Origin of the sequence: Promicromonospora sp. NPDC052451, assembly GCF_044547525.1 — a bacterium.
Lineage (GTDB): Bacteria > Actinomycetota > Actinomycetes > Actinomycetales > Cellulomonadaceae > Promicromonospora.
This window is the reverse complement of record NZ_JBIUAP010000024.1, coordinates 1-52675: the sequence shown is the minus strand read 5'-3', so window position 1 is coordinate 52675 and position 52675 is coordinate 1. Positions and strand designations below refer to the sequence as shown.

The following is a 52675-nucleotide window of genomic DNA, read 5'->3' as shown; positions in this document are numbered from 1 at the left end:
GGTCCCATTCCGAACCCGGAAGCTTAGCCTCATAGCGCCGATGGTACTGCCCTGGAGACGGGGTGGGAGAGTAGGACGCCGCCGGACAACCATTCCCGTGTGGGGGTGGGAACATGAACCCGTCAACGGGGACATGTTCCCACCCCCACACGCATTTCTGCTCCTGCACCGCCTGCCGATCGCCGGCACCGCGGGAACCTCACCGCTTCCTGACAGCCCCTGGGGAGACGCTCGTCGTCCCGGGGGGCTGCGTGCTTCCCGCCCACGGCCGGACGGCCCCGGGCCCTCTGCCGTCCCGGAGGCCGGACGTCGCCCCTGGAGCGGGCCGGCGCGTTGCACAGATTTCACAGTGCACAGGCCGCGATCCGGGAGATCGGATGGCCTCCGGAGACTAGACTTGCGGCCATGTCCACCATCTCCCGTGACGAGGTTGCGCGCGTGGCTGCGCTGGCACGGATCGACCTGCGGCCCGACGAGGTCGATCGCCTCGCCGGTGAGCTCGACGTGATCGTCGAGTCCATCGCTCGCGTGAGCGAGGTCGCCACCGCAGACGTGCCGGCAACGAGCCACCCCCTCCCGCTGACCAACGTGTTCCGAGACGACGTGCCGGAGCCGGCCCTGCCGGTCCAGGACGTCCTGGCGGGCGCCCCGCAGCAGGAGGACGGCCGCTTCGCGGTCCCGCAGATCCTCGGCGAAGAGTGATGGGAAGCAACGACATGACGAACGACATCACGCGCCTCAGCGCGTCCGCCCTGGCGTCCGCCCTGGCGGGCAAGGAGGTCTCCAGCGTCGAGGCCACGCAGGCCCACCTGGACCGTATCGCCGCCGTCGACGGTGACCTGCACGCGTTCCTGCACGTCTCCGCCGAGGAGGCCCTGGCCACGGCCACCGACGTCGACACCCGCCGCGCCGCTGGCGAGGAGCTGCACCCCCTTGCCGGCGTGCCCATCGCGGTCAAGGACGTGGTCGTGACCAAGGGCCTGCCCACCACCGCGGGGTCGAAGATCCTCGAGAACTGGATCCCGCCGTACGACGCGACCCTCGTGGAGCGCATCAAGGCGGCCGGCCTGCCGATCCTCGGCAAGACCAACATGGACGAGTTCGCGATGGGCTCCTCGACGGAGCACTCCGCGTTCGGCAACACCAAGAACCCCTGGGACCTCGACCGGATCCCCGGTGGGTCCGGCGGTGGCTCCGCGGCCGCCGTGGCCGGTTTCGAGGCACCGCTCGCGATCGGGACCGACACCGGTGGGTCGATCCGTCAGCCGGGTGCCGTGACCGGGACGGTCGGCGTGAAGCCGACCTACGGCGGCGTCTCCCGCTACGGCCTGATCGCCATGGCCTCCTCGCTCGACCAGGCGGGTCCGGTCACGCGCACGGTGCTCGACGCCGCACTGCTGCACGAGCTCATCGGCGGGCACGACCCGCATGACTCGACGTCGATCGACGAGCCGGTGCCGGGCGTCGTCGCGGCCGCTCGGCTGGGCGCGCAGGGCGACCTCAAGGGCGTCCGCGTGGGCGTGGTCAAGGAGCTGTCCGGCGAGGGTTACCAGGCCGGTGTGTCCGCGCGGTTCGACGAGTCGCTGGAGCAGCTTCGCGGGCTGGGCGCGGAGATCGTCGAGGTCTCCTGCCCCAGCTTCGCCTACGCGCTCGACGCCTACTACCTGATCATGCCGGCCGAGGCGTCCAGCAACCTGGCCAAGTTCGACGGCATGCGCTTCGGCCTGCGCGTCGAGCCGGCCGAGGGCCCTGTCACGGCGGAGCGAGTCATGGGCGCCACCCGCGGCGCGGGCTTCGGCGACGAGGTCAAGCGCCGCGTCATCCTCGGCACCTACGCCCTCTCGGCCGGGTACTACGACGCCTACTACGGCAGCGCGCAGAAGGTCCGCACGCTGATCCAGCGCGACTTCTCGGCCGCGTTCGCGAAGGCCGACGTCCTGGTCTCGCCCACGGCGCCCACCACGGCGTTCAAGTTCGGCGAGAAGCTCGACGACCCGCTCGCGATGTACCTCAACGACGTCGCGACCATCCCCGCGAACCTGGCGGGCGTCCCGGGCATGTCCCTGCCGAACGGCCTCTCCGACGACGGCCTGCCGGTCGGCTTCCAGATCCTGGCCCCCGCCAAGGCGGACGACCGGATGTACCGCGTGGGCGCGGCCCTCGAGGCGGCTCTCGAGTCGCGCTGGGGCGGACCCCTGCTGAACAAGGCACCCGAACTCAAGACCACGGAGCTCGCCCGATGACTGTGCAGACCCCCGCGACGGCGACGCCTCTGGTCGCCTACGAGGACGCCGTCCGCCGCTACGACCCGGTGCTCGGCATCGAGGTCCACGTGGAGCTCGGCACGCTGACCAAGATGTTCTGCGCCGCCGAGGTCTCGTTCGGCGGCGAGCCGAACACGCAGGTGACCCCCGTCAGCCTCGGGCTGCCGGGCGCGCTGCCCGTCGTGAACGGCAAGGCCGTCGAGTACGCGATCCGGATCGGTCTCGCGCTGAACTGCACCATCGCGGAGAGCTGCCGGTTCGCCCGGAAGAACTACTTCTACCCGGACGTGCCCAAGAACTTCCAGACCTCGCAGTACGACGAGCCCATCGCCTACGACGGCTGGATCGACGTCGAGCTCGAGGACGGCGCGGTGTTCCGCGTCGAGATCGAGCGCGCGCACATGGAGGAGGACGCCGGCAAGAACACCCACGTGGGTGGCACGTCCGGCCGCATCCACGGCGCCGAGTACTCGCTGGTCGACTACAACCGCGCGGGCATCCCGCTCGTGGAGATCGTCACGCGTCCGATCGAGGGCGCCGGCGAGCGGGCCCCCGAGGTCGCGCGCGCCTACGTGCAGACGCTCCGCGACATCTTCCGCACGCTGGACGTGTCCGAGGCCCGCATGGAGCGCGGCAACGTGCGCGCCGACGTGAACCTGTCGCTGCGCCCGAGCCCCGACGCGCCGCTGGGCACGCGCACCGAGACCAAGAACGTGAACTCGTTCCGCTCGATCGAGCGTGCCGTGCGCTACGAGGTGTCCCGTCAGGCCGGCGTGCTCGACGCGGGCCTCCCGGTCATCCAGGAGACGCGCCACTTCCACGAGACGGACGGCAGCACGTCGTCGGGCCGCGTGAAGTCGGACGCCGAGGACTACCGCTACTTCCCCGAGCCCGACCTGGTCCCCGTGGCACCGAGCCGCGAGTGGGTCGAGGAGATCCGCGCCTCCCTGCCGGAGATGCCCGTCGCCCGGCGGCGTCGGCTGCAGGGCGAGTGGGGATACGCCGACGCCGAGATGCGCGACGTCGTCAACGCGGGCGCGATGGACCTGATCGAGGCGACGATCGCCGCGGGCACGAACGCCGCCGGCGCGCGCAAGTGGTGGATGGGCGAGCTGGCCCGCCGGGCCAAGCAGGACGAGATCGCGCTGGAGGACCTCACGGTCACGCCGGCGCAGGTCGCGCAGCTGCAGGACCTCGTCGAGTCCGGCCGCATCAACGACAAGATCGCCCGCCAGGTGCTCGACGGCGTGCTCGCCGGCGAGGGTGACCCGGAGGCGGTCGTCGTGGCGCGGGGCCTCGAGGTCGTGTCCGACGACGGTGCCCTGCTCACCGCGATCGACGAGGCGCTGGCGGCTCAGCCCGACATCGTCGAGAAGGTCCGCGGCGGCAACCAGGGTCCGGTCGGCGCGATCATCGGCGCGGTCATGAAGGCGACCAAGGGACAGGCTGACGCCAAGCGGGTCCGGGAGCTCGTGCTGGATCGGATCGGTCAGTGACCTGCCGGGCCGTGCTGCGGGGGGCTGTGAGGCCGGCCGCATGACCCGGGGGCCGCGCCTGCACGGCGAGATGATGCGGCTGCGTCCCGTCGAGGCGCGCGACGCGGAACGCCTGTGGGAGGCGGTCCAGGATCCGGAGGGAACCCGCCTGACGGGGACCACCGCCACCTTCACGCGCGACCAGATCGACGAGTGGGCGAGCACGGTCAGCGACCGGCCCGGCCGCTACGACTGGGCGATCTGCCCCGCGGCGGTCCGGGACGGCAAGCCCGTCAGCGACGAGATGATCGGCGAGATCGTGCTCAACGACCTCGACGAGCACGCCCGCTCGGCCAACCTGCGGCTCCAGCTCCTCCCGAACTACCGGGGCCGCGGGTACGGCCGGGAGGCCATCCTGGAGGTGCTGCGCTTCGCGTTCGACGGCGCCGACGGCGAGCCCGGTCCGGGCCTGCACCGGGTGAGCCTGGACGTGCTCAGCATCAACCCGAGGGCACAGGCGCTGTACGAGTCGCTCGGGTTCCGTGAGGAGGGCCGCCTGCGCGACGTCTACCGGGACGGTGAGACGTGGGCGGACGCGATCGTGATGAGCATTCTCGAGGAGGAGTACCGGGCCACTCTGGGCTGAGCCCGAGGGCCGGGCGAGGGCCTAGGCGCCCGGCCCGCCGGTGATGTAGGCCGTGAGCTGGTCGCGCTCGGCCTGCACCTCGGCGATCCGGTGCTTGACCACGTCCCCGATGCTCACGATCCCGGTCAGCCGGGCGTCGACGAGCACGGGGACGTGGCGCACGCGGTGCTCCGTCATCACCGGCATCAGCTCGTCGAGCGTGGCCTCGGGTCCGCAGGTGTGCACGGCGGCGGTCATGATGGCCTCGACGGTGCCGTCCAGGATGACGTCGCCGTCGGAGTGCAGCCGACGCACGACGTCCCGCTCGCTGACGATGCCGTCGACACGGACGCCGTCGTCGGACACGACGGCCGCGCCGATGCCGTGCTCGGCCAGGAGCGCCAGCAGGTCGCGCACGCTGCGGTCCCGGGAGATCGTGACCACCGAACCGCCCTTGCGCCGCAATGCTTCTGTCACTCGCATGTCGAGCACCTCCGTCGCGTGCACGCCAGGATCCGCGTCGTTGCGGGCTCCCTGGTACGACCGTACGGCACCCGCCAGGGTTGAGGTAGGGGGGCAGGGTCACCCTGTGGACGCCGGGTGTCCATCCCCGCGCACCGGAGGTAGCGTGCAGAGGCCGCCCGCCCCGCACAGTGCCCGGCCTCCCGCGCGGCCCGTCCAGCCATCGAAGGAGCTGAACCGTCATGAGCCGTCCCCTGCGCTCCCGGACCTCCACCCACGGCCGCAACATGGCCGGTGCCCGCGCGCTCTGGCGCGCCACGGGCATGGGCTCGGAGGACTTCGGGAAGCCGATCATCGCGATCGCGAACTCGTACACGCAGTTCGTGCCGGGGCACGTACACCTCAAGGACATGGGTGACCTCGTGGCCTCCGCGATCCGCGAGGCCGGCGGCGTCGCCAAGGAGTTCAACACGATCGCCGTCGACGACGGCATCGCGATGGGCCACGCCGGCATGCTCTACTCGCTGCCCAGCCGCGACCTGATCGCTGACTCCGTGGAGTACATGGTGCAGGCGCACACGGCCGACGCGCTGGTGTGCATCTCCAACTGCGACAAGATCACGCCCGGCATGCTGAACGCCGCGCTGCGGCTGAACATCCCGGTGATCTTCGTGTCCGGCGGCCCGATGGAGGCCGGCAAGGCGGTCGTGGCGAACGGCGTCGCGAAGACCCCGCTGAACCTGATCAACGCGATCAACTACTCGGCGGACGAGAACGTGGACGACGCCGCGCTCGGCCTGGTCGAGGAGAACGCGTGCCCCACGTGCGGCTCGTGCTCCGGCATGTTCACCGCCAACTCCATGAACTGCCTCACCGAGGCCCTCGGCCTGTCGCTGCCGGGCAACGGCTCGACGCTGGCCACGCACGCCGCCCGCAAGGAGCTGTTCCTGGAGGCCGGCCGCACCATCGTGGACCTGGCGCGCCGGTACTACGAGGACGAGGACGACACCGCCGCGCCGCGCGGCATCGCCACCAAGGCGGCGTTCGCCAACGCGATGGCGCTCGACGTGGCCATGGGCGGCTCCACCAACACCGTGCTGCACATCCTGGCCGCCGCGCAGGAGGCCGAGGTCGACTTCACGCTGGCCGACATCGAGGACATCAGCCGCCGGGTGCCGTGCCTGTCCAAGGTGGCGCCCAACCACCCGGACTACCACATGGAGGACGTGCACCGGGCGGGTGGCATCCCCGCCCTGCTGGGCGAGCTCGACCGGGGCGGCCTGCTCGACCACGACGTCACCTCGGTGCACACCCCCACGCTGCGCGCGTGGCTCGACGACTGGGACATCCGCGGCGGCAAGGCCACCGAGCGCGCGCTCGGCCTGTTCCACGCGGCCCCGGGCGGCGTGCGCACCACGCAGGCGTTCTCCACGAACAACCAGTGGGAGTCGCTCGACACGGACGGCGCGGGCGGCTGCATCCGCGACGTCGAGCACGCCTACACCGTCGAGGGCGGGCTCGCCGTGCTGCGCGGCAACCTCGCGGAGGACGGCGCCGTGTTCAAGACGGCGGGCGTCGACCCCGACGTCTTCCACTTCGTGGGCAAGGCGCTGGTCTGCGAGTCGCAGGACGACGCCGTCGAGAAGATCCTGACCAAGCAGGTCAAGCCCGGTCACGTCGTGGTCGTGCGCTACGAGGGTCCCGCCGGGGGCCCGGGCATGCAGGAGATGCTGTACCCGACGTCGTTCATCAAGGGGCGCGGTCTGGGCAAGCAGGTCGCGCTGATCACGGACGGCCGGTTCTCCGGCGGGTCCAGCGGCATCTCCGTGGGGCACGTCTCCCCGGAGGCGGCCGCGGGCGGCACGATCGGCCTGATCGAGGACGGCGACGAGATCGAGATCGACGTCGACACCCGCATGATCCGCGTCAACGTGCCCGACGAGGTGCTCGCCGAGCGGCGCGCCAAGATGGAGTCGTCGGAGCGGCCGTGGCAGCCCGTCGCCCGTGACCGGTACGTGTCCCCGGCGCTCCAGGCCTACGCGGCGCTGGCGACGTCGGCCGACCGGGGCGCCGTGCGCGACGTCGCCCGGTTGCGGCGCGGCTGACACAGGCTGGGCCCGGCATGCGGGCCGGGCCCGGCCGACCGCCTACCGGGGTGTCGGACTCCCGTGCCATGGTGGTGTCCCGGCCGTTCGAGACGGTCCACCGACACAGGGAGCGATAGATGAGTGACGCGATCACCGCCGGAGAGTTCACGGCGGGTGAGGGCGTGAGCGACTGGCGCGTGCTGGCAGGTGCCGCCGTGGTGCGCTACGCCACCGGGTCGTTCGCGACGGGACTGCGGCTGGTCACGCGCATCGGCGTGCTCGCCGAGTCCGCGAACCACCACCCGGACGTCGACCTGCGGTACGGCAGCGTCACGGTGCGTACCACGTCGCACGACATCGGCGGCCTGTCGCGGCGCGACCTCGCCCTGGCCCGCGAGATCTCGGCGGCTGCGCGCGAGCTCAGCATCGCCGCCGACCGCGGGGCCTGGACGGTGTCGGGAAATCAGGATGACGCCGGGCCGATCGCCGGGTAGCGTCTCGCGTTTGTGCGCTCGCTCCCCCTCCCGGCCAGGAACCCTTACTGGCGGTTCCTCGTGGCCGGGTTCCGGGGGCAGTCCGCGTACCCGCTGGCGACGCTCGCGGGGCTGACGGCCAACGCGACGTTCGGCCTGCTCAAGGGCGGGATCATGGGTGCGGCTGTCGACAGCTCCGGCGGTGAGCTGGCCAGCTACTCCGCGGCCACCATGGCCGCGTTCGTCTGGCTGGGGCAGGGCATGCTCGGCTCGGTCAACTTCTGGGGCGGCAGCGACCTGCAGGCCAGGATCCGGTCCGGCGACGTCGCCGTCGACTTCCTCCGGCCCGTCAGCGTGCAGGCCGCGAACGTCCTGACCGACATCGGCAAGGGGCTGTTCGCGCTGCTGCCGCGCGGCCTGCCCAGCGTCGCCATCGGCGTTCTCGTGTCGGGGATGGCGCTGCCCCCGGACGCCGCCGCCTCCGCGCTCGGGCTGCTCAGCCTGCTGATCGGCATCGCCATCTCGCACGCGACCGTCTACGTCGTGGCGACGACGGGCTTCTGGCTGGTCGAGACCCGCGGCGTCAGCGTGCTCTACATGTCGCTCTCCGGGTTCCTCGCCGGGCTGTACACGCCGATCTACCTCTACCCCGACTGGCTGCTGACCCTCGCGCTGGCCACGCCGTTCCCGTCGATGATGCAGCTCCCGATCGACGTGCTGTCCGGCCGGGTCACCGGGTGGGACGCCGGGCAGCACATCGGCGTGCAGCTCGGCTGGCTCGCGGCGGTCCTCGTCGCGGGGCACCTGGCCACGCGCGCGGGACGCCGCAGGCTGGAGGTGCAGGGTGGCTGAGCCGAGGGTTCACCTGCGCGCCTACCGGGCGGTCCTCGCCAGCCGTGCCCGCTCGCAGGCGAGCCACCGCGCGAGCTTCCGCATGGACCTGGTCGGGGCGCTGCTGGTCGGTGTCATCGAGTTCACCGAGGTCTGGGTCCTGTACACGGCCGCCGACCAGATCGGCGGGTTCTCGCTCGCCCAGGTGCTGCTCGTGTTCGGCCTGGCCGACCTCGCCTTCTGCCTGGCCGACCTGGTGGCCGGACACTGCGACAGACTGCCGACCTACGTGCGTGCGGGCACGCTCGACGTCTTCTTCCTGCGGCCGCAGCCCGTGCTGGCCCAGCTCGTGACGAGCGACCTCAGCCTGCGCCGGCTGGCCCGCAGCCTGGTGGGGGCGTCCGCGCTCGTGGTGGGCCTCGTGCTCAACGACATCGACTGGGGCCCGGCCGCCGTCGGCCTGCTGGTGCTGGCCCTGGTCTGCGGGTTCGTCATCTTCACGGCCCAGTTCGTCACGGCGGCGGGCCTGCAGTTCTTCCTGATCAACGGCGCCGAGATGACCAACGCGTTCGTCTACGGCGGCCGGTACGCGGCCACCCAGCCCGCGACCGTCTGGCCCCGCGCCCTGCTGGTGCTCTTCGGCACCGTCTTTCCTGTGGCCTTCGCGGCGTACCTGCCGGTCACCACCCTGCTGGGGGTGCCCGGCGTCGCCGGACTGCCCGCCTGGCTGGGCTGGTGCGCGCCGGTCGCCGCGCTCTGGTCCGTGGTCGTGGCCGGGCTCTGCTGGCGCTGGGGACTACGTCACTACCGAGGAGCGGGTGGATGAACGTCATCGAGACCGAGGCGCTGACCCGGGTGTTCACGGGGCGGCCCCAGCGGGGCAACCGGCTGCGCCGGACCCGGCACGTCGCCGTCGACCGGCTCGACCTGACCGTCGGGGCCGGGGAGTCCGTGGGCTACATCGGCGCGAACGGCGCCGGGAAGTCGACCACCATCAAGATGCTCGTCGGCATCCTCGTACCGACCAGCGGCCGGGTGACGACGGTGGGCCTGCACCCGCTCAAGCAGCGCCGTGCGCTCGCCCGCCGGGTCGGCGTGGTGTTCGGGCAGCGTTCGCAGCTCTGGTGGGACCTGCCCGTGCACGAGTCGTTCTCGATCCTCGCGGCGATCCACTCGCTCTCCGCCGGCGAGGAGCGCACCCGCACCGCCGAGCTGGTCGAGATGCTGGAGATGGGCGCGTTCCTCGGCACCCCGGTGCGCCAGCTCTCGCTGGGACAGCGGATGCGGGCCGAGGTGGCGGCCGCCCTGCTGCACCGGCCGGAGCTGCTGATCCTCGACGAGCCCACCATCGGCCTGGACGTGCTCTCCAAGCAGCGGCTGCGCGAGTTCCTCGTGACGCAGCGGCGCGAGCACGGCACCACGTTGCTGCTGACCACGCACGACATGGGCGACGTCGAGCGGCTGTGCGACCGGATCCTCGTCGTGGACCGCGGGCGGCTCGCGTTCGACGGCACGCTCGGGGGCCTGGCCCGCACGGTCGGTGCACGCCGTGAGCTCGTGGTGGACCTCGCGGCGGCGAGCCCCGACCTGGTGGACGTGGCAGGTACGGAGCACGTCCGCAGCGAGTCGGGCGGCCTGCGCCAGCGTCTCGCGTTCGACCCGCAGCGCACGACGGCGGCACGCGTGCTCGCCGCGGTCTCCGAGCGGGTGGAGGTGCTGGACCTGTCCGTCGAGGAGCCCGACATCGAGGACGTGGTCCGCGAGATCTACCGGGCCACGCGGGCCTGAGCTGCCCTCAGCCGTACAGGGCCTGGACGTCCAGCTCGATCGGGAACGGCAGGTCCACCTTGAGCGTGTCGCGGAAGATGCCGACCGGGACGTAGGTCTTGGTCAGGGTGTCGAGCTCGTAGACATGGACCGTCGTGACGGAGTCGACGTCCTCGACGCGCCAGAAGTGGGCGATACCGGCCTCGGCATACTTGTGCGGCTTCACGGCGTTGTCGCGGTGCTGGGACTCGGGTGAGACCACCTCGATCGCGAGCACGACGTCCTCGGCCTCGTACCAGGTCGCGTTGCGGTCGATCGTGGCCGTCGACGCGATGACGTCGGGCTCCGGCCGGTTGTACCTGTCCAGACGAACGGTCATCCCGCTGTTGATCTCGATCCCCTCGGGCGCTTGCGCGGCGAGGGTGCCGTGGAGGGCGTGGATAACACGCCGGTGCCAGTTGCGTTGGGGGGACATCATGAAGACGAGGGCTCCGTCGATCAGCTCGGTGTGGCGGGGAGCGTCCGGCAGATTGTCCAGGTCCTCGGCGAGCCAGCCCTCCGGGCGCGGGGGGCGCATCCAGTCGGGGAGCTCAGCCATGTCACCACGGTAGCAACGCGCACCTGTCGTGTCATGACTGGCTGCTGCCGCTGTCGATCGCATGTCTAGACGTTAATACATCTAGCCCGCCTGTGCGCGCGGGGGACCGCTAGCCTGTGCCGCGTGCTTCCCGAACCGGCCGTCGCGCCGCCCACGGTCACCGCCCGAGCCGTCCGCTCCTCCTCGACGGCCCGCGCCGACGCGCCCGCGGTGCCGCCGCACCCCGCTCCACGTCCCGTCGCCCGCATCGCGGGTGTCGCCGTGCACCTGCCCGGGCGCACCCGCGACGTGGCCACCGCCGAGCGAGAGCTGCACCGCAGGAACCCGGCCGTCGCGCCGCGCGTACCGATGGTGTCGCGCCTGACGGGTGTGCGCACCGTCCACGTGGCCGACGACGACCAGCAGGCCTCGGACCTCGCCGTCGCCGCCGCCCGAACGGTGCTGGACCGGGCGGGGCTGGGGCCGGCCGACGTCGACCTGCTGATCTTCGCGTCCGCGACGCAGGACATGATCGAACCCGCCACGTGCCACATCGTCGCCGCGAAGCTCGGGGTGCGCGCCCCGGTGATGGACGTCAAGAACGCCTGCAACTCCGTGCTCAACGGCATCGAGGTGGCCGAGGCGCTGATCGGCACCGGCCGCTACCGGCGCGTGCTCGTGGCGAGCGGTGAGATGCCCTCGCGCGGCGTCCGGTGGGACGTGCCGGACCGGCGCACCTACGCGATGTCCGCCCCTGGCTACACGATGTCCGACGCCGGGGCCGCCGTCCTCGTCGAGGCGACCGGGACCGGCAGTCTGGAGGACGAGCTCGCTGCCGAGCTGGCCGGTCTCGCGGAGCACGCCGGGCCGCCGTCGGGCATCCTGGGGTCCGTGTTCGCCGCGGAGTCGCAGCACTGGGACGTCGGCATGCTGCCCGCGGGCGGCACGGTGAACCCGCGCGACCCCGAGCGGAGCTACTTCGAGATCGACGGCTCCCGCCTGCGGGAGGCGTTCCTGGCGATCGGGCCCGGCCCGGTCAGCGAGGCCCTGGACCGGGCGGGCGTGACCATGGACGACGTGGCGCTCGTCGCGGTGCACCAGGTCGCGGTCGGCTATCTCGCGGACGTCCACCGTGCGCTCGGCGTGCCCGCCGACCGCACGGTCGTCACGGTGGCCGACCACGGCAACATCGCCTCGGCCACCCTGCCGCTGCAGCTCGTCACCGCCCTGGAGTCCGGCCGGCTGCACCGCGGCGACGTCGTGCTGCTGCTCGGTCTGGCCGGCGGCATCAGCATGGGCGCGATGGTGGTGCGCTGGTGACCCCGGCACCCGGCGCGGACCGGCCGCGGCTCGCCGTCGTCGTCCCCGCGCTGAACGAGGCGCACGAGCACGGCATCCTGCGCACGCTGGAGGCGCTGCACGCGCAGGAGGACGACGACTTCGACCTCGTGGTGGTGGACAACGGGTCCACCGACGGCACCGCCGACGTCGCGCGCAAGGCCGCCGCCGAGTGGGGGCGGCTGCGCTGGCGCGTGGTCGACGAGCCCGAGAAGGGGACCGGTGCCGCGGCCGACACCGGCATGCGGGCCGCCATCGCGCTGGGGGCCGAGCTGCTGGCCCGCACCGATGCGGACTGCCTGCCGCCGCCGGGCTGGACCCGCGCGGTCCGCGAAGCCTTCGCGGGTGGTGACGAGCTCGTCGCCGGGCGGCTCGTGCCGCGCACCGACGACCTGCCGGTCTCGCGGTTCCAGCAGGGCGTGCTGTCGTTCGCGCTGTGGGCGTCGAGCACGTTCGGCAAGGTCCGCCCGGGCAACCAGGACGACGGCTACCTCGGCCCGTACGTGATGACGCCAGGCTGCAACATGGCGATCACCGCCTCGCTGTACGAGCGCGCCGGGGGGTTCCCGCGCACCCGGATCGAGGACGTGCACGAGGACCGTGCCCTGGTCAACGCCGTCCGCCGGCTGACCACGCGGTACGCCGAGCACCGCGAGGTCTGGGTGCGGGCGTCGACCCGGCGCGTGCACGCGTGGGGGCTGGTCCGCACCCTCGGCTGGTACGCCGACCACCGCTACCGGCCCGACGTGGTGGACATCCGATGACGGCCCACCTCACCCACGCCGCCGGGACGAGCGTGCCGGGTGCGACCGCGCGCCGGCGTGCTGAACCGCCCGAGGCGCACTGGGAAGAACGCGTCCAGCGGGCCGCGCACCCGCTCGCCTACCCCGCGATCCGGTCGGCACGGCACCGTCCGGTCGTGCGGGTGCCGCGCATCGGGGTGATCGTGAGCGACGCCGCCCTGGCGCGGGAGGTGCTGCTCGACCTGGACCACTTCTCGAAGGTGGGCCCCGGGGCGCCGTCGGACCTGTGGACGCCCGTGCTCGGGCCGTCCGTGCTGCTCAACATGGAGGGGGCCGAGCACGCCGCGCTGCGGCGCACGCTCGGGCCCCTGTTCTCGCCGCGCGCGGTGCGGCAGCTCGTGTCCGGCACCGGGGACGACGGCGAGAACCGATCCGGCGTGCTGCCGGACCTGACGCGCCGGCTCGCCGCGGGGGAGGGCGTGGACCTGGCTGCCGTCGTGACGGCCCAGGCGGGAGCCGTGATCTGCGGGATGGTGGGCCTGCCGCCGACGGACGACGCGGTGCGCTCCGCGATGGTCGCGGCCCGGACGATCACCGGCATGGTGCGCCTGCACCGGCACGGGCTCACGCGGGCCCAGGTGGCCCGGGCGCGCGCGGTGCTCGACCGGCTGACCGCACCCGCACGCGCCGCCTACCGTGCGGGCGACCCGGCGACCGTGCCCGGGCGCATGCGCGACCTGGGCCTCTCCGAGCGCGAGGCCATGGGCGCCGTCGGGGCCTTCGTGCTGACCGGGACCGAGACCGTCCAGTCGTTCGTGCCCCGCCTCCTGGCGATCGCGCACGACACCGGCTGGACCGGCCGCCTGCTGGGCGGCGACGCGGAGCTGCGCCGTCGGGCCGTCGAGGAGGGGCTGCGGGTCACGGTGCCGACCCCGGCGATGCTGCGGTCGGTGCGGGCCGCGACGTCCGTGGCGGACGTGCCGGTCGCCGCGGGGGACCGCGTGGTGATCGCCACCGTCAACTGCTGCCGGGCGGCCGGCGGTTTCGACCCCGGCCGCCCGGTCGACCCCGCGGTGCGGCACCTCTGGTTCGGGGCCGGCCCGCACTTCTGCCTCGGCATGCCGCTGGCGACGGCGCAGGTGGACGCGGTCCTGGACGCGCTCGCGGCCGCCGCGACGGACGGCCGCGTCCCCGTCGTGGGACGGCGCCGGGCCGAGCGCGGCGTGCTGGTCCCGGCCTACCGGTCGCTGGAGCTGCGGCTGGCGAAGGACGCCGCATGACCCACTTCCTCGACGCCCTGGACACCCTGGCGCGCCGGACGCCCGACGCCGTCGCGCTGCGCTGGTTCGGCGGTCGCGACGGCGCCCGCGTGCGCGAGGAGGTCACCTTCGGCGACCTCGCGGAACGCGTCGAGCGCACCGCGTCCGGGCTGCGGACGCTGGGCATGACTCCTGGCGACCGGGTGCTGTTCAGCATCCGGCCCCGGCCCGAGGGTGTGGTCCTGTGCCTCGCCGTCCTGCGTGCGGGCGGCGCCGTCGTCTTCGTGGACCCCGGCTCGACGCCGGAGCTGTTCGCCGCAAGGATCGCGGCGGCGCGGCCGCGGTGGGCGGCGACGGAGTCGCTGCTGTACGCGGTGTCGTCGGGGGCGCTGCGCCGGGTCGCGCGCTCGCGCGGCCTGCTGCTCCCGGACTACGGCCGCCTGCCGGTGCGGCACCTCTACGCGGGGCCGTGGCTCCCCGGCGTCCCGCGCGGTGCCCGGCGGGTGGCACGGCTCGGGCGCACGACACCGGCCCCCGAGGCACGGCCCGACGGCGGGAGCGACCTCGACGCCGTAGCGCTCGTGGTGTTCACGTCCGGCACGACGTCGGACCCGAAGGCCGTGGTGCACACCGCGCGCACGCTCGGCGGGATGCTCGGGCTGTTCGCGCAGGTGGGTGACCTGCGACCGGGGCAGCGGGCGCACACCGACCAGATGTTCCTCGGCCTGCCGGCGCTGCTGGCGGGCGGCACGTGGGAGATCCCGGCGCGGGCGCCCAAGGACGCGCCCGAGGCGTTCGCGCGCGGGGTCGCGGGTGCGGACTCGTCGTTCCTGGTGCCCGCGGACGTGACCGCGTTGCTCGATGTCCTGGAGGGACGGTCGACGGGTACGGCCGCCGTGGGCCCGGCCGTGCTGGCCGTGGGCGCCGCGCCCGTCACGGTGGCGCTGCTCGAACGGGCTCGCCGGGTGCTGCCGGGCACGCGCTGGCTCGCGGTCTACGGGGCCACCGAGATCCTGCCCGCCGCGGTGACCGACGCCGACGAGAAGATCGCGGCGGCGGGGTCCGGGGACCTGGTCGGCCGGCCGCTCGACGGCATCGGGGTGCGGATCGACACGACCGTCGTCGACGCGGCGGGCGAGGGCGATGCGGTGGGGGACAGTGGTGCGGTGGGGGACGGTGATGCGGTGGGGGAGCTCGTCCTGACGGGCCCGTCCCTCATGGCCGGCTACTTGTCGGACGTCGACTCCGGACGCCCGCCCGCGACCGAGCACCGCACCGGCGACCTGGCCTACCGGGACGCGAGGGGCCGGATCGTGCTCGTGGGGCGCAACCGCGACATGATCATCCGGGGCACCGTGAACATCTACCCCGGCCTGTTCGAGCCCCGCCTGCGGGAGCTGCCGGGCGTGGCGGACGCCGTGCTGGTCGGTGTTCCCGTGCCGGACGGCGACGAGCGGGTGGTGCTCGTGGTGGTCGCCGAGGACGCCCCGGCGGGTGCGGAGGGGCCCGGCGTGCGCACGGACACCGCGCTGACCAGGGCGGTCACGGCACGCCTGGGGGACGTGCTGGACCACGGCGCGCTGCCCGACCTGGTGGTGGAGGTGGCCCGGGTGCCGCTCGCCGGGCGGTCCCGGAAGCCTGACCGTCGGTTGCTGGTCAACTGGGTGTCATCCCTGGCGGGTACAGTGCGCGCATGAAGGTGGCTGTGACCGGTTCGTCAGGATTTGTCGGGGGCGCTGTCGTCCGGGACCTCGCGGCGCACGGGCACGAGGTCGTCGCGTTCTCGCGGCGCGTGCCGCGTCTGCCCGAGGAGCTCCTCCATCAGGTCTCCCACCAGTTCTGGGACCTGCGTGACGGCCCCTTGGCCAAGGAGGACCGGCCCGAGCACGTCGACGCCGTGGTGCACTGCGGGGCCGCCGTCGGCGACGGCGGGAGCCACGCGCGCGCCTGGGTGGTGAACGTCGAGGGCACGCGCGCCGTCCGCGAGACGTTCCCCGAGGCGCGCTTCGTGCACGTCTCCTCCGGCAGCGTGTACGACCCCCGCACGCCGAGCGTGGCCGCGACCGAGGCGGAGGCGCCCGTGCGCGGCTACATGAACGCGTACGGCTCCACCAAGGCCGCCGCCGAGCGGTACCTCGCGGCCGACGCCGCGCGCGAGGACCGCGGGCCCGTCGTCGTGCTGCGGCCGCACGCGGTCTACGGGCCGGGTGACACGACGCTGCTGCCGCGCCTCGAGTCCGCGGCGGTCGGCGCCTGGCTGCCGTTGCCCGGCGGCGGCAAGGTGCGTCAGCACCTCACGCACGTCGACACGCTGGCCCGTGCGGTGCGGGCGGCCCTGGACGCCGACGTCGAGCCGGAGGTCGCGGCCGGCCGGCCGCTGGTGGCGAACGTGGCCGACGCGCGGCCGGTGGACCTGGACGAGACCATCGAGCTGCTCATGTTCGCCCGGTTCCGGCCGGTGCAGGTGGTGGGCATCCCGATCCGGCTGGCGCGGGTGCTGGCCTGGGCGGGGGAGCGGGTCGCCCGGTGGACCGGGCGGGAACCGCGGCTGTCCCGGTACGCGATCAGCCACCTCGCGATGGAGCGCACCTACGACCTCACGGTGCTGCGGGAGCGTCTGGGCGTGGACCCGGCGCCGACGTCGCTGCACGGTGCGATGCGATGGTGAGCCGTACCGGTGGGCCGTGCGCGCGGGGACGGGTGGAACCTCCGCCCGTCTCGGATCGTGGGACCTTTGGCCCGCTGGATGACACCGGCCCGGATTCGGCGTAACGTGCTGCGCGTGCAGACGATCATTCTCGTAGTACTTCCTGAGCGCGCGGCCTAGGCCCAGCACAGGCATCGTCCGCGCGCTCACCCTGGCAGTCCTTCTCATCAGAGGACCCGGGGTTTTTTTGTTGTCACGAACGCTCGCTTTCGCCCCAGGACGGGGCGCGACGGCAGGAGAACCGCATGACCGGCACACCGACACCCGCACAGATCGCCGCGCGCGCCGAGGCGCGTGACCAGGTGCGTACCGAGCTTCGGTCCCGCGTAGGCGGCAAGGCCGAGGTCGAGGCCCCCGCACCGCGCGTCGGGCCGGAGGAGGTGACGGGGGCGCAGTCGATCGTCCGCTCCCTCGAGGAGGTCGGTGCGGACGTCGTGTTCGGCATTCCCGGCGGCGCGATCCTGCCCACCTACGACCCGCTGATGGACTCCGCCAAGCTGCGGCACATCCTGGTGCGCCACGAGCAGGGCGGCGGCCACGCGGCCTCCGGCTACGCCCACGCGACGGGCCGGGTCGGCGTCACCATGGCGACGTCAGGCCCCGGCGCCACCAACCTGGTGACGCCCATCGCGGACGCGAACATGGACTCGATCCCGATGGTGGCGATCACCGGTCAGGTCGCGAGCGCCGCGATCGGCACGGACGCGTTCCAGGAGGCGGACATCGTCGGCATCACGATGCCGATCACCAAGCACTCCTACCTGGTCACGGACCCGGCGGAGATCCCGCGCACCATCGCGGAGGCGTTCCACATCGCCTCCACCGGGCGGCCGGGGCCGGTGCTGGTGGACATCGCGAAGTCGGCGATGCAGTCGCGCACCACGTTCTCGTGGCCGCAGGAGCTGAACCTGCCGGGCTACCACCCCGTGACCAAGCCGCACTCGAAGCAGATCCGCGAGGCCGCGAAGCTGCTGGCCACGGCCCGCCGACCCGTCCTGTACGTGGGCGGCGGCGTCATCCGGGCGGGCGCGTCCGAGCTGCTGCGCCAGCTCGTGGACCTGTCCGGGGCGCCCGTCGTGACCACGCTGATGGCCCGCGGCGCCGTGCCGGACAGCCACCCGCAGCACCTGGGCATGCCCGGCATGCACGGCACGGTGCCCGCGGTGGCGGCGCTGCAGAAGGCGGACCTCGTGTTCGCGCTCGGCGCCCGGTTCGACGACCGCGTCACGGGCAAGCTGTCGAGCTTCGCGCCGCTGGCCACCGTGGTGCACGCGGACATCGACCCCGCCGAGATCGGCAAGAACCGCGAGGCGGACGTGCCGATCGTGGGGGACCTGCGCGAGGTCATCGGTGACCTGCTGCCCGAGCTGGCGCGGGAGCACGAGGAGCACGGCCGCCCCGACGTCGAGGGCTGGTGGCGCCAGCTCGACGAGTGGCGCCGCACCTACCCGCGCGGCTACAGCGAGACGGCGGACGGCCTGCTGTCGCCGCAGCACGTGATCCAGCGCCTCGGTGAGCTGACCGGGCCGGACGCCATCTACGTGGCCGGCGTGGGACAGCACCAGATGTGGGCGGCGCAGTTCATCAGCTACGAGCACCCCAACACCTGGATCAACTCCGGCGGCCTCGGCACGATGGGCTACTCCATCCCCGCCGCGATGGGCGCCAAGGTGGGCCAGCCGGACCGCACCGTGTGGGCCGTGGACGGCGACGGCTGCTTCCAGATGACCAACCAGGAGCTCGCCACCTGCACGATCAACGACATCCCCATCAAGGTGGCGCTGATCAACAACAGCTCGCTGGGCATGGTGCGGCAGTGGCAGACGCTGTTCTACGAGTCGCGCTACTCCAACACCGACCTGCACACGGGGCACGGCACCATGCGCGTGCCGGACTTCGTGAAGCTCGCCGACGCGTACGGCTGCGAGGGCATCCGCGTGGAGCACGCCTCCGACGTCGACGCCGCGATCAAGCGGGCCAACGAGATCGACGACCGGCCCGTGGTCGTGGACTTCACCGTCTCGCGCGACGCGATGGTGTGGCCCATGGTCGCCGCCGGCGTCAGCAACGACGACATCCAGTACGCACGCGGCATCTCGCCGGCGTGGGAGCGAGAGGACTGACCCCCATGTCGAGGCACACCCTGTCCGTGCTCGTGGAGAACAAGCCCGGCGTGCTCACGCGCGTCGCCGGACTGTTCGCCCGTCGCGCGTTCAACATCCACTCCCTGGCCGTCGGCCCCACGGAGCACGAGGAGATCTCGCGCATCACCGTGGTGGTCGACGTCGAGGAACACCCCCTGGAACAGGTCACGAAGCAGCTCAACAAGCTCGTCCACGTGATCAAGATCGTCGAGCTCGAACCCGAGTCGTCCGTGCACCGCGAGCTCCTGCTCGTCAAGGTGCGGGCAGATGCCGCCACCCGAACCGGGGTGCTGGAAGTCGTCGAGATGTTCCGGGCGCGCGTCGTCGACGTCGTGCCGGAGGCCGTGGTCATCGAGGCCACGGGTCCGGCGGCGAAGCTCGACGCCCTGCTCGCGGCGCTGGAACCGTACGGTGTCCGTGAGATCGTCAAGTCAGGGACCCTGGCCATCGGCCGGGGCGCCCGGTCCATCACCGACCGTGCGCTCGAGCGCGCGGTGCGATCCGCCTGAGACCAGAGTGACGTGGAGGGTGGGCACGAGGTGCCTGCCCGAAACGGAACGTCGGTCCCGGGCGGCGACAAACCCCCCTGACCTTTACCGAGATACACACCGAGGAGCAAGAACCGTGGCTGAGCTGTTCTACGACGATGACGCCGACCTGTCGATCATCCAGCAGAAGAAGGTTGCCGTGATCGGCTACGGCAGCCAGGGTCACGCGCATGCCCTGAACCTGCGCGACTCCGGCGTGCAGGTCACCGTGGGCCTGCGCGAGGGCTCGTCGTCCCGTGAGAAGGCCGAGAACGAGGGTCTCACCGTCGCCACCGTGCCGGACGCCGTCCGCGACGCCGACGTGGTGGTCATCCTCGCGCCCGACCAGGTGCAGCGGCACCTGTACGCCGACGACATCGCGCCGAACCTCAAGGAGGGCGCCGCGCTCGTCTTCGGGCACGGCTTCAACATCCGTTACGGCTACATCAAGCCCGAGGCCGGCCACGACGTGCTCATGGTCGCCCCCAAGGGCCCGGGCCACATCGTGCGCCGCGAGTTCGCCGACGGCCGCGGCGTGCCCGTGATCGTCGCGGTGGAGCAGGACGCGTCCGGCGAGGCCTGGGGCCTGGCGCTCTCGTACGCCAAGGGCATCGGCGGCCTGCGTGCCGGCGGTATCAAGACGACGTTCACCGAGGAGACCGAGACCGACCTCTTCGGCGAGCAGGCCGTGCTGTGCGGCGGTGCCTCGCAGCTGGTCCAGTACGGGTTCGAGACGCTGACCGAGGCCGGTTACCAGCCGGAGGTCGCGTACTTCGAGGTGCTGCACGAGCTCAAGCTGATCGTCGACCTCATGATCGAGGGCGGCATCGCCAAGCAGCGCTGGTCCGTCTCGGACACCGCCGAGTACGGCGACTACGTCTCCGGCCCGCGCGTCATCGACCCGCGCGTCAAGGAGAACATGAAGGCCGTGCTCTCCGACATCCAGGACGGCACGTTCGCCGCGCGCTTCATCGCGGACCAGGACGCGGGCGCCCCGGAGTTCAAGGAGCTGCGCGCCAAGGGCGAGCAGCACCCGATCGAGGCCACGGGCCGCGAGCTGCGCAAGATGTTCTCGTGGATCAAGCCGGCCGACTCCGACTACGTCGAGGGCAGCGCGGCGCGCTGACCCCGCGCCCGCCGGCAGAACACGGCGCCCCCACGCACCAGCTGGTGCGTGGGGGCGCCGTGCTTCGCGGGCCGGCCTCCTGAACCGGCCGGCACCCCGCGCGAGGAGTGCGCTTCCACCCAGCGATCGTGCCCGCCGGCAATGCGATTCGTGGGCACGATCGCTGGGTAGAAGCGCACCTTGCGGGGACCGCCGACCACCCGGAGGCGGCACCGAGGTGGGTCAGCCCTGGAGGGAGTCGACCCAGTCCTGGTTGTCGGCGAGCCAGGCCTCGACGCCGGCGGCCGGGTCGCCCTCGTGCTCGTTGACGACCAGGTCCTCCAGGCTGCCGTACTGCTCGTCGGTCAGCTTCGCGTTCGCCATCATCTCGGCGACCTCGGGGAACTCCTCGCTGAAGCCGGCGGTGGCGAGCTCGTGCAGGCCCTCCGCCTCGCCGAGCGCGCCCTTCGGGTCCTCGAGGTCGCGGACCGGGAAGGTGTTGTTCGCCCAGAAGGGGCGCCACAGTGTGACGACGATGTCCTCCTGCGCCTGCACGGCCTCGTCGAGGGCGTTCAGCATGGCGGGGGTCGAGGAGGTCTGCAGCTCCCAGCCGTCCTCGTCCAGGCCGTACTGCGGGATGACCTGCTCCTGGGTGGCCTTGGTCAGGCCGGCGCCCGCCTCGATGCCGACGATCTTGCCGTCGTAGTCGGCGCTCCTGCCCACGAGGTCCTCGATGGACCGCAGCTCGGAGTACTCGGGCACGGCGATGGTCAGCTTGGCGTTGTCGTAGTAGGCGCCGAGGTCCTCGATGTCGTCGCCGTACTCGTCCATGTAGGCGGCGTGCGTGACCTCGGGCCACGCGGACGGATAGACGTCGATGTCGCCCTCGGCGAGACCGGTGTACAACGGCGCGGCGTCGTTGATCTCCTGGATCTCCACCGTGTAGCCGTCCTCCTCGAGGACGTTCTTCCACAGGTAGGCCGTGCTGAGGCCGTCGGTCCACGAGGGGATGATGCCCAGCGTGATCGTCTGGTCGCCCCCGCTCTCGCCGCTGCCCTCGCCCGAGCTGCAGGCCGCGAGGCTCAGGCCGAGGCCGAGCGCCGTCGTGGCTGCTCCGATCCGCTTGCCGGTGGTGCCGATCATCGGTTTCCTTCCGTTTCGTATATCTGGGGTTCGTTACGAACTGTCACGTGAGGTGTGTTGACGTGATGGGTTGACGTGGTGTGGTGCACCGAGCGGCTCAGGCCGTCCCCGCCGCCGTCCCGGCGGGGGTGCGGGTGAACCGGTCGCGCAGCTCGCGGAGCCGGCCGCGTCCGGGCCGGCCGGAGCCGATCGAACCGGTCAGCCGGTCGAGGAAGATCGCCAGGATGACCACGGAGATCCCGGCGTCGAAGCCACGGGCGAGGTTGAGGGTCGAGATCGCACCGACCACCTCGTTGCCCAGGCCGCCGCCGCCCACGAGGCCGGCGATCACGGCCATCGAGAGCGCCAGCATGATCACCTGGTTGACACCGGCCATCACGGTCGGCAGGGCCAGGGGGAGCTGGATGTCCTTGAGGATCTGGCGCGGGCCCGCGCCGAACGCCTGCCCGGCCTCGACGACCTCGCCGTCGACCTGGCGGATGCCGAGCTCCGTGAGCCGCACGGCCGGGGGCAGGGCGAAGATCACCGTGGCGACCAGCGCGCCGGCCACGCCGATGCTGAACAGCTTGAGCACCGGCAGCAGCCAGACCATGCCGGGCATGGTCTGCATGAAGTCCATGACGGGCTTGGTGATGCGGCTGACGACGGGCGAGCGCGCCGCCAGGATGCCCAGCGGGATGCCCAGGATCAGCGCCACGACGGTCGCCACCACCACCAGGGCGAGGGTCTCGATGGCCGGTTCCCACATGTCCATCCCGATGATCAGGACCAGGCCGACCAGGGCGCCCACCCCGAGCTTCCAGTTGCGCACGAGCCAGCCGAGCAGCGCGAGCACGATCACGAGGACCAGGGGGTCCACGGCGAGGAGCGGGTCCGCGATCCCGTTGATGGCGCCCGTGATGAGGTCGCCGATCACGTCGAAGAGCGCGTCGAACGTCTGCTTGAACCAGGTGAAGCCGGTCTCGAGCCAGCTGCCGATCGGGATCGGCGGCACGATCGTCTGGGGAGCCGCGATCTCAGTCAAGGACGGCCTCCTTCGTGTGGTGGTGGTCGGGGGCCGGCGCGCCGGCGGCACCGGTCACGCCGTCGCCCGGCGCGTCGGTCTCGGTGTGCGCGGCGAGCGCCGAGAGCAGCGTGATGCGCGGGACGACGCCGCTGAGCCGGCCGGCGTCGTCCACCACCGCGATGGCGGGGGTCTCGGCGGCCGGGCCGAACAGGTCGGCGAGCGAGGTGTCGGGGGACACGCGGGCCACCTCGGGGACGGGCCTGAGCAGGCCGTCGAGGTTCTTCTGCTCCAGGTGCCGGCCGACCTCGTCCTCGGTGACGTAGCCCTTGAGGGTGCGGTCACGTCCGGTGACGAACATCGCCGGGATCTGGTGCTCGCGCATCAGCTTGTGCGCGGCGCGCGGACCCTGCTCGGCGCCGAGCACGGCGGCGGGCGGCTCCATGACGGACGACGCGGTCAGGACCCGGGTGCGGTCGACGTCGGCGACGAACTGGGCGACGTAGTCGTTGGCCGGGTCGGTGAGGATCTCCTCGGCGGTGCCGACCTGGACGATCCGCCCGTTGCGCATCATGGCGATCCGGTCACCGATCCGCATGGCCTCGTTGAGGTCGTGCGTGATGAACAGGATGGTCTTGCCGAGCTTCTGCTGCAGCTCGATGAGCTGGTCCTGCATGTCCCGCCGGATCAGCGGGTCCAGGGCGCTGAACGCCTCGTCCATCAGCAGGATGTCCGTGTCGGCCGCCAGCGCGCGGGCCAGGCCCACACGCTGCTGCATGCCGCCGGACAGCTCGCTGGGCAGGTGCTCGTCCCAGCCGCTCAGCCCGCACAGCTCCAGGGCCTCGTGGGCCCGCGCACGGCGCTCCTCCTTGCCGACGCCCTGGGTCTCCAGGCCGTAGGCGGCGTTGTCGACCACACTGCGGTGGGGGAACAGCGCGAAGTGCTGGAAGACCATGCTGATGCGCTGACGGCGCAGGCGGCGCAGGTCCTTGCCGGTGGCGGCGGTGATGTTCTCGCCGTAGAGCTCCACGTGCCCGGCGGTCGGTGGGTGGAGCCCGTTGATCATGCGGATCAGCGTCGACTTGCCGGACCCGGACAGGCCCATGACGACGAAGATCTCGCCTTCTTCCACGGTGAACGACGCGTCGATGACCGCTGGTGTCAGGCCGGCGGCCTTCAGGTCGGTGGCGTCGGCTCCGGCCTGGAGGCGCTTGACGCCCTCGCGGCCCTTGCGGCCGAACACCTTGTACAGGTGATGTGCCTCGATTGCTGGCACAGAGCCCCCTCGTCTTGGCAGTTGTCTCGGTCTCATCTGGGCAGGAACTGGTTACGAAAAGTCTCGAAAAGGAACGTCGGTGCGACGTGAACCGCCGTTCACCAGACCATGACCGGTCCTGTACATGCAAACTCGCTTAGTGTTCGTTACCGGATCGTTCAGCGTTCGTAACGTGGGCCGAACCTCGTGGCGGACGGGCGCTTAGGGCAGGATGTCCCCGTGACCCACGACGTGAACCCGCAGGCCGCGGATGACAACGAGCCGACCGGTGACGCCTCGGCCGAGCCCTTCGACCCCGCGACCTTCGACCCCGAGGCGGTGTCGGGGCAGGAGTCGGAGCTCGCCACCGAGGTCCTCGACTTCTGGGCGGCCACGCGGCAGTACGCGGGCATGGCCAAGGCGAGCATCGTGGTGGGGCAGACGGTGAGCGAGACCGTGCCGCCGCAGGCGTGGTCGTTCGGTGACGAGCCCGAGCTCGCCGAGAAGCTGCTCGCTGCCGTGCTGGCGGGCGACAAGACGGCGACGTCGTCGGCGCTGTGGGACTACGAGGACGAGGGCGCGCCCCTGCCGCTGGCCGGTGAGTTGTCGATCCTGCTCGACGGCGAGGGGCACCCGCGGGCGCTGATCCGCACCACGAGGGTCGAGACCACGACGTTCGAGCAGGTCGACGAGGAGTTCGCGGCCGCGGAGGGCGAGGACGACCGCACGCTGGAGTCGTGGCGCGCGGGCCACGAGGCGTACTTCCGCAGGACGCTCGGCGGGGGCCGCGAGTTCGCGCCGGACATGCCGCTGGTGTGCGAGCGGTTCGAGCTGCTCTACCCCAAGCCCTGAGCCGCCACGACGGGGGCCGGCGACCGCGCGCCCCCGTCGTTGTCAGTGGCTCGCCCTACGGTGGTGGTCTCGGCCTGGTCAGGGGGTGCTCGACCTCCGGCAGGCGACGATCCTGATGAAGGGTGAGGGCGATGGCGCTGCGCTGGTACTCGACGGTGGTGGAGTCCACGGACCACAAGAAGCTGGCCCGCTGGTGGGCCGAGGCGCTCGGCTGGGAGGTCATCTTCGACACGGACGGCGAGTCGGTGGTCGTTCCGCCGTGGGCGCTCGAGCTGTCGGAGTCGCTGGAGTTCCATCGGATGCCACCGGGCATGGTGTTCGTGCCCGTGGAGCACGAGAAGGCCGGGAAGAACCGGCTGCACTGGGACTTCGCGCCGCACACGGGCGACGATCGCGACGCCGAGATCGCCCGGCTGGTCGGGCTGGGGGCCACGGTGATCGACGTGGGGCAGCCGCCCACGGCGACCTGGACCGTGCTGGCGGACCCGGACGGGAACGAGTTCTGCGTGCTGTCGGCCCGGGACCAGTAGGTGCCGGCGGGGCGATGAGTTCTGACCGCCCGGGCGGTCGGCCCTGGTATGAGCACACACGTGACGTCCAAGAACCTTGCAGGCCTCTACGATCTGCCGCCGCTGGAGTGGGCGGCGGTGGACGCGGCGCTCGTCGACATCGGGGACCAGGCCCCCGGCGGGCGTGGCCCCGACCGGCACTCGCACTGGCTCACCACGGTCAACGCCGACGGCAGCCCGCACACCACGGGCGTCGGTGCGTTCTGGGACGACGGCGCCTTCTACGTCGTCTCCGGCCGCGGCGTCCGCAAGGGCCGGAACATGGAGCGTGAGCCGCGGTGCACCATCGCCGTGGCCGCCGACGACTACGACGTCGTGGTCGACGGCGTCGCCGAGCTGGTCACCGACGCCGGCGTGGTCGCGCACATCGCGGAGATCGCGGCGGACGGCGGCTGGCCGGCGACGGTGGACGAGTCGGGCACGGCACTCACCGCCCCGTACAGCGCGCCGTCGGCGGGGCCGGCCCCGTGGCACGTCTACCGGGTCACGCCCACCCGGGCGAACGCGCTGTGGGTGCGGGATCCGGGTGGTGCGACTGCCTGGTCGTTCGACTGACGCGGGATGCCCGCGCTGCGTCCATTCCGTGAGACCGGCGTCTCATCCGGCTGCCCGCACGCGTAGGCTCCGGACATGGCACAGGCGGCTACGACAGACGGCATCGACCTCGCGGTCGTCGCAGGAGACGGCATCGGCACGGAGGTCGTGGAGCAGGGGCTCGCGGTGCTCGAGGCGGCGCTCGCGCCGTCGGGCACCAAGCTCTCGACCACCGAGTTCGACCTGGGCGCGCGCCGCTGGCACGCGACCGGCGAGACCCTCACCGACGAGGACCTCGAGAAGATCAAGGCGCACGACGCGATCCTGCTGGGCGCGATCGGTGACCCGTCGGTCCCGAGCGGCGTGCTGGAGCGCGGTCTGCTGCTCAAGCTCCGCTTCGCGCTGGATCACTACGTCAACCTGCGCCCCACCAAGCTGTACCAGGGCGTCACCAGCCCGCTCGCGAACCCGGGCGAGATCGACTTCGTCGTCGTGCGCGAGGGCACCGAGGGCCCGTACGTCGGCAACGGCGGCGCGCTGCGCGTCGGCACGCCCGCGGAGATCGCCACCGAGGTCAGCGTGAACACCGCGTTCGGCGTCGAGCGCGTGGTCCGTGACGCGTTCGCCCGGGCGAACGCCCGGCCGCGCAAGCACCTGACGCTCGTGCACAAGCACAACGTGCTCGTGCACGCGGGTCACCTGTGGCGGCGCACCGTCGAGGCCGTGAACGCGGAGTTCCCCGACGTGACCACCGACTACGCGCACGTGGACGCGGCGACCATCTACCTGACCACGAACCCGAGCCGGTTCGACGTGATCGTGACGGACAACCTCTTCGGCGACATCCTCACCGACCAGGCTGCCGCGATCTCGGGCGGCATCGGGCTCGCGGCGTCGGCCAACATCAACCCCGACCGCACCGCACCGTCCATGTTCGAGCCCGTGCACGGCTCGGCGCCCGACATCGCGGGCCAGGGCAAGGCCGACCCCACGGCGACCGTCCTCTCTGTCGCCCTCCTGCTGGACCACCTGGGCTTCGCGGCCGAGTCCGCGCGCGTCCAGGACGCCGTGGCCGCGGACCTCGCGGAGCGTGGCGACGTCGTACGCACGACCGAGCAGGTAGGCCGCGACATCGCGGCCCGCGTGACCGGGTAACGCACGTTCCACGAGAGCGGCGCACGGGTCACGCGAGACGGATCCCGGGCGCCGCTCTCGCATGTCGAGGGCCGTCCGGGCAGGCGCCCGGCTCCGAACGCTCCCTCTGCCTCGCCGGGCGTGGAAGACTGACAGCAGCATTCCGGTGAAAGGCATCGACATGACAACAACGACGGATCCCATCCTCCCCGCCCCGCTCGAAGACCTGGTGGCGCTCTTCGACGTGCGGCCCACCGACGTGCCGACGTCGGACGCCGAGCGCGCCGAGGCGCTCCGTGCGCCGAAGTTCGGCACGGTGTTCACGGACCACATGGCGCGGATCTCGTGGAACAGCACGGACGGTTGGAAGGACCGGCGGATCGAGAAGTACGGGCCGCTCCAGCTCGACCCGGCGACGGCGGTGCTGCACTACGCGCAGGAGATCTTCGAGGGCCTCAAGGCCTACAAGCACGCCGACGGTTCGGTCTGGACGTTCCGCCCCGACCAGAACGCCGTCCGCTTCGCCCGGTCGGCGCACCGTCTCGCCCTGCCGGCGCTCAGCGTGGACGACTTCATCGGGTCCCTCGCCGCGCTGGTCCGCACGGACATCGACTGGGTGCCGGGCACCGAGGACTCGTCCCTGTACCTGCGGCCCTTCATGTACGCCTCGGAGGTGTTCCTCGGGGTGCGCCCGTCCGTCGAGGCGGAGTACCTCGTGATCGCCTCGCCGGTCGGCCCGTACTTCTCGGGCGGCGTGCAGCCGGTGTCGATCTACGTGTCCGAGCAGTACCACCGCGCCGGACCGCCCGGAGGCACCGGCGACGCGAAGTTCGGCGGCAACTACGCCGCGAGCCTGCTGCCGCAGCTCGAGGCCCAGCGGGAGGGCTTCGACCAGGTCTGCTTCCTGGACGCGGCCACCAACACCTACCTCGAGGAGCTCGGGGGCATGAACGTGTTCCTCGTGACCGACGACGGGACGCTGCACACGCCCGAGCTTGGCTCGATCCTCGAGGGGATCACCCGCGCCTCGGTGCTGCAGCTCGCCGCCGACCGCGGGTACGAGGTGGTGGAGCGGCAGATCCCGCTCACCGAGGTCTCGGCCGGGCTCGAGTCCGGGCGGATCAAGGAGTTCTTCGCGTGCGGCACGGCGGCCGTCGTGACCCCGGTGGGGCGCCTGGCCGGGGCGACGTTCGACCACGAGGTCAACGGCGGGGAGCCCGGCGAGCTCACCATGGCGCTCCGCCAGGAGCTCACCGACATCCAGTACGGCCGCGCCGCGGACCGGCACGGCTGGATGCGTCGCCTGGCCTGACCCGCCGGTAGAACCAGGGCGAGGCAGAACCGCAGCGATCTCGCTGTCGTCCTGCCTCGCCCGGTTCTCTCCCGGCGTCAGCCCCACAGGCGGCCTATCGCGTCGCGGGCCACCAGGAAGCCGACGATGCCCACCACCCACGCCGTGGTGCTCGCGGCGTTGCGCGTCAGCCAGCCGTCCAGCCGCCCGAGCGGGCGCTCCACGAGCCGCGCCGCGAAGACCCGCGCGGCGGTGAGCACCAGCGCGGGCGCGATCATGACCACGCAGTACCCGAGCACCCAGAGGCCCGACGCCGGCCAGCCCGGCCCCTGCGTACCGATCAGGCCGAGGGCCGCGAGGTACGGGAGCATCGTCGCGACCTCGACCAGACCGGCGCCGACCGCCAGCAGGGCCAGTGCGGACCCGCTCCCCGACTCGCTGCCGAGCACCCGTTCGCGCCAGCGGCTCAGCCGGCCCGCACGCGTCGCGGGGGCGGTGTCCGCCGTGGGACCGCTCACCGGCGAGGCCGCGCCCACGGGCACCGGGGCGCTGTCCGCGGCACCGCCGGCGACCGCCGCCGCGGGCTTGCGCCCGGCGACCGGCTCCAGCTTGAAGCTCCAGGCGAACAGTCCCACGCCGACCAGGAGCTGCGCGATCAGGAACCACCGCGTGCCGGACAGGGTGGTGAGCGCGTCGCTCAGGGCGTTCGCGCCGAGCAGGATCGCCAGCCCCACCAGGGCGTAGAACCCGGCGATCGAGCCCAGGTACAGCAGCATCCGGCCCACCCGCACCCGACCGGGGGACATCAGCAGCCACACCGGGATGAGCAGCGTGCCGAAGCTCGTGGAGTCGATGAGCGCGAGCACCACCAGGGCGCCGACCAGCGCGGTCCCCGTGAGCTCGGCGGAGAAGAGGTCCATGGGGCACAGCCTCGTGCCGGCGGGCGGCGGGCACATCGGCCGAAGCGCCGACCCCGCCTACATCCTTCGGATGACCCGGCCGGCGCCGTCTCGTGCTGAGATGGTGGCATGCCCCGCCTGCCCGACCGCATCGAGCCCCTCGCCCGGGCCGTGCTGGCCGAGGACCGCCGGGGCGACGTCATCACCGCCGCGAGCCTGCTCGTCATCGCGCTCGGGCTCGACGCGCTCGGCCTGGTCCGGACCTCCTGGAGCGGCCCGCCGGACGTGCCGGTCTGGTGGTTCGTCGTCCCCGCCGTCGTCGGCTGCACCGCCCTGGTCTGGCGCCGGATCCATCCCCTGGGCGCGCTCGGCGTCGCCACGGTCGCCTTCGTCGCCGACGTCGCGCTCGGCGGCAGCGTGGGCCTCATCGTGATCCTCTGGGAGGCGTTGTACGCGGTCCACCTGCACGGACGCCGGGCGGCACGGCGGGTCGCGGTCGCCGGCGTCACGGTCGCGGTGCTCGCGGTCTCGGTCCTCGCGGGTGTGGCCTCCGGCGAGCTCCGCGGCGCCGTCCTCGGCGGGCTCCAGGCCAGCACGCTCCTGGTCATGCCGATGTGGTGGGGCGCCAACGTGCGCCAGGGCCGGGAGCTCGCCGCCGCCGCCGAGGAACGGGAGCGGCTCGAACGGGAGCGCGGCAACGCCCTGCTCCGCCTCGCCGAGGCCGCACGGCACGACGCCGTCCGCGCCGAGCGCACCGCCGTCGCACGCGACCTGCACGACGTGGTCGCGTCGCACCTGTCCGCGATCACCATCACCTCGGGCGCGGCGCTCGCGGGCCCGGCCGAGCCGGACCGGGACCGTGCCGCGCTGCGGGCCGTCCGGGCGGAGAGCCTGGCCTCGCTGCAGGACATGCAGGCGATGATCCGCGTGCTGCGTGCCGAGACGACGGCTGGGAGCGCGGAGGGCTCGTCCGCGGGACCTGGCGCACGACAGGCCCCGGGACCGGGGCCACGACCAGGCCCAGGACCGGGTGTCTCCGACCTGCTCGCCGCACCACGCGTCGCGCAGCTCGCCCCCGTGCTCGACCAGGCGCGCCTCGCCGGGCTCGACCTGGCGGTCACGGATCCCGACGGCGTGCTGACGGGCACTGCCGTGCTCCCGGCCGCCGTGGACCACGCGGTCTACCGGGTGGTGCGCGAGGCCCTGACCAACGTGCACAAGCACGGCGGCGCCCACGCCGACCTGAGCTTCGCGGCGGACGGGCAGCTGGAGGTGGAGGTGCGCGACGTCGGCGCACGGCCCGGCGATCCTGCGCACCCGCCCGTCGGCGCGGGCGGCACCGGGCTGGGCCTGGTGTCGATGCGCGAGCGGGTGGAGGCGGTCGGTGGCACCTTCGAGGCGGGCCCGGCGCGCGACCCGGGGGAGACGGCCGGTGCGGGCTGGCGCGTGCGCGCCACCCTGCCGCTGCCGCGCCGTGCGGACCCCTCGGACGGCGCTGCGCCGGGGCGTCGCGCATGATCCGCGTGCTGCTCGCCGACGACCACGCGGCGATCCGCGCCGGCCTGCGGATGCTGCTCGCGACGGCCGGCGACATCGAGGTGGTCGGCGAGGCCGGTGACGGCGCGGTGGCCGTGGCGAACGCGCGGGCGCTGCGCCCCGACGTCGTGCTGATGGACGTGCGCATGCCGGGCACCGACGGCGTGACCGCCACCCGGCGGATCGTCGAGGAGGGGCTGGCGGAGGTGCTGGTGCTCACCACGTTCGACCTGGACGAGTACGTGTTCGGCGCGCTGCGTGCCGGGGCCGCGGGCTTCCTGCTCAAGACGGCCGAGGCGACCGCCCTGGTGGACGCCGTGCGGCACGTCGCGGCGGGGGACGGCGTCGTGGCGCCCGAGGTGACCCGGCGGCTCATCGCGGAGCTCGGCGCGCCGCGCACCGGGAACGGTGCCGGCGGCCGGGCGGCCCCCGCGGTCACCCTGCCGGAGGACCTGACACCCCGGGAGCTCGACGTCCTGGCGGGCCTCGGGTCCGGTCTCTCGAACGCCGAGCTGGCCGTCCGGCTGACCATCAGCGAGGCCACGGCCAAGACCCACGTGTCGCGGGTGCTCGCCAAGCTCGGCGTCACGTCCCGCGTGCAGGCCGCCATCGCGGCCCGCGACGCGGGCCTCGCCTGACGCCCAGCCTCAGCCCCGCTGCTGCACCACCGTGCGGCTCAGCGTCCCCGTGAGCAGGGAGTAGACCGCCGACCCGATGATGATCCAGACCACGGCCGCGAGCACCGCCGGGACGATGTCCGCCCGGTCGGCGAACGGCACGGCGGCGAGGATCACGGTGGCCAGGGCGACCACCCAGCCGAAGAACGAGCGCGGGCGCGGGGTGCTGAGCACGAAGAGGTAGAGCACGACCGCGGCCAGCAGCGCGAAGAGCGCCCCGGCCACGACCCAGGCCATGAGGTCGGAGCCCGTGCCGAACAGGTCGGCCTGGGCGTGGACCTCCAGGCCGAGCACCTCCTCGAGGATGAAGTCCGCGGCGAGCCCGATCAGGGCGGCCACCAGGACCGTCGCCAGCGCGCCGGCCCAGTACCGGCCCACCTCCAGGCCGAGCCGCGGGTTCTCGGTGCCGGAGGTGACCGGTTGCACGTGCGCCTCGCCGCGGGCCGGGCCCACCGGCTGGGTGGGGGTGCCGGGCACCTGGGCGGGCGGCGGAGGGTAGGCAGGCGGCGGCTGTTCCCCGTACTCGGGGTCGTAGGGCCGGTTCGGGTCACTCATTGAGATACCTCCCGGTTGTGAGCCGTATGTCCACTCCACCACGGATCGGACCCCGGCGCACGGCAGGGGGCTACAGGACCGGCGTGTCGCGTCCCCGGGTCACCGTGGTGCCCCGGGGACGCGACGACGCGCGAGGTCAGCGCAGCAGGCCCTGCAGGTCCAGCACCAGGTCCTTGACCGACGCCGCCGGGACCTGCCCCGCGTCGTCCGTGACCCAGCGTTCGACCGACGCCGGGACCCTCGCGTCCGAGCACAGGAGCAGCGGCGTGTCCGCCGACGAGTCGGGCAGGCGGCCGTGCGTGCCGCGCACGTACGACCCGTCGAGCGGCGTCGTGCTCATCGCGTAGCGCAGGCCGAGCTTCTTGCGCACGAGGTTCAGCCCGGCCTTCGCCTTGGCCAGCGGGTCGGCCGGGTCGAAGAACAGCTCGGCGGGGTCGTAGCCCGGCTTGCGGTGGATGTCCACGCCGCGTGCGTACTCCGGGGCCCGGTCGTCGTCGAGCCAGAAGTAGTACGTGAACCACGCGCCCGGCTCGGCCACCACGACCAGCTCGCCGGCCCGCTCGTGGTCCAGCCCGTACTTCGCCTGCGCCTCGCGGTCCAGCACCTCGTCGACGCCGGGGACGGTGCGCAGCAGGTCGGCGACGCGGGCGACGTCCGACGGGTCGGTCACGTACACGTGCGCCACCTGGTGGTCGGCGACGGCGAAGGCGCGCGACGTCCACGGGTCGAGCTGCTCACGGCCGTCCTGCGTGTAGACCTCCAGGTAGCCCTCGCGGCGTAGCAGCCGGTTGATGTCCACGGGGCGGTTCGCCGGCCCGATGCCGTACTCGGCCACGGCGACGACGGTGACGCCCGCGGCCTCGGCGTCGTCGAGCAGGGGCGCGAGCACGGCGTCCAGCTCGGCCGCCGCCCGGTCCGCCTCGGGGGAGTCCGGGCCGAAGCGCTGCAGGTCGTAGTCCAGGTGCGGCAGGTAGGCCGTCGTGAGCTGGGACGTCCGCGTGCGCAGCAGGTGCCGCGTCACGTCCACGATCCACCGGGTCGACGCGATGGCCGCCGTCGGGCCCCAGTAGGTGAACAGCGGGAAGTCGCCGAACCGGCCCACCAGCTCGTCGTGCACGGCTGCCGGGCGCACGTAGGCGTCGGCCGACTTGCGCCCGTCGGCGTGGTAGATCGGCCGCGGCGTGACGGTGACGTCGGTGGTCATGCCCATCGCGTACCACCAGCAGACGTTGTCGGCGGCGTACATCGCGTCCCGCTTGCGGGCGGCCTCCCACAGCTTCTCGCCCTCGACCAGCTTGTTGTGCTGCCGCCAGAGGTACACGTCGCCCAGCTCGCGGAAGTACCAGCCGTTGCCGACGATCCCGTGCTCGGCCGGCATGAGGCCGGTGAGCATCGTCGACTGCACGCTGCACGTGACGGCGGGCAGCACGGTGGCGAGCTCGGACTGCCAGCCCGCTCCCGCGAGGCGCCGCAGCCGCGGCATGTGGGCCAGGGCGCGGGCGGTGAGCCCGACGACGTCGAGGAGCAGGACGGGTGTCATGCGTCGATTCCTTCCGTGACGGTCTCGGTGCGGGTGGCGGTCCCGACGGTGTCGGGCAGCAGGTGGCCCGTGGCCCAGCGGAGCTCGGCGGCGATGCCCGCGACCAGCTCGCCCTCCCCGGCGGGCAGCACGTCGGGCGGCAGCACCGACCACGTGTACGTCTCGACGTCGAGGTGCGCCTCGGCGCCGTGCGGGGCGGCCCGGACGGCGTCGACGGCCTCGCGCAGCACCTGGGTCGTCGAGGCCAGCGGGGGTGCCGGCTCGTGGTGCAGCGGTACGTGGAAGTGCACGCGCCACGGCCCGTCGCCGGGCAGGCCGGGGCGCCGGTCGGCGGTCCCCAGGGCCACCGGCAGGTCGTCGGACGTCAGCACCTCGCCGTCCGCGGTCAGCTCGCGCACCTGGTGCAGGTAGCGCTGCTCGACGAACCGGCCGACGGCGTCCCGCGCACCCGGCGCGGACGGGTCCGCGACCTCCAGCGCGGCCGAGGCCTGCACCTTGACCACGCGCAGCCCGGCGTCGGTGATCCGCCGGACGGCACCCGCCGGGTCGGCGAACGAGACCGCCAGGTGGCAGGTGTCCAGGCAGACGCCCACGTGCTCGGGGTCGATGCGGCGGTCGGCCGGCCACTCGGGCCCGGTGCGCGCGGCGAGCCAGGCCACCACGTCGTCCACGGTGTCGAGCACGCAGCCGGGCTCGGGCTCGACGGCGACCCGCACGGTGCGTCCGGTGCGCTCCGCGAGCGCCCGCAGCTCGGCGGACAGCGTGGCGAAGGCCTTGGTCGCCTCGTCGTCGTCGGCGCGGGTCCAGGGGGCGCGCCAGGCCAGGGGCAGGGTCGAGATGGATCCGGCGGTGCCCTCGGGGAGCAGGTCGGCCAGCACCCGTGCGCAGGCCAGCACGTAGTCGAGCCGGGCCCGCTCGGCCCAGGTGGGGGAGTAGACGGCGAGCTTGACGACCTCGCGGTGGAAGCCGCCGTAGGGGAACGCGTTCAGCGTGTGCACCTGGAGCCGGTGCTCGGCGAGCGCCGCGCGCAGACGGTCGCGGTCGGCGGCCGACCGGTCCAGGCGGTGGGCCAGCTCGGCGGGCAGCCACAGGCCGACGCCGAGCGTGTCCAGGCCCGCGGCCTCGCGGACGGGGCCGGCGTACCGGGCGAGCTGGTCGATGACGCCGTCGAGGTCCTCGGCAGGGTGCACGTTGGTGCAGTAGGAGAGCAGCATCCCGGCCCCCTCAGGCCCGCACGCCGCGGAGCACGGACGAGCCCTCGAACTCGACGCCGGGGGTGGGCGGCGCGCCCTCGGTGAAGCCCGGCACGGGGTCGAGCACGAGGTTGCCGGACTGCTCGTAGAAGGCGACGGGGTTGCGCCAGAGCACCTGGTCGACGTCGTCCTCGGTGAAGCCCGCGGCGAGCATCGTCCGCCCGGTCCTCACGGTCTTGAGCGGGTCCGAGCGGCCCCAGTCGGCGGCGGAGTTCACGATCATCCGCTCGGTGCCGTACTCCTTCAGGAGCGCGACCATGCGGTCCTCGTCCATCTTGGTGTCGGGGTAGATGGAGAACCCGGCCCAGGCCCCGGCGTCGCGCACCAGGGCGACGTTGGTCTCGTTGAGGTGGTCCACGAGCACGCGCTCCGGCGCGGTGCCGGACTCGCGCACCACGTCGAGGGTGCGGCGGGTGCCGGCGAGCTTGTCGCGGTGCGGGGTGTGCACCAGCACGGGCAGCTCCGCCTCGCGGGCCATCTGGAGCTGGGTGGCGAAGACCTCGTCCTCCTCGGGCGTCATCGAGTCGTACCCCACCTCGCCCACGGCCACCACGCCGTCCTTGAGCAGGTAGCGGGGCACCTCGGCGAGCACCTCGCGGCAGCGCGGGTCGTTCGCCTCCTTGGGGTTGAGCGCGATGGTGGCGTGGTGGCGGATGCCGAACTGCGCGGCACGGAACCGCTCCCAGCCGAGCAGCGAGTCGAAGTAGTCGGTGAACGAGCCGACGGAGGTGCGCGGCTGGCCGAGCCAGAACGCGGGCTCGACGACGGCGCGCACGCCCGCGGCGTACAGGGCCTCGTAGTCGTCGGTGGTGCGGCTCGTCATGTGGATGTGGGGGTCGAGGATGCGCATCGTCAGTCCTTCGTCGTGCCGGTTCGGATGCTGGTGCCGGTGAGCAGGTCGAGGTCGGCGGGTACGGTGCGGCCCGCGGCCCGGCGCTCGGCGGCGAAGTCGCGGGCCATACGGTCGAGCTCGGCGTCGGCGCGGGCGTCCAGGTCGTGCACGGCCGCGAGGCTCACGCCCTGGAAGACGAGCTTGAGCACCGCGTGCCGCCAGGTGTGCTGGTCCAGGTGCCGGGACCCGAAGGGGCCGACGGCCGCCGCGACGAGGCTGGGGTCGTTGGCCCGCAGGGCGTCGGCGGCGAGGTCGAGCCCGGCGGGCACGAGGTCGCCGACGTCGCCCCGCTCGGTCAGTGCGTCGAGGCCGCGCAGCACGCCGCGCCGCTCGGCGCCGTCGCCCTGGTGGTAGAGCGTGGTGAGGCGGTCGGCGCAGTCGGGGCCGGTGCCCACGGCGTCGGCCAGCGCGACGACGAGGGCCGCGCGGGCGGCGTCGTCGACGGTGCCGTGCACGACGCCGGCCGGGTCGCTGGCGGGGTGCACCGGGCCGCGCCCGACCCGGCGGGCCGCCAGGGCGAACGCGCGGGTGATCGTGTCCGGGTCGCGCGCGACGTCGGCGCGGGCGGCGGCGAGCCAGGCGGATGCGGGGTCCGGGCCGGCGTCCGGGCTGGTGGGGGTGTCGGTGCTCATGACACGGTCCTCTCGCTGAGGGGCGCTCCGATGACCGCGGCCCACGCCCGCATCAGGGCGGCCCGGCCGTCCAGGGCGAGCCGCGGCGCGTCGTGGGAGTGGCGGGGCAGCTCGATCGCGGCGACGCCGGTGTAGCCGATGTCGGCGAGCGTGGCGAGCACCTGCGGCAGGTCGATCTCGCCCTCGCCGAACGGGCGGTGCTCGTGGTGGGTGCGGGGCATGTCGTCGAGCTGCACGTTGCTCAGGTGGGGCGCGGCGGCGCGCAGTGCACCCTCGACACCGCCGGGTTCGACCACCAGGCAGTGCCCGACGTCGACGGTGATGCCCAGCTCGGGCGGCTCGCCGACGTCGGCCAGGAGACGCAGGGCGTCGTCGACCGTCTCGACGAGCATGCCGGGCTCGGGTTCGATCGCGAGCCGCACGCCGCGCTCGCCGGCGTACTGGGCCAGCGCGGGGATGCGGTCGCGGAGCCGGGCCCAGCCGTCCGCGGGGGCGGCGTCGTCGGGCAGGATCCCGGAGAAGAACGAGACGCAGGAGGCGTCCAGGTCGGCCGCGACCTCGATGGCCCGTTCGAGGAACCGCATCCGCAGGGCGGCGTCGCGGTCCACGAGCGTGGGCCGGTGCTTGCGCAGCGGGTCGAGCAGGTAGCGCGTGCCGGTCTCGACGACCACCGCCGCTCCCTTGCCGCCGCGCATGCGCGCCAGGTGGGACCGCACGGCGGCGACCTCGGTGGGCGCACCGGGGGCGAACGGGTCCAGGTGCGGGAACCCGAGCGTGAGCGCGACGGCGTCGTAGCCCACGTCGTCGAGCACGTCGAGCGCGGTGTGCAGCGGGTGGTCGCCGAAGCCGTTGGTGCCGTAGCCCAGCAGGAACGGGGGCCTCATGTGATGCTCACCCCCGCCCGGCCGCGGGCCTGGCCCAGCAGCCGCAGCCCGTACCCGGCGGCGGCCACCCCGGCGAGCAGCGCCGTGGTGCCCAGGCTTCCCGCCCGCGCCGCCCATGCCGCCTGGAGCGGCACCATGGCCTGGATCCCGGACCGGGTGGCGGTGCGGGCGTTGGCCGCGGTCGGCTCGGCCGCCGCGCGGACCTGGCCGGGCAGGGCAGCCGTCGTGTAGGCGGCGGCCGCCGCGACGGTGGCCCACCGCGCGACGGCTCCGCCGTTCCCGTTCCGCGACGGCGTGGCGGCCGCCGCGACGGCCCCTGCCACGGTTCCGGCGGCCACACTCCCGGCCACCTGCGGCGACGTGCCGTGCACCTCACCGCGCGAGAGCACGGTGACGCCGAGGGTGTGGGCCGTGAGCCCGGCGGCGGCCGGGAGCGCGGCCCGCACGCGGCCCGGCGTGGCACCGAGCAGCACGTCCAGCCCGCGGCACGCAGCCATGACGAACGGACCGGCCGGCCGGTCCTTGGCGACCAGGTCGTAGGTCCAGACGCAGGCGGCGAGCGGCACGGCGACGGCGAGCGCCCGCCGTCCGCCCGCGAGGCCCGCCGCCGTCAGGCCTCCTGCGGTGAGCGCGGCGCCGACCGTGAGTGCGCCCCGGGGCGTGATCCGGCCGGACGGGATGGGCCGCTCGGGGCGCTCGACGGCGTCGACGTGCCGGTCGCCGTAGTCGTTGAGCGCCATCCCGCCGAGGTACAGGCACGCGGACGCGACGGGCAGCAGCGCATGGCGGGCGCGCAGCGGCACGGGTGCCGCGGCCCGTGCGGCCGCCAGCCCGGCGAGCGAGTCCCCGACGACGGACAGCGCGGCGGGTGCCCGCACCAGCTCCGCGAGGTCCGCGAGCCGGGCGCGGCGCGCGGCGGTCGGGCCGGCCGCCGTGTCGCCGGGAGCCGACGACTGCGTGCGCAGCGGAGGGTTGAAGCGAGGGGTGAAGCGGCGGGACGCGCGCGTCGTCATGGGCGGGCCTGCGCGGTGCGGCGCACCCAGTCCTCCAGCGCGACCGCCTGGGCGGCGGCGTCGTGCACGTCGGAGGTCCACGGGTCCTTGAAGAAGAAGCCGAGCTCCGGGACGGGGCCGCTGATCCCGGCGGCGTGGGCGAGGGCGAGCAGGCGCGCCAGGTCGAGCACGAGCGGGGCCGCCAGCATCGAGTCGTGGGCGCTCCAGGTGGTCTGCAGCGTGATCCGCGACCCGAGGAAGCCCTCGACGTGCACGTGGTCCCACGCGACCTTGATGTCGCCCAGGTCGGGCACGTTGTCGATGTGCAGGGGCGTGGTCTCGCTGCCCGTCAGCGCTGTCAGGCCCCGGGTCTTGGTGGCGAGCTTGCTGCGCACGGCGTCGGGGTCGGCGAGCGTGGCGCCGTCGCCGCCGCCCAGCAGGTTGGTGCCGGACCAGGAGAGCACCTTCAGGCCGCGGGCGGCGAACGCGGGAGCCAGCACGGTGCGCAGCCAGGTCTGCCCGGTCTTGCCGTCCTGCCCGGCCACGGGGATGCCGCGCTCCCGCGCGAGCGCCGTCAGGGCGGGCACGCCCATGCCCGCCGAGGGGGTGAAGGCCGCGTACGACGCCCCGGCCAGGATCGCCGCGTACGCCGACACCGACGACGCGGGCAGCACCGCGCGGTCCGGGTCCGCCAGGGCGGTCAGCAGGGCCTCAGGGTCGTGGAGCTCGGGCACGTCGGTGACCGGCGGCTCCGTCGAGGACAGGTCGATCACCACGACCCGGGCGAGCCCGTGCCGGTCCCGGAACGCGGTGATGTCGCCGGCGAGGCGTTCGGCCACGGCCTGCTGGGACACGGGCTGCTGGGACACGGCGGCGTCCGGCCCGGAGCCGTGGCCGGCGTGCGGGTCGTACCCGGGCCGCACCTCGGCGTCGGCCCGTTCGACGGCGTCGTGCGTCGCGGCGAGCAGGCGCGGCGGGATCATCCCGGTCTCCACGAGCCGCTCGGCGCGCTTGGTCATGGTGACGGCCGAGATGTCGTGCCCGCCCACCACGAGGTCGGCGAACTCGGGCAGGCCCGCGGAGGCGAACGGCTCCCGCGCGGTCACGCAGCCGGTCGGCGGCGCCTGGGCGCCCGCGATGGCCGCGAGGCCCACCGTCGCGGTGGTGGCCACGGAGCCACGGGCTCCGACGAACCAGACTCCAGTGCGTTCTGCGGCGTGATGGCGTGCAGAGGCGTCGTGCATCATTGCTCCCCGGTCCGACGTCGTCGTCCCGAGCAACCTATCCGGACTTATGCCGATTAGCAAACAAAAGTTCAAAGTTCACCGCGAGAAGCGCGATTCCCGACATCGGCCGATGTTTCTCCGCCCTCCCGGCCGGGAGGGCGGAGAAACCGGAGCCCCGGCGCTCAGGCCAGGCGCACGTCCGCACCGCGCGACGTCACGGCGTCGAGCGAGGCGAGCACCCCGTCGAACTCCTCGCTCAGGGCCAGGGCGCCCGCCGCGACATTCTGCTCCAGGTGACCGGCGTCCCCGGTGCCCGGGATGAGCAGCGTGCCGGCCGATCGGCGCAGCAGCCAGGCGAGGCCGACCTGCGACGGCGTGACGTCGAGCGTGGCGCTCGCGGCGAGCACCGCCGGCTCGTCGGTGACCTTCGGCATGCCGGGGAACGCGCCGCCCAGCGGGAAGAACGGCACCCACGCGATGCCGTGGGCCGCGCAGAGGTCCACCATCTCCTCGTCGGGGCGGGCGACCAGGCTGTACGCGTTCTGCACGCACGCGATGCCGGCCGGGAGCGCCCGGCGCAGCACGTCCTGCGTCACGCTGCTCAGCCCGATCGCGCCGATCTTGCCCTCGTCACGCAGGGCGGTCATGACCGCGAGCTGGTCGTCGAGGTCGACCACCTGGTCACCTTCCGCCAGGACGCCGGGCAGGGTGTCCATGCGGCGCAGGTTCACCACCGGGATCTGCTCGGTGCCGAGGCTCCTGAGGTTGTCCTCGACGCTGGCCCGGAGCTGCTCGGGCCGCTGGGCCGCGCGCAGGGGCACCGGGCCGTGCGGGTCGGGGTCGGCCCCCACCTTGGAGACGACGACGGCGCCGTCCTCGGGCCGGAGCGTGTCGCGGAGCAGCTCGTTGACGAAGCCGTTGCCGTAGAACTGCGCGGTGTCGAAGTGGTCGACGCCGAGCTCGACCGCGCGGCGCAGGAGTGCGGCCGCGGCCGCGCGGTCACCGTGCAGCCGCTCGAGCTGCATGGCGCCGTAGCCGACGCGGGAGACGGTGTGGCCGGCGAGCGGCGCGGTGCCGCCGGGGCGCGGGGTGCCGGGCGTTTCGGGAGCGGTGCTGGATGTCATGGAAGACCAGTCCTCGTGCGATGATGGATGAAGCGGAGGACCCTCCGCTCTTCGACCGTAGCACAACCGGAGGTGCCTCCGCTTTGTCTGTCCCCGCATCCGGCCGTCCGGCGCGCTCCGACGCGCTCCGCAACCGCGGCAAGCTCGTGGCCGCCGCCCAGGAGGTGTTTGCCGCGTCGGACGACACCGTGTCGCTGGAACGTGTGGCCCGCGCTGCCGGCGTCGGGATCGGCACGCTGTACCGCCACTTCCCCACCCGCGAGGACCTCGTCGAGGCCGTGTACGGTGCCGAGCTGGACGCCGTCGCGGCCAGCGCCGCCGAGCTGCTCGGCCAGCTCCCGCCCGACCAGGCGCTCCGGGCGTGGATGGACCGCTACGCCGCCTTCGTCGCGACCAAGCGCGGCATGCTCGACACGCTGCGCACCGGCTGGGCGACGGGGCGCATCGACCAGTCCGTCACGCGGGAGCGCGTGGCGGCTGCCCTGGGCTCGATCCTCCAGGAGGGCGCGCGGACGGGGGTGCTCCGTGCCGACGTCGACCCGTCGGACGTCGCCGCGCTGCTGCTCGGGGCGCTCCTGTTCGTGGGCGCCGAGGGCCGGCCGGACCGGACCGAGCGCCTGCTCGACCTCGTCGCGGCGGGGCTGCGGCCGGAGGGGTGACCGTGGGTGCGGGTCCGCGCCGCGGTGCCGCCCGGCAGGGCCGGGGCCGCGTCCGGATCCTGGGCCGGGCTTTTGCCGATCGTCCGGCTGTGGCACCATGACCCGCATGACTCAGCGCTTCACCCCGAGCTCCACCCCGCGACAGGTGATCATCATTTCGTAGCGCGTCCGGCGAGAATCGCACCGGGCGCGCAGACCTTCCACACCCTGGAGGGTCTTTTTTGTTGGCCTGAAGACCTGGCACGGCCAGGTCGCACACATGGTTGGGAGCCTCGATGACCACCCCCTCGTTCCAGGTGTACGACACGACGCTGCGTGACGGCGCGCAGCAGGAGGGCATGAGCCTCTCCGTCTCCGACAAGCTCGCCATCGCGGCGCTGCTCGACGAGCTCGGCGTCGGCTACATCGAGGGCGGCTGGCCGGGGGCCGTGCCCAAGGACACCGACTTCTTCGCCCGGGCCGCCGCCGAGCTGACCCTGAAGAACGCGGTGCTCGCGGCGTTCGGCGCCACCCGCCGGGCGGGCGTGCGCGCGGGGGACGACCCGCAGGTGCGCGCGCTGCTCGACGCCGCGACCCCCGTGGTCACGCTCGTGGCCAAGTCGGACGTGCGGCACGTCGAGCGCGCGCTCAGGACGACCCGCGCCGAGAACCTCGCGATGATCAGCGACACCGTCGCGTTCCTCGTGGGCGAGGGCCGCCGCGTGGTGCTGGACGCCGAGCACTTCTTCGACGGCTACCGGTTCGACCGCGAGTACGCGACCAGCGCCGTGACCACCGCGTTCGAGGCCGGTGCCGAGGTGGTCACCCTCTGCGACACCAACGGCGGCATGCTGCCGACCTGGGTGGGCGAGATCGTCCACGAGCTGCGGGCCTCGACCGGCGCCGAGGCGGACGGCCTGCTCGGCGTGCACGCGCACAACGACAGCGGCTGCGCCGTCGCCAACTCGCTGGCGGCCGTCGAGGCGGGCGCGACCCACGTGCAGGGCACGGTCAACGGCTACGGCGAGCGCACCGGCAACGCCGACCTCATCACCGTCGTGGCCAACCTGGAGCTCAAGGGCGGCATGACCCTGCTGGCCGACGGCGGGCTGCGCGAGGCGACCCGGATCTCGCACGCCATCAGCGAGATCACCAACATCTCGCCGTTCGCGCGGCAGCCGTACGTGGGGGCCAGCGCGTTCGCGCACAAGGGCGGCCTGCACGCCAGCGCCATCCGCGTGGACCCCGACATGTACCAGCACACCGATCCCACGCTGGTGGGCAACGACATGCGCATGCTGGTCTCGGACATGGCCGGCCGCGCGTCGATCGAGCTCAAGGGCCGTGAGCTCGGCTTCGACCTCGCGGGCCAGGGTGAGCTGCTCTCGCGCGTCACCAACCGCGTGAAGGACGACGAGGCCGCGGGCTACACCTACGAGGCCGCCGACGCGTCGTTCGACCTGCTGTTGCGCTCCGAGCTGGGGCAGCGCCCGGAGTTCTTCGCCGTCGAGTCGTGGCGCACCATCGTGGAGACGGTGCCGGCCGGCGCCGCCCCGCCGTCGGTCCACGCGCCCGACGCCGCCGCCGTGGCCGAGGCGACCGTCAAGATCCGCGCCGGCGGCGAGCGGATCGTCACCACGGGTGAGGGCAACGGGCCGGTCAACGCCCTGGACCAGGCGCTGCGGCACGCGCTGTCGCGGGTCTACCCGGAGCTGGACCGGTTCGAGCTCATCGACTTCAAGGTGCGGATCCTGGACACGGAGCTCGGCACGGACGCGATCACGCGGGTGCTGATCGAGACGAGCGACGGCGAGCGGTCGTGGTCCACGGTCGGCGTCGGCCCCAACATGGTCGAGGCCGCCTGGGAGGCGGTCACGGAGGCGTACGTCTACGGCCTGCTGACCTCGGGCGTGGAACCCCGCCCGTGAGGTAGCGCCCTGGCGAGACAGAACGGTGGCGAGACGGAACCGCTGAGGTCCTGTCCCGCCACCGTTCTGTTCTCGGCGACGTGGGTCAGACGGCGGCCGGGCGGTCCAGCTTGGCGGCGCCGACGTGGAGCTGCGGGTCGCGGACGGCCTCGTAGGTGGCGCGGATCGCGGCCGAGGACCGGTCGTAGGTGCGCTGGGCGACACGGACGAACAGGTAGTCCACCACGGTGAGCTGCGCGATGCGGCTGGACATGGCGCCCACCCGGAACTGCGTCTCGCGTGCCGTGGTGGCCAGCACCACGTCGGACACCAGGCCGATCGGGGCGTCGGGGAAGTTGGTGATGGCCGCCGTCAGCGCGCCGCGCCGGCGCGCGATCTCCAGGGCCTGGTTGGTCTCGCGCGTCTGGCCCGAGTGCGAGACGGCCACGGCGACGTTGCCCGGCTCGAGCAGCGCCGAGGAGGCCAGCTGCTGGTGCGGGTCGGGGGAGCTGAACACGAAGACGCCGATGCGCTGCAGCTTCATCGCCAGGTCCGCCGCGGCGAGGTTGGAGGAGCCCACGCCGTACACGTCGACCCGCTTGGCCTCCGAGATGGCCACGGCCACGCGCTCGATCGCCGCGGTGTCGATCATGCGGGCCGTCTCCTCGATGGTCCGCGCCTCGTGGAACGCGATCTTGGAGACGACGGCCTCGATGTCGTCGGTCTGGTTGATCTCGCCCTCGGCGATACCGGACCGCTCCATCTCCACCTCGCGCCGGCTGGTCGCCTGCGCCAGGTCGATCCGGAACTCGGGGTAGCCCGCGTAGCCGACGGCGCGGCAGAACCGCACCACGGTGGCCTGTGACGTGTCGGCGTGACCGGCGAGCTCGGTGATGGTCGAGGCGACGACCGTGTTCGGGTCGTCGAGCACCGTCTGCGCCACACGCGCCTCCGCTGGGCGCAGCGTCGGCAGTGCGCGCCTGAGTCGGACGAGAACGTCACCTGTCATGTCGCATCTCCCGCAGATCGGGTGGTAGGCCTAGGGCTCGGAACATACACCCGTACCGGGGATTCGGGCACAACGGGGTGTGAAGGAGGCAGCCGACGGCTCGGCGTCACTGAAAGTCGTCACCCGGCAGCTCGGTGGCCGACAGCTCCGCGGTGAGGATGTCGTTCGCGTTCGCGTCCTCGGCGGACTCGCGCAGCGTGTGGTGACCGTCCACGCGGACGGTGAGCCACGGCCGGAAGCCGGCCACCGACTGCGGGGTGTCGCGCAGGCGGCGGGCCAGGTGGAGCGCACCGTCCAGCGGCGTGCCACCGCTCGGCACGAGCGACACGTCCGGCCGGTCCTCCGAGAGGTGCTTGGTGAGCGACACCGTCAGCGGCGACTCCTCCTGCACCAGGCGGCCGGTCGTGGAGGCCAGGGGCGGGATGCCGCGACCCAGGGCGCTGGACAGCGTGTCGGCGAGGTGCCGGCCCGCCTCCTCCAGGATGCGGATCGAGACGCCGTCCCCCTCGGCGGCCGCGATGATGACCTCCGGGGCCATCGAGGCGAGCTGCCGGGCGCGCTGGGTGTTCTTGTAGAACTGGTTGGGCCAGCTCTCGATGAGGCCGAACTTGGCGACCGCGGCGTCCAGCAGGCGCTTCGAGCCACCACGGCTGGCGCCGTCGTGGTAGCGGCCCGCCGCGCGCAGTGCCTCGCCGCCGACCCACACACCGGCGCCCAGGTCACCCAGCAGATGGCCCCAGCCGTCGGCGCGGCGCCAGCGGCTCACGCCGTCGTACCCGAACGCGACGGCGCCCGTGCCCACGGAGAGCACAGCACCCGCGCGGCCGCGCAGCGCGCCCAGGTGGGCGGTGAGCGCGTCACCGGCGACGGCGGTGCGGTTGGTCCGCAGCTCGCGGGCGAGGATGTCGTGCACCTCGAGCGGCTTCTCGACCAGCGAGGTCAGTCCGGTGATGCCGACGGCGGCGGACGCGACGGGCGCGGTGCTGCCGTCGCTCATGCCGTCCACGCCCATCCGGGCGGCCCACGCGTTGAACGACTGGCACAGGGAGGCGACGACCGCCGGGGCGTCGCTGCCCCGGTGGTTCACCTTGACGGCGCGGCCGTTCAGGCTGATGCGCTCGGGGTTCACGGAGTTGCCGAACTCGGCGACCAGGCGCGAGCCACTGCCGCCTACGTCGAGCGCGACGACCCAGGCGTCGACCGCCGTCTCATCAATACCCAGTGCGAGTTCGGACACCCGGTCATTCTGACACGAAACCAGGGCAAGGTTGTCTAAAGAGAGGAGTAAATTCTTGCCTGATCTGCGGCGCCTTCTCGCCAAAAGTCCGGATGTGCCCGACGCCGGGAACCCCACCTTCCGTACCTAAGGCGGGGACCGGCGTCGGACACCGCAGGCACCGTCGCCTACTGTGAACACGTGCGCGGAGAGTACAAGGTTCCATCGGGAAAGCTGGTTCGTGTCGAGACCGGTCTGGCCGCCGGGCGGCTGGCCGGGACGCGGGTGAGCGGAGACTTCTTCCTCGAGCCCGACGAGGCGCTGGAGGCCATGGGGGAGGCGCTCGACGGGATGCCCGCGGACGCCTCCAAGGCCCAGCTCGCCGAGGCCGTGCGGGGTGCCCTCGAGGGGGCCACCGCCGTCGGGTTCGACGCCGACGCCGTGGCCGTGGCCACCCGGCGGGCGCTCGGCCGTGCGACCGCTTGGGAGGACCACGAGTTCGAGGTGATCCGGACCCCCGCGGTCTCGCCCCTGCTCAACGTGGCGCTCGACCAGGTCCTGACCGAGGAGCTGGGCGCCGGCCGCCGCGGGCCCACCCTGCGGTTCTGGGAGTGGGACGAGTCCGCCGTCATCATCGGCTCGTTCCAGTCCCTGCGCAACGAGGTCGACGCCGAGGGCGCGGCACGGCACGGGGCCCGCGTGATCCGGCGGATCTCCGGCGGTGGCGCCATGTTCATGGAGCCCGGCAACACCATCTCCTACTCGCTGTACGTGCCGGGCTCGCTCGTGGACGGGCTCAGCTTCGAGCGGTCCTACGCCTTCCTGGACGACTGGGTGATCGGCGCCCTGCACGGGCTCGGGATCGACGCCACCTACGTGCCGCTCAACGACATCGCCTCGCCCGCCGGCAAGATCGCCGGCGCCGCCCAGAAGCGGCTCGCCGGGGGTGCCGTGCTGCACCACGCGACCATGGCGTACGACATGGACGCCACGAAGATGACCGAGGTGCTGCGGATCGGTCGCGAGAAGCTCAGCGACAAGGGCACCCGCAGCGCGAACAAGCGCGTGGACCCGCTGCGCTCGCAGACCGGGCTGGGCCGGGCAGAGGTCATCGACGCGCTGGAGGCCGCGTTCCGGGCGCGGTACCGGACGGTCACCGGAGAGGTCACGACGCGGGAGTGGGAGCTGGCGGACAAGCTCGTCGAGTCGAAGTTCGGCACCCCGGAATGGACGGCGCGCGTGCCCTAGGGCCGGTACGGACAGACCGTGCCATGATGGGCAATCACGGTTTGGTAACACCCCTAGCAGATACATCAGTGCGTCAGTAATCTCCACGCAATGCCGCGTATTGGGAAGTTCATTTCTCAGAAATATCACCTGGCTACTCTCGCGGCACCGAGCGAAAGGAAGCCGAACGATGAATCGAGCGATGCGGCGGCCGGTGGCAGCGGCCACGGGCGCGGTGCTTCTCGCGGCCACGGTGGCGGCGTGCGGCGGCGGTAGCGGCGGCGACACCGAGGGCGACGGCTCCCTCAGCGTCTGGATCATGCAGGGCACCAACCCCGACGCCGACGCGTTCTTCGACGACGTCGCCGCGGCGTTCGAGGAGGAGACCGGCGCGACGCTCGACGTGGAGTTCGTGGAGTGGGGCGACGCCCACGACCGGTTCGTCACCTCCATCGCGGGTGGCACCACCCCCGACGTCGCCGAGACCGGCACCACCTGGACCCCCGAGTTCGCCGACGCCGGCGCGCTCGCCCCGCTCGACGAGTACGTGGACCAGGCCGGGGTCACCGACGACCTGGTCGAGGGCCTGGTCGAGGCGGGCACGTACGACGAGCAGCTCTACGGCATGCCCTGGTACGCCGGCGTGCGCTCGCTCGTGTACAACACGGAGATGTTCGAGCAGGCCGGCGTCGAGCCGCCCACCACGTGGGACGAGCTGGAGGAGGCGGCCGCGGGGCTCAAGGAGGAGTTCCCCGACAAGATCGCGGTCGCGGTACCCGGCGACGCCGAGTTCACCGTGTACCCGTGGGTCTGGGGCGCGGGCGGCGAGGTCGCGACGCTGGACGGAGACATCTGGACGTCCGGCCTGGACAGCCCGGAGTCGCAGGAGGGCATCGAGTTCTGGACGGGCCTGGCCACCGAGGGCGGCTACTCGTCGACCGGAGCCACGACGTGGCGCGAGACGGACGTGCTGGACTCGTTCGCCGCGGGCGACGTGGGCATGGCCGTCATGGGCTCGTGGACCCCCGGCGCGATCGTCGAGGCCAACGCCGACATGGAGGGCAAGTTCGCCGCCGTGCCGATCCCGGGGCAGGACGGCGGCATCGCGCCGTCGGTGCTGGGCGGCTCGCACCTGAGCATGTTCGAGACGGCGCAGGACAAGGACCTCGCCTGGACGTTCATCGAGATGATGACGACCGGCGAGTTCGCGCAGCAGTGGGCCGAGCAGTCCGGGTACTTCCCGGGCCAGGTGTCGCTGCTGGACGAGACCCTGGCGAGCACCGACCCGCTGGTGGCGCCGTTCGCCGAGCAGTTCGTGGACGGCGGCGCGTCCGTGCCCGCGGCCCCCACCTACGGCGCGGTGCAGGCGAAGCTGACGACGAGCACGATGATGCAGTCGATCCTCTCCGGGGAGTCGGACGTCGCCACGGCGTCGGCCGCCGCGGCGGAGGAGATGACGAACGTGCTGAACGGCGCTGGATGACGGCGTCGGCCCCACCCACGCCGCGGCCGGTCCCGACGGGGGCCGGCCCGGCGGCCCGCAGGACCGCCGGCGGGCGGTCGGGCAGCTGGTCGGGCAGGGCCAGGGCCGCCGCGGCGCGGCCCTGGCTGCTGCTCGCGCCCGCCCTGCTCGTCCTGGCGGTCCTGCTGCTGTGGCCGCTGGTGCGGGTGTTCCTGTTCTCCCTGCAGGACTACGGCCTGCGCGAGATCACCACGGGCGAGCCGAACTGGATCGGCCTGCGGAACTACACCGAGATCCTGACCGCCCCCGAGCTGTGGACCGTGGTGCTGCCCAACACCGTGGGCTTCGCGGTGCTGTCCGTGGCCGGCACGGTCGCGTTCGGCACGGCCGTCGCGGTGCTGCTCGCCTCCCTGGGCACGTTCTGGCGCACCGTGACCTCCAGCGCGATCATGGCGGCGTGGGCCATGCCCGCCGTCACCGGCACGTACGTCTGGGTCTGGATCTTCGACGCCGACCGCGGCGTCTTCAACGACACCCTGATGAACCTCGGGCTCCTGGACGACCCCACCAACTGGTTCACCGGCCGGTGGACCTTCTACGCGATCGTGCTGCTCAACGTGATCCACCACGGCTTCCCGTTCGTCGCGGTGACCGTGCTCGCCGGCCTGCTCGGCGTGCCCAAGGAGATGCTGGAGGCCGCCGAGATGGACGGCGCAGGCTCGTTCCGGCGGTTCTTCTCCATCATCGTGCCGCAGCTGCGGCAGGTGTTCGCCGTCGTGATCATCCTGTCGACCATCTGGGACTTCAAGGTGTTCGCGCAGGTGTACCTCATGCCCGGCGGCGCCGGGTCGAACCGGTCGGTGCTGAACCTCGGCGTGTGGTCGTACGTCGAGTCGTTCGGGCAGAACCGGTACGGGTTCGGCTCGGCCATCGCCGTGCTGCTCACGCTGCTGCTGCTCGCGATCACCGCGGTCTACGTCCGCACCGTGCTGGCGGAGGAGGAACGATGAGTGCACGACGGTCCCCGCTGCGCCAGGTCAGCAAGGGGGTGCTGGTCGCCCTCCTGCTCGTGTTCACGCTGTTCCCCGTCTACTGGATGCTGAACAGCTCGCTCGACGCGCAGGCCGGGCACACCAGCAGCTTCTGGCCGGCCGAGCCCACCCTCGACCACTACACGTTCGTGCTCACCGAGGGCGGGTTCGGCACGTTCCTGCGCAACTCGCTGCTCGTGGCGCTCGGCACCGTGCTCGTCTCGTCGCTGCTCGCGCTGCTGGCGTCCGTCGCGGTGGCCCGCTTCCGGTTCCGCATGCGCACCCAGATCCTCATGCTCGTGCTGATCGTGCAGATGGTGCCCCTGGAGGCGCTCGTCATCCCCCTGTTCGTGCAGGTGCGCGACCTCCAGCTGCTCGGCACCCTGCTCGGCCTCGTCGTGGTCTACGTGGCGCTCGCGGTGCCGTTCGGGATCTGGATGCTGCGCGGGTTCGTCGCGGCCGTCCCCGTCGAGCTGGAGGAGGCCGCCTACCTCGACGGCGCGAGCTGGGGCCGCATGTTCTGGTCGGTCCTGCTGCCGCTCGTGGCGCCCGGGCTCGTGGCCACCAGCATCTTCGGCTTCATCACGGCGTGGAACGAGTTCATCTTCGCCATGACGATGCTCGGCGGTGCCACCGAGAGCTACACCGTGGCGATCGGGCTGCGGTCGTTCTTCGGCATCCACTCCAACGACTGGGGCGCCATCATGGCGGCCTCCACGATCATCACCGTGCCCGTGATGATCTTCTTCGTGCTGGTCCAGCGGCGCCTCGCCTCCGGTCTGACCTCGGGGGCCGTGAAGGCATGAGCGCGGAGCTCGGCGGCCGCCTCGGGCGGGCCGTGAACGGCGTGCTCCTGCCGGGCTTCGAGAGCCCCGGCGGGCACGTCCCCGGCTGGCTGGCCGACGCCGCCCGCGCCGGCCTGGCCGGTGTCGTCTACTTCGCCCGGAACACGCCGGACGTCGAGACCACCGCGGCGCTCTCCGCGGCGCTGCACGCGATCTCGCCCGACCTGCTCGTCGCCGTCGACGAGGAGGGCGGCGACGTGTCGCGCCTGGAGGCCGCGAGCGGGTCCTCGCTGCCCGGGGCGGCCGCGCTCGGCGTCCACCCCGGCGGGCCCGCCGTCTCGCTCGACGCCGGGCGTGCACTGGGCCGGCTGCTGGCGGCCACCGGTGTCGACCTGCTGCTCGGCCCGGTGCTCGACGTCGTGTCCGAGCCCGACAACCCCGTGGTCGGCGTGCGGGCCTTCGGGACCACGCCCGAGGTCGTCGCGCAGCACGGCATCGCCTTCGCCCGCGGCGTGCGCAGCGCCGGCGTCGGCGTGTGCGGCAAGCACTTCCCCGGGCACGGCGCCACCACCGTGGACTCCCACATCGGGCTGCCCGTCGTGGACGCGCCCCTCGCCGTCGTCCGGGAGCGGGACCTCGTCCCGTTCGCGCGCGCCCTGTGCACCGACGGCGGCCAGGCTCCCGGAGCCGGACCGCGCGACCAGTCCCGGCTCGACGCCGTCATGACCGCCCATGTGCTCTTCCCCGCGATCGGGCCCGCGCCCGCCTCCGTCGAACCCGCTGCCACGCGGCTGCTGCGCGAGCTCGGCCACGACGGGCCGGTCGTCACCGACGCGCTCGACATGGGCGCCCTGCGCCGGCTCACCGGCACGGTGGGGGAGGCCGCGGTGCGCGCCGTCGAGGCCGGCGCCGACCTGCTCTGCCTCGGCCTGGACCCGGCCCTCTACACCGAGGCGTACGACGCGCTCACCGCCGCCGTCGCATCCGGCCGGCTGACCGTCGAGCGCCTGGAGGAGTCCGCGGGCCGGAACCGGGCACTGGCGGCGGACGTCCGCGGCCGTCGGGCGGCGGCAGGGACGACGACGGGAACCGCCCCCGCCCGGGCGGCTCTCGCGGAGCTGGCCGAGGTCGGCGCGCGGATCGCGGACGTCGTCGTGCACGTGCGGGGCGCCGGCCCGGTGCCGCTGCCGCCCGACGCGTCGCCCGACGTCGTGGACCTGCGGACCCGGCTGGACCACGCGGCGGGTCGCACGGCGCGGCACGTGCAGTCGGCGCTCGCGGCGGCTTGGCCGGGAGCCCGGGAGCTCCCCGCCGAGGGTGATCTGGAGAGTGGTGCCGAGGGAGCAGCGGACCCGCCGGAGACGGGCGACCTGCGTGCCGTCGACGATTCGTCCGCGGGTGTCATCCCTGGTCAGAGCCCTGCCGGGGAGATGCCCGCAGAACTCGGCCTGGATGAACGCGGACTTGCCGTGCTTATTGCCCGATTCACCCGGTACGGTGTATCGGCGGATCTCGACAGAAGCAGGCTCGAACGTGGTGCAGAATTTCCTGGACACTTGTCCAACATGGCACCGCGCCGCGAACCACTCGTCGTGATCACCCGTGAACCCGTCCCGGGTTCGGCCGAACGGGCCCGGCTGGAACAGCTCTGGGCCGTGCGGCCGGACCTCGTCGCGGTCCACACGGGCCTTCCGGGACCGGTCGAGGACTGGTTCGGGACGCTGCGTGACGGGGGGCCGGCGGTCGTGGTGGCGTGCGGGACGGGTCGTGCGAACGCGGCGGCCGCCGTCGCGCGCCTCCAGGGGCGATGAACTACGGACACAGCGAGACAGAGCACAGGATCAGCGAGGGAAAGGGGCACGCCGATGATCGCGGAGGCGGGATTCCAACGGCACGCACAGTCGGCGCCACGCCCGGTCTCACCCACCGAGGAGCGCAACCCGCGCACCCGTGACATCGACGTGGTCTCCACGGCGGACATGGTGCGCATGATCACCGACGAGGACGCCGCGGTGATCGCCGCCGTCCGCGCGGCGCACCCGCGCATCGTCGAGGCGGTCGACCTGGCCGTGGAGGGCATCCGGGCCGGCGGGCGCGTGCACTACGTCGGTTCGGGCACCTCGGGCCGCATGGGCCTGCTCGACGCCGCCGAGCTGCTGCCCACCTACGGCGTGGGCGAGGAGATGTTCGTGCCGCACCTGGCGGGCGGCCTCGGCGCCTTCAAGAAGGCCGTCGAGGGCGCCGAGGACGACGGCGCCGCCGGTGCCGCGCTCGTCGCCGACGTGGGGCCCGCCGACATGGTGTTCGGCATCGCGGCCAGCGGCAACACCCCGTACGTCGGTGGCGCGCTCGACATGGGCCGCTCGCGCGGGTCGCGGACCGTGCTGCTCGCGTCCAACCCGTTCGCGGCCCTGGCGCCGAAGGCCGACGTGCCCATCCTGGTGAACACGGGGCCGGAGGCCATCACGGGGTCCACCCGCATGAAGGCCGGCACCGCCCAGAAGATGGTGCTGAACACCTTCTCGACCGCGGTGATGGTGCGGCTGGGCAAGACCTACTCGAACCTCATGGTCGAGGTGCTCGCCACCAACGCCAAGCTGCGCCGTCGCCTGGTCCGCCTGCTCACGCAGGCCACCGACCTGGAGCCGGACGTCTGCGAGAACGCCCTGGCCGCGACCGACGGCGACCTGCGGGCCGCCCTCGTGATGCTGGTCGCGGGCGTCGACCGCTCGGCGGCGTTCGCGGCGCTCGCGCCCGCCCCGGGCAGCTTCGGCACCCCGTCGGTCCGCGAGGCCCTCTCCCGCCTGGGCGTCACCCCGCGCTGACCCCGGCTTGCTGCCCGGCAGGCTTGTCTCGTGGGCATGTCCGCGCGAGGTCGTGAGTGCCCTCCGAGTCGTGACTTTCCTGCGGGGTCGTGCCTGCCCTGCGAGGTCGTGACTTTCCTGCGGGGTCGTGCCTGCCCTGCGAGGTCGTGACTTTCCTGCGGGGTCGTGCCTGCCCTGCGAGGTCGTGACTTTCCTGCGGG

49 protein-coding genes and 1 rRNA gene are annotated in these 52675 nt (G+C 72.9%); 33 read left to right on the top strand and 17 right to left on the bottom strand.

The window, feature by feature from the left end; genetic code table 11:
* The 5 genes from rrf to ACIG47_RS26365 form a co-directional block, all read left to right on the top strand.
* Positions 1 to 87 (top strand): 5S ribosomal RNA (rrf, locus tag ACIG47_RS26385); the annotation flags it as partial.
* Positions 88 to 405: 318 nt separating this feature from the next.
* Positions 406 to 702 carry an Asp-tRNA(Asn)/Glu-tRNA(Gln) amidotransferase subunit GatC gene (gatC, locus tag ACIG47_RS26380; RefSeq protein ID WP_397410639.1) on the top strand — a complete coding sequence of 99 codons (297 nt, stop codon included), beginning with the start codon at positions 406 to 408 and terminating at the stop codon, positions 700 to 702.
* A 14-nt stretch (positions 703 to 716) separates the two neighbouring features.
* On the top strand, positions 717 to 2243 hold the full coding sequence (gene gatA / locus ACIG47_RS26375; RefSeq protein WP_397434027.1) for an Asp-tRNA(Asn)/Glu-tRNA(Gln) amidotransferase subunit GatA: 1527 nt from the start codon (positions 717 to 719) through the stop codon (positions 2241 to 2243).
* Complete coding sequence (gene gatB / locus ACIG47_RS26370; RefSeq protein ID WP_397410635.1) at positions 2240 to 3760, top strand: Asp-tRNA(Asn)/Glu-tRNA(Gln) amidotransferase subunit GatB; 1521 nt, start codon at positions 2240 to 2242, stop codon at positions 3758 to 3760. The genes gatA and gatB overlap by 4 nt, the downstream gene beginning before the upstream one ends.
* 40 nt (positions 3761 to 3800) lie before the next feature.
* Positions 3801 to 4385 carry a GNAT family N-acetyltransferase gene (locus ACIG47_RS26365; protein ID WP_397434026.1) on the top strand — a complete coding sequence of 195 codons (585 nt, stop codon included), beginning with the start codon at positions 3801 to 3803 and terminating at the stop codon, positions 4383 to 4385.
* 21 nt (positions 4386 to 4406) lie between these two features.
* Here ACIG47_RS26365 and ACIG47_RS26360 read toward each other — a convergent pair whose 3' ends face one another.
* Positions 4407 to 4847: a CBS domain-containing protein gene (locus ACIG47_RS26360; protein WP_397434025.1), complete on the bottom strand. Its 441-nt coding sequence runs from the start codon at positions 4845 to 4847 to the stop codon at positions 4407 to 4409.
* 221 nt (positions 4848 to 5068) lie between these two features.
* Here ACIG47_RS26360 and ilvD point away from each other — a divergent pair, with 221 nt between their 5' ends.
* The 5 genes from ilvD (at position 5069) to ACIG47_RS26335 (ending at position 10005) form a co-directional block, all read left to right on the top strand.
* Complete coding sequence (gene ilvD / locus ACIG47_RS26355; RefSeq protein WP_397410629.1) at positions 5069 to 6931, top strand: dihydroxy-acid dehydratase; 1863 nt, start codon at positions 5069 to 5071, stop codon at positions 6929 to 6931.
* Positions 6932 to 7050: 119 nt separating this feature from the next.
* Positions 7051 to 7407: a 4a-hydroxytetrahydrobiopterin dehydratase gene (locus tag ACIG47_RS26350; protein WP_397434024.1), complete on the top strand. Its 357-nt coding sequence runs from the start codon at positions 7051 to 7053 to the stop codon at positions 7405 to 7407.
* Positions 7408 to 7419: 12 nt separating this feature from the next.
* Positions 7420 to 8238, top strand: a complete 819-nt coding sequence (locus tag ACIG47_RS26345; RefSeq protein WP_397434023.1) for an ABC transporter permease — start codon at positions 7420 to 7422, stop codon at positions 8236 to 8238.
* Entirely contained in the window at positions 8231 to 9043 is an 813-nt protein-coding gene (locus tag ACIG47_RS26340; protein WP_397434022.1) for an ABC transporter permease, read from the top strand. Before ACIG47_RS26345 ends, ACIG47_RS26340 begins: the two co-directional genes overlap by 8 nt.
* Positions 9040 to 10005: an ATP-binding cassette domain-containing protein gene (locus ACIG47_RS26335; protein ID WP_397434021.1), complete on the top strand. Its 966-nt coding sequence runs from the start codon at positions 9040 to 9042 to the stop codon at positions 10003 to 10005. The genes ACIG47_RS26340 and ACIG47_RS26335 overlap by 4 nt, the downstream gene beginning before the upstream one ends.
* 7 nt (positions 10006 to 10012) lie before the next feature.
* Here ACIG47_RS26335 and ACIG47_RS26330 read toward each other — a convergent pair whose 3' ends face one another.
* Positions 10013 to 10582: a Uma2 family endonuclease gene (locus ACIG47_RS26330; protein ID WP_397434020.1), complete on the bottom strand. Its 570-nt coding sequence runs from the start codon at positions 10580 to 10582 to the stop codon at positions 10013 to 10015.
* Positions 10583 to 10705: 123 nt separating this feature from the next.
* Here ACIG47_RS26330 and ACIG47_RS26325 point away from each other — a divergent pair, with 123 nt between their 5' ends.
* The 8 genes from ACIG47_RS26325 (at position 10706) to ilvC (ending at position 20405) form a co-directional block, all read left to right on the top strand.
* Entirely contained in the window at positions 10706 to 11881 is a 1176-nt protein-coding gene (locus tag ACIG47_RS26325; RefSeq protein ID WP_397434019.1) for a 3-oxoacyl-ACP synthase III family protein, read from the top strand.
* Complete coding sequence (locus tag ACIG47_RS26320) at positions 11878 to 12663, top strand: glycosyltransferase (protein ID WP_397410615.1); 786 nt, start codon at positions 11878 to 11880, stop codon at positions 12661 to 12663. Before ACIG47_RS26325 ends, ACIG47_RS26320 begins: the two co-directional genes overlap by 4 nt.
* Entirely contained in the window at positions 12660 to 13922 is a 1263-nt protein-coding gene (locus tag ACIG47_RS26315; protein WP_397434018.1) for a cytochrome P450, read from the top strand. The genes ACIG47_RS26320 and ACIG47_RS26315 overlap by 4 nt, the downstream gene beginning before the upstream one ends.
* Positions 13919 to 15598: a class I adenylate-forming enzyme family protein gene (locus ACIG47_RS26310; RefSeq protein ID WP_397434017.1), complete on the top strand. Its 1680-nt coding sequence runs from the start codon at positions 13919 to 13921 to the stop codon at positions 15596 to 15598. Before ACIG47_RS26315 ends, ACIG47_RS26310 begins: the two co-directional genes overlap by 4 nt.
* Positions 15595 to 16569, top strand: coding sequence for an NAD-dependent epimerase/dehydratase family protein (locus ACIG47_RS26305; protein WP_397434016.1), 975 nt, complete (start codon positions 15595 to 15597; stop codon positions 16567 to 16569). Before ACIG47_RS26310 ends, ACIG47_RS26305 begins: the two co-directional genes overlap by 4 nt.
* Before the next feature lie 284 nt (positions 16570 to 16853).
* A complete protein-coding gene (locus tag ACIG47_RS26300; protein ID WP_397410607.1) occupies positions 16854 to 18731 on the top strand; it encodes an acetolactate synthase large subunit in 1878 nt (625 codons plus the stop codon).
* A 5-nt stretch (positions 18732 to 18736) separates the two neighbouring features.
* Positions 18737 to 19261 carry an acetolactate synthase small subunit gene (gene ilvN, locus ACIG47_RS26295; protein ID WP_119142819.1) on the top strand — a complete coding sequence of 175 codons (525 nt, stop codon included), beginning with the start codon at positions 18737 to 18739 and terminating at the stop codon, positions 19259 to 19261.
* Positions 19164 to 20405, top strand: coding sequence for a ketol-acid reductoisomerase (gene ilvC, locus ACIG47_RS26290; RefSeq protein WP_397434015.1), 1242 nt, complete (start codon positions 19164 to 19166; stop codon positions 20403 to 20405). The genes ilvN and ilvC overlap by 98 nt, the downstream gene beginning before the upstream one ends.
* Positions 20406 to 20627: 222 nt before the next feature.
* On the opposite strand, the gene ACIG47_RS26285 is transcribed toward ilvC, so the two are convergent.
* From ACIG47_RS26285 to ACIG47_RS26275, 3 genes are all read right to left on the bottom strand, one after another.
* Complete coding sequence (locus ACIG47_RS26285; protein WP_397410603.1) at positions 20628 to 21527, bottom strand: glycine betaine ABC transporter substrate-binding protein; 900 nt, start codon at positions 21525 to 21527, stop codon at positions 20628 to 20630.
* A 97-nt stretch (positions 21528 to 21624) separates the two neighbouring features.
* Positions 21625 to 22551, bottom strand: coding sequence for an ABC transporter permease (locus tag ACIG47_RS26280; protein WP_397434014.1), 927 nt, complete (start codon positions 22549 to 22551; stop codon positions 21625 to 21627).
* Positions 22544 to 23806 carry a glycine betaine/L-proline ABC transporter ATP-binding protein gene (locus ACIG47_RS26275; RefSeq protein ID WP_397434013.1) on the bottom strand — a complete coding sequence of 421 codons (1263 nt, stop codon included), beginning with the start codon at positions 23804 to 23806 and terminating at the stop codon, positions 22544 to 22546. Before ACIG47_RS26275 ends, ACIG47_RS26280 begins: the two co-directional genes overlap by 8 nt.
* Positions 23807 to 24025: 219 nt before the next feature.
* Between ACIG47_RS26275 and ACIG47_RS26270 the strand changes: the two genes are divergently transcribed.
* From ACIG47_RS26270 to ACIG47_RS26250, 5 genes are all read left to right on the top strand, one after another.
* Positions 24026 to 24637 (top strand): ASCH domain-containing protein, encoded by a 612-nt coding sequence (locus ACIG47_RS26270; protein ID WP_397434012.1) that lies wholly within the window; start codon positions 24026 to 24028, stop codon positions 24635 to 24637.
* 131 nt (positions 24638 to 24768) lie between these two features.
* Entirely contained in the window at positions 24769 to 25167 is a 399-nt protein-coding gene (locus tag ACIG47_RS26265; protein WP_397434011.1) for a VOC family protein, read from the top strand.
* 60 nt (positions 25168 to 25227) lie between these two features.
* On the top strand, positions 25228 to 25761 hold the full coding sequence (locus ACIG47_RS26260) for a pyridoxamine 5'-phosphate oxidase family protein (RefSeq protein ID WP_397434010.1): 534 nt from the start codon (positions 25228 to 25230) through the stop codon (positions 25759 to 25761).
* Between the two features lie 75 nt (positions 25762 to 25836).
* Positions 25837 to 26895 carry a 3-isopropylmalate dehydrogenase gene (locus tag ACIG47_RS26255; RefSeq protein ID WP_397434009.1) on the top strand — a complete coding sequence of 353 codons (1059 nt, stop codon included), beginning with the start codon at positions 25837 to 25839 and terminating at the stop codon, positions 26893 to 26895.
* A gap of 160 nt (positions 26896 to 27055) precedes the next feature.
* Positions 27056 to 28186 carry a branched-chain amino acid aminotransferase gene (locus ACIG47_RS26250; protein WP_397434007.1) on the top strand — a complete coding sequence of 377 codons (1131 nt, stop codon included), beginning with the start codon at positions 27056 to 27058 and terminating at the stop codon, positions 28184 to 28186.
* Between the two features lie 77 nt (positions 28187 to 28263).
* Here ACIG47_RS26250 and ACIG47_RS26245 read toward each other — a convergent pair whose 3' ends face one another.
* Positions 28264 to 29085, bottom strand: a complete 822-nt coding sequence (locus ACIG47_RS26245) for a GAP family protein (protein WP_397434006.1) — start codon at positions 29083 to 29085, stop codon at positions 28264 to 28266.
* A 108-nt stretch (positions 29086 to 29193) separates the two neighbouring features.
* Between ACIG47_RS26245 and ACIG47_RS26240 the strand changes: the two genes are divergently transcribed.
* The gene (locus tag ACIG47_RS26240; protein WP_397434005.1) at positions 29194 to 30582 is read left to right on the top strand and encodes a sensor histidine kinase; all 1389 of its coding nucleotides are present in this window, start codon (positions 29194 to 29196) and stop codon (positions 30580 to 30582) included.
* The gene (locus ACIG47_RS26235; RefSeq protein WP_397434003.1) at positions 30579 to 31238 is read left to right on the top strand and encodes a response regulator; all 660 of its coding nucleotides are present in this window, start codon (positions 30579 to 30581) and stop codon (positions 31236 to 31238) included. Before ACIG47_RS26240 ends, ACIG47_RS26235 begins: the two co-directional genes overlap by 4 nt.
* Before the next feature lie 9 nt (positions 31239 to 31247).
* On the opposite strand, the gene ACIG47_RS26230 is transcribed toward ACIG47_RS26235, so the two are convergent.
* The 9 genes from ACIG47_RS26230 to ACIG47_RS26190 all read right to left on the bottom strand — a co-directional run bounded on the left by ACIG47_RS26230 (position 31248) and on the right by ACIG47_RS26190 (position 40375).
* On the bottom strand, positions 31248 to 31832 hold the full coding sequence (locus ACIG47_RS26230; RefSeq protein WP_397410581.1) for a DUF6069 family protein: 585 nt from the start codon (positions 31830 to 31832) through the stop codon (positions 31248 to 31250).
* A gap of 136 nt (positions 31833 to 31968) precedes the next feature.
* Entirely contained in the window at positions 31969 to 33372 is a 1404-nt protein-coding gene (locus ACIG47_RS26225; RefSeq protein ID WP_397434002.1) for an alkaline phosphatase family protein, read from the bottom strand.
* The gene (gene eboE, locus ACIG47_RS26220) at positions 33369 to 34586 is read right to left on the bottom strand and encodes a metabolite traffic protein EboE (protein WP_397434000.1); all 1218 of its coding nucleotides are present in this window, start codon (positions 34584 to 34586) and stop codon (positions 33369 to 33371) included. The genes ACIG47_RS26225 and eboE overlap by 4 nt, the downstream gene beginning before the upstream one ends.
* Before the next feature lie 10 nt (positions 34587 to 34596).
* On the bottom strand, positions 34597 to 35475 hold the full coding sequence (locus ACIG47_RS26215) for a TatD family hydrolase (RefSeq protein ID WP_397433999.1): 879 nt from the start codon (positions 35473 to 35475) through the stop codon (positions 34597 to 34599).
* Positions 35476 to 35477: 2 nt separating this feature from the next.
* Positions 35478 to 36149 carry an EboA domain-containing protein gene (locus ACIG47_RS26210; protein ID WP_397433998.1) on the bottom strand — a complete coding sequence of 224 codons (672 nt, stop codon included), beginning with the start codon at positions 36147 to 36149 and terminating at the stop codon, positions 35478 to 35480.
* Complete coding sequence (locus tag ACIG47_RS26205) at positions 36146 to 37033, bottom strand: sugar phosphate isomerase/epimerase family protein (protein ID WP_397433997.1); 888 nt, start codon at positions 37031 to 37033, stop codon at positions 36146 to 36148. The genes ACIG47_RS26210 and ACIG47_RS26205 overlap by 4 nt, the downstream gene beginning before the upstream one ends.
* A complete protein-coding gene (locus ACIG47_RS26200; RefSeq protein ID WP_397433996.1) occupies positions 37030 to 38046 on the bottom strand; it encodes an SCO3242 family prenyltransferase in 1017 nt (338 codons plus the stop codon). The genes ACIG47_RS26205 and ACIG47_RS26200 overlap by 4 nt, the downstream gene beginning before the upstream one ends.
* Entirely contained in the window at positions 38043 to 39269 is a 1227-nt protein-coding gene (locus ACIG47_RS26195) for an inositol-3-phosphate synthase (RefSeq protein ID WP_397433995.1), read from the bottom strand. The genes ACIG47_RS26200 and ACIG47_RS26195 overlap by 4 nt, the downstream gene beginning before the upstream one ends.
* Before the next feature lie 164 nt (positions 39270 to 39433).
* Positions 39434 to 40375: an aldo/keto reductase gene (locus ACIG47_RS26190; protein ID WP_397433994.1), complete on the bottom strand. Its 942-nt coding sequence runs from the start codon at positions 40373 to 40375 to the stop codon at positions 39434 to 39436.
* Between the two features lie 83 nt (positions 40376 to 40458).
* Between ACIG47_RS26190 and ACIG47_RS26185 the strand changes: the two genes are divergently transcribed.
* Together ACIG47_RS26185 and cimA are read left to right on the top strand one after the other, a co-directional pair.
* Positions 40459 to 41034 (top strand): TetR/AcrR family transcriptional regulator, encoded by a 576-nt coding sequence (locus tag ACIG47_RS26185; RefSeq protein WP_397410564.1) that lies wholly within the window; start codon positions 40459 to 40461, stop codon positions 41032 to 41034.
* 275 nt (positions 41035 to 41309) lie between these two features.
* Positions 41310 to 42941, top strand: coding sequence for a citramalate synthase (gene cimA / locus ACIG47_RS26180; RefSeq protein ID WP_397433993.1), 1632 nt, complete (start codon positions 41310 to 41312; stop codon positions 42939 to 42941).
* 85 nt (positions 42942 to 43026) lie between these two features.
* On the opposite strand, the gene ACIG47_RS26175 is transcribed toward cimA, so the two are convergent.
* Positions 43027 to 43929 (bottom strand): MurR/RpiR family transcriptional regulator, encoded by a 903-nt coding sequence (locus tag ACIG47_RS26175; RefSeq protein ID WP_397411657.1) that lies wholly within the window; start codon positions 43927 to 43929, stop codon positions 43027 to 43029.
* Positions 43930 to 44035: 106 nt separating this feature from the next.
* Entirely contained in the window at positions 44036 to 45166 is a 1131-nt protein-coding gene (locus ACIG47_RS26170; RefSeq protein WP_397411655.1) for an N-acetylglucosamine kinase, read from the bottom strand.
* A gap of 180 nt (positions 45167 to 45346) precedes the next feature.
* On the opposite strand from ACIG47_RS26170, the gene ACIG47_RS26165 reads away from it, so the two are divergent.
* The 6 genes from ACIG47_RS26165 to murQ all read left to right on the top strand — a co-directional run bounded on the left by ACIG47_RS26165 (position 45347) and on the right by murQ (position 52475).
* Positions 45347 to 46393 (top strand): biotin/lipoate A/B protein ligase family protein, encoded by a 1047-nt coding sequence (locus ACIG47_RS26165; protein ID WP_397433992.1) that lies wholly within the window; start codon positions 45347 to 45349, stop codon positions 46391 to 46393.
* A 169-nt stretch (positions 46394 to 46562) separates the two neighbouring features.
* Positions 46563 to 47855 (top strand): sugar ABC transporter substrate-binding protein, encoded by a 1293-nt coding sequence (locus ACIG47_RS26160; RefSeq protein ID WP_397433991.1) that lies wholly within the window; start codon positions 46563 to 46565, stop codon positions 47853 to 47855.
* The gene (locus tag ACIG47_RS26155) at positions 47852 to 48844 is read left to right on the top strand and encodes a carbohydrate ABC transporter permease (RefSeq protein WP_397411649.1); all 993 of its coding nucleotides are present in this window, start codon (positions 47852 to 47854) and stop codon (positions 48842 to 48844) included. Before ACIG47_RS26160 ends, ACIG47_RS26155 begins: the two co-directional genes overlap by 4 nt.
* Entirely contained in the window at positions 48841 to 49671 is an 831-nt protein-coding gene (locus tag ACIG47_RS26150; RefSeq protein ID WP_397433990.1) for a carbohydrate ABC transporter permease, read from the top strand. The genes ACIG47_RS26155 and ACIG47_RS26150 overlap by 4 nt, the downstream gene beginning before the upstream one ends.
* The gene (locus ACIG47_RS26145) at positions 49668 to 51461 is read left to right on the top strand and encodes a glycoside hydrolase family 3 N-terminal domain-containing protein (RefSeq protein WP_397433989.1); all 1794 of its coding nucleotides are present in this window, start codon (positions 49668 to 49670) and stop codon (positions 51459 to 51461) included. Before ACIG47_RS26150 ends, ACIG47_RS26145 begins: the two co-directional genes overlap by 4 nt.
* A gap of 54 nt (positions 51462 to 51515) precedes the next feature.
* On the top strand, positions 51516 to 52475 hold the full coding sequence (gene murQ, locus ACIG47_RS26140; RefSeq protein ID WP_397411643.1) for an N-acetylmuramic acid 6-phosphate etherase: 960 nt from the start codon (positions 51516 to 51518) through the stop codon (positions 52473 to 52475).
* Positions 52476 to 52675 lie beyond the last annotated feature (200 nt).

Bases quoted from the DNA above. Each gene is read 5' to 3' on its own strand.
- ilvD (WP_397410629.1), top strand. From the start codon at position 5,069: ATGAGCCGTCCCCTGCGCTCCCGGACCTCCACCCACGGCCGCAACATG.
- ACIG47_RS26335 (WP_397434021.1), top strand. From the start codon at position 9,040: ATGAACGTCATCGAGACCGAGGCGCTGACCCGGGTGTTCACGGGGCGG.
- ACIG47_RS26145 (WP_397433989.1), top strand. From the start codon at position 49,668: ATGAGCGCGGAGCTCGGCGGCCGCCTCGGGCGGGCCGTGAACGGCGTG.
- ACIG47_RS26360 (WP_397434025.1), bottom strand. From the start codon at position 4,847: ATGCGAGTGACAGAAGCATTGCGGCGCAAGGGCGGTTCGGTGGTCACG.
- murQ (WP_397411643.1), top strand. From the start codon at position 51,516: ATGATCGCGGAGGCGGGATTCCAACGGCACGCACAGTCGGCGCCACGC.
- ACIG47_RS26350 (WP_397434024.1), top strand. From the start codon at position 7,051: ATGAGTGACGCGATCACCGCCGGAGAGTTCACGGCGGGTGAGGGCGTG.
- eboE (WP_397434000.1), bottom strand. From the start codon at position 34,586: ATGCTGCTCTCCTACTGCACCAACGTGCACCCTGCCGAGGACCTCGAC.
- ilvN (WP_119142819.1), top strand. From the start codon at position 18,737: ATGTCGAGGCACACCCTGTCCGTGCTCGTGGAGAACAAGCCCGGCGTG.
- ACIG47_RS26215 (WP_397433999.1), bottom strand. From the start codon at position 35,475: ATGCGCATCCTCGACCCCCACATCCACATGACGAGCCGCACCACCGAC.
- ACIG47_RS26245 (WP_397434006.1), bottom strand. From the start codon at position 29,085: ATGGACCTCTTCTCCGCCGAGCTCACGGGGACCGCGCTGGTCGGCGCC.
- ACIG47_RS26365 (WP_397434026.1), top strand. From the start codon at position 3,801: ATGACCCGGGGGCCGCGCCTGCACGGCGAGATGATGCGGCTGCGTCCC.
- ACIG47_RS26300 (WP_397410607.1), top strand. From the start codon at position 16,854: ATGACCGGCACACCGACACCCGCACAGATCGCCGCGCGCGCCGAGGCG.
- ACIG47_RS26195 (WP_397433995.1), bottom strand. From the start codon at position 39,269: ATGCACGACGCCTCTGCACGCCATCACGCCGCAGAACGCACTGGAGTC.
- ACIG47_RS26150 (WP_397433990.1), top strand. From the start codon at position 48,841: ATGAGTGCACGACGGTCCCCGCTGCGCCAGGTCAGCAAGGGGGTGCTG.
- cimA (WP_397433993.1), top strand. From the start codon at position 41,310: ATGACCACCCCCTCGTTCCAGGTGTACGACACGACGCTGCGTGACGGC.
- ACIG47_RS26155 (WP_397411649.1), top strand. From the start codon at position 47,852: ATGACGGCGTCGGCCCCACCCACGCCGCGGCCGGTCCCGACGGGGGCC.
- ACIG47_RS26330 (WP_397434020.1), bottom strand. From the start codon at position 10,582: ATGGCTGAGCTCCCCGACTGGATGCGCCCCCCGCGCCCGGAGGGCTGG.
- ACIG47_RS26200 (WP_397433996.1), bottom strand. From the start codon at position 38,046: ATGACGACGCGCGCGTCCCGCCGCTTCACCCCTCGCTTCAACCCTCCG.
- ACIG47_RS26255 (WP_397434009.1), top strand. From the start codon at position 25,837: ATGGCACAGGCGGCTACGACAGACGGCATCGACCTCGCGGTCGTCGCA.
- ACIG47_RS26175 (WP_397411657.1), bottom strand. From the start codon at position 43,929: ATGACAGGTGACGTTCTCGTCCGACTCAGGCGCGCACTGCCGACGCTG.
- ACIG47_RS26265 (WP_397434011.1), top strand. From the start codon at position 24,769: ATGGCGCTGCGCTGGTACTCGACGGTGGTGGAGTCCACGGACCACAAG.
- gatA (WP_397434027.1), top strand. From the start codon at position 717: ATGACGAACGACATCACGCGCCTCAGCGCGTCCGCCCTGGCGTCCGCC.
- ACIG47_RS26310 (WP_397434017.1), top strand. From the start codon at position 13,919: ATGACCCACTTCCTCGACGCCCTGGACACCCTGGCGCGCCGGACGCCC.
- ACIG47_RS26230 (WP_397410581.1), bottom strand. From the start codon at position 31,832: ATGAGTGACCCGAACCGGCCCTACGACCCCGAGTACGGGGAACAGCCG.
- ACIG47_RS26160 (WP_397433991.1), top strand. From the start codon at position 46,563: ATGAATCGAGCGATGCGGCGGCCGGTGGCAGCGGCCACGGGCGCGGTG.
- ACIG47_RS26305 (WP_397434016.1), top strand. From the start codon at position 15,595: ATGAAGGTGGCTGTGACCGGTTCGTCAGGATTTGTCGGGGGCGCTGTC.
- ACIG47_RS26205 (WP_397433997.1), bottom strand. From the start codon at position 37,033: ATGAGGCCCCCGTTCCTGCTGGGCTACGGCACCAACGGCTTCGGCGAC.
- ACIG47_RS26225 (WP_397434002.1), bottom strand. From the start codon at position 33,372: ATGACACCCGTCCTGCTCCTCGACGTCGTCGGGCTCACCGCCCGCGCC.
- ACIG47_RS26210 (WP_397433998.1), bottom strand. From the start codon at position 36,149: ATGAGCACCGACACCCCCACCAGCCCGGACGCCGGCCCGGACCCCGCA.
- ACIG47_RS26190 (WP_397433994.1), bottom strand. From the start codon at position 40,375: ATGACATCCAGCACCGCTCCCGAAACGCCCGGCACCCCGCGCCCCGGC.
- ACIG47_RS26240 (WP_397434005.1), top strand. From the start codon at position 29,194: ATGCCCCGCCTGCCCGACCGCATCGAGCCCCTCGCCCGGGCCGTGCTG.
- gatC (WP_397410639.1), top strand. From the start codon at position 406: ATGTCCACCATCTCCCGTGACGAGGTTGCGCGCGTGGCTGCGCTGGCA.
- ACIG47_RS26315 (WP_397434018.1), top strand. From the start codon at position 12,660: ATGACGGCCCACCTCACCCACGCCGCCGGGACGAGCGTGCCGGGTGCG.
- gatB (WP_397410635.1), top strand. From the start codon at position 2,240: ATGACTGTGCAGACCCCCGCGACGGCGACGCCTCTGGTCGCCTACGAG.
- ACIG47_RS26235 (WP_397434003.1), top strand. From the start codon at position 30,579: ATGATCCGCGTGCTGCTCGCCGACGACCACGCGGCGATCCGCGCCGGC.
- ACIG47_RS26250 (WP_397434007.1), top strand. From the start codon at position 27,056: ATGACAACAACGACGGATCCCATCCTCCCCGCCCCGCTCGAAGACCTG.
- ACIG47_RS26285 (WP_397410603.1), bottom strand. From the start codon at position 21,527: ATGATCGGCACCACCGGCAAGCGGATCGGAGCAGCCACGACGGCGCTC.